The sequence below is a fragment of the Runella limosa DSM 17973 genome (genome assembly GCF_000482465.1).
Taxonomy (GTDB): Bacteria; Bacteroidota; Bacteroidia; order Cytophagales; family Spirosomataceae; genus Runella; species Runella limosa.
Window position 1 is genome coordinate 1,309,116 of the sequence record NZ_KI519420.1, and the last position, 57,671, is coordinate 1,366,786.

Sequence of the window (57,671 nt, forward strand, 5' to 3'; positions counted from 1 at the left end):
TCAACTCTTTTAATGTGTCGGGGCTTTCTGATATTGCTGTTGCGTAGTCCATAAAACAAAAATATAAATACGCAATCAAAATTTAAAATCAGTATAAATTTGAAGGTATATATATCCCCTACCTACAGAAATCTTTATTTCTCCCCTCTGTTCTTTTTCACTTGGGTAGGAAGCTTTCCCTCCTACCCTTTCTTTAAGCAGCTTGTAAAAATGGTTGTTTTGGTTCGATTCTTTGCCAACTACTAGGAGTAAAACCAACCTCTTGCCATGCTTCCAAGAGACATTCATATTTATTTCTGCCTCCTGCTATAAACTCCCGACTCGGCTCATAGATAAACAAATCGTATGGGTGTATCTTCTGAATACCGACAAAAACAAACCGCTTCCCTCCTACTCCATCCAGATAATACGCAGCTTGGCGATCGTAATCGTATGTATGACAACTTTTTACAAAAGCCGCGTATGTACGCTGGCTGGTTGTTTTTAAATCAACAACCAAGCTTTTTTTATACACCAAATCTAGCTTTGATTTGCAAGGTAAGCCTGTCGCTGGATTGGTAAATAGGCAAACACTTTCTTTTCTTGCAAACTGCCTTAGCCAACTGCAAAAATGATTTCCCAGTACTTTTTCTTTTAGAATATTTAGCAAATCCGCATCCATATCTTCGGGAATAACCGTCTGTTTCTTAGGTTCTAAAATCAGCTCATGTAATGTACTTCCAAAAGCAAAAGCTTTTTCAGGTTTGAAACTCTTCAAACCAAACAGGTGGTCACGAAATTCACTTAAATCCGAATTGGCTATGCGAGGAAGTTGGCGGTACTGGGTATCGCTTAGGAATGGAACAATGTTCATTTTTGATTAAATCTAGTGGTTTAAAAGATATAAATTGAGTGTCTTTTTTTGCTTATTCTCCAATGTCTGTTTCATTTTTAGGCTATTTCAAGGCAAAACCGAAAAGCGTCTTCATTCATGCGGGCTAAACTACCTACTGCATTGCCAAACACGGCTTCTTTTGGCTTTTTAATGTGCGTAGTATAGTGGGTTATACCATTTAATAATCCAAATAGATTATCTCCTAGGTCTGCACATTCTCGTTCTATTGAGTAGTTCATGGCATTTATTACATTGGTTTTGCGGGTTGAAAGTTCTGTTTCCCCCAACTTTTCCTCTTGCGTCATACGCGTTAGTCGTTCGGTTAAAGCAGACTTAATACTTTCATCAATTTGTACATTTCCCAAGCGTTCAAATTGGTCAAACAGTTTTGTACGCTCCTCCATAAACGTTTCAAAATAGCGTAGTAAATGATTTATTTTAGTGTCATGGTTCTTGGTGTGATGGACTTTTAACTGACGAAATACCTTTGAAAAACGATTTTTACAACGAATCATCATATTTGAATTTCCCATAAAAAACCCAGTACTGCTATCATGGCTGTTGCCAATCATTAAGTAGTCTTCAAAACTATGTCCTCCTACTTGAATTGGTTCTGTGCATTGTAAAAAGGCCAATACTTTTTTACCCCCGTCAAATTCATCAAAACACTTGATGGGAAACCCTGTGATGTCATTCATTTTTTGGACTACCTCCATAAATCGTTCGTTGGAAGTAGGGGTATATGAATCTTTACAAACGTTAAGTAAGTGGTTATTATCACTTCTAAAAATGGCCTTGTAGCCATTAACTACTTGATTGTTGGAATATATAGGCTTTTCTACGACATCCCAACTTGATTGAAATATTACGGGCATTTTCATGTTCTTATGGTAATTTAAAAAGATATAGAAGGTTTATAAATGAGAGGGTCGTACTTTACCCCCTCATTTATATTTGTCTATGCTGCTTGTTTGAAATCTTCGATAATCGGTTCTTCTTTTTCTTGCTCGGCTAAGGCATTATAAAAACAATCTGCGACAAAATGGTAAATAGCGCCATTGGTTAGCGTATCTAATCGGTAAATACGGTTACAGTCTGCATATTGCCCAAAGGCTTCAATGCGCTCAGGCATGGCATCTTCCATTTTAAACTTAGCAATAAAATAGGTGGCTTTGGGCTTGATTTTGGTATTTTCATGCGATTCGGGCGTCATGGTCAACACTACTTCTGATAGTTTTTTACGCTTATAGAAAAGCGGTTGTATCAGTTTTTGAAGCTCTTTCACCGAACTGTTATTGAACATAATGACCGACAGGCAGTTTTCACTATCAACGAAAAAAATTTCCGCCCAAGTTTCTTCCCTTTCTCTACCAAATAGGGTATCCGTAAAAATACGCCACGCCAATGGCTGAAAAGTAAACGATTTCAGTGGTTGGCCATTATGGTCTGTCAAAATTTCTTCTTCACCTAATTTAAACGTACCATTACGGGCATCAAAGCGATAATCACGGGGTTGTCCTTCAATGTAAAGAATTTCATCACCGAAATTAGGGTTTAAAATTTGGACATGAGGAGTCTGGGCAGCCAATTCGGCTACATTTTTTGATTTGGAAAACATAATAAGTGAGTTTTAAAAGAAAAGCTTTGCCCGAACCAAAATGACTGTCGGGTATCAGTCCCTCAAATTTGGTGTTTGTTCCTCCTTGTTTGATAATATAAAGGTACAACAAAAAGGGATACGAATCGAGACAAAACTCTCATTGTCAGACACTTAAAAAACTTTATATAACCCATTATGTTTACTTGTGGAGAGGTATAAGCTCAGGAAAACTATTTCACTCTGTTGAGTGGGATGAAGAAGCTGACTGGTTCCGATTAGCAACGCATCGGAATGGGTCAGTGTGCTTGGAATAACTTCTAAATATTGACAGTCCCGACTAACTCAAAAATAGTACCTTTGCAATAAACTTTGCAAAATCATGACTCGTACACTTGTCAGTTTTGACTGGGCTTTGAAAAGATTACTGAGACAAAAAGCCAATTTTTCCATTCTTGAAGGTTTTTTGAGTGTTTTACTCAAACGAGATATTATTATTGTCAATCTTTTGGAAAGTGAATCCAATGCTGATGATGGTGAACAAAAAATAAATCGGGTGGATTTATTGGTAGAAAATGAGCAAAAAGAGCGGCTAATCATTGAATTACAATACAGTAAAGAGTTTGATTACTTTCAACGGATGCTTTTTGCCACCTCCAAACACTTAACCGAAACACTCCAAAAAGGGAAGCCTTACCAAGATATTAAGAAAGTATTTTCTATCAACCTAATCTATTTTGATTTAGGTCATGGTACAGATTATGTCTATCATGGTAAAACAGAATTTAGAGGAATTCATCAAGACGATGTATTGGGGCTTTCGGTTCAACAAAAGGAACTGTTTCAAAAAGAAGCCTTGTATGAAATTTATCCAGAATATTATGTTATCAAAATTAACAACTTCGATGATATAGCACAAGATAGCCTTGATGAATGGATTTATTATTTTAAAAATAACGAGGTCAAAGATGAGTTTAATGCCCGTGGTTTGGCCGCTGTAAAGGCTCAATTACAATTTGATAGCCTTAGTAAAGAAGAGCAACAGGCATATGAAAACCACGAAAAAATGCTTCTTGCAGAGCGTGGAATTCTTGCCACGGCTCGTATTGAAGGTAAAGCAGAAGGTAGAGTAGAGGGAAGAGTAGAAGGTAGAGTAGAAGGCGAGCAACAAGCGCGTATTGAAATGGCAAGAAAAATGAAAGCAAATGGCTTTGCTCCTACCACCATCACTGAGCTAACAGGACTGTCACCACATGAAATAATCAATCTTTAAAAATCCTCGCCCATAACACTAAACATGTTTTTCTATTCCTACCAATTGACGACGTAGAAGTATGTTTCTTCTTGGATAGTAATAGCCTGGTTATAACCATCATATATTTTATGATTCAGTAAGCGAGTAAGAATAACATCTAAATGGGGAGAATAACCTTCGTCCTGCCCAAGAAAGACAAGACGAAGGTTATGAGAGACTTAACGAGGATCAAAAGGAATACTTCCCTCCTACCCCTCTGTTCTAAAGTATCTTTTTCAATTCTGTGGCGACTTCAATCAAACGCTCCAAATCCTTTACTGAAATTTTAGAAGCCTTCAATATTTTGGTCATTGTAGCTGTCAACTGCTTCTGAACAGCATTGCGAGATTTGTCAATTACTTTCGGCTCTTCATCTCCCGAAAGAACATTTTCTAACTCTTCTATATTATCAACTAAGTCTTTTACTTTCCGCTTAGCCAGTTTTTGAATATCCGTTTTTCCAATCTTAATTTCGCCATTCAAAACCGCTTGTTTCAGCGTTGGTTGCAGTTGGTCAAGACCTGCTGCAAATTCTGCATCTCGCATAATTGTCGCCCGACTTACCTTGTATTCTTGTGCTAATTTTTCAGAAGTAGAACCCTCAATATCAACACTTTGAATATAAGTATCATTTTGAGACTTATCATTTTCATCAGCCATTTTTCCATAAGTCTCAAAATGAGACTTATGATCTTTTCGATCATATTTCCCTTTTTCAGCCTTCTCAATATTATACCGTAACCCTCTAAAATAAGAAGCCTGTTGCGGGGTCAGGTTACGCCGCCCTAATTGCAAATCAATCATGTAATCCTTGACCTCTTTCAAGGATTCAAAACGCATAACCTGAACGTTAAAATTGACTCCCCGCTCTCTACAAATTTTGAAACGATTGTGTCCATCCACCAGAATATAAACGGGCGCATCAGGGGTTAGGGAACTCTTGTCAATTACCCGCTGCGTGGTTTCCCAAAGTAAAAGAGCATCTTTGCAGCCATTTTTTACAATGTTCGCTTCCAGCTGAGTCAGCTCTTCATTAGTTGGAGACGGAATAAAGCTTCGGAGTTCCTCTAAAACAACAATACTCTGCTTGATTTGCTCGGAGCTAATGTAACTATTGTTGAGCGATTGCTGCGTTTTCTGGCTTATCGCTGCTTTAATATCTATCTTGGCCATGTTTGTTATTTTACAACTTGTAGGTATTGAATAAATTCATCACAAAAATCTCGGTAGTTTTTGGCAGCCTCTGAGTTGTCCGAAAATTTGGCGATGGGGCTTTGTAAAATTTGTGATTTTTGAAAATCCACCAAGTGTTTGATTTCGGTATTAAATACTCGAAATGGCACACTACTCTTGACATTTTCTTTGATACCTTCGTGAACACTATTTTTCTTAACCATTGTAAAAACAATCCCATCAACCACAAGCTCTGCGTTTAGGTTTGTTTTTACTTCCATCACCCGCTGCAACAACGAATTCAACCCTTTTACCGCCGACATTTCAGGCAGGAGCGTAATGAGACAGCTATTTGAAGCATTCATAGCCGAAATTGTAAGCTTATTCAATGAAGGCGGGCAATCGATCAGCACATAATCAAAGGTACTCAAGATTGGCTGCAATTTGTTCTTTAACCTTAGGTCCCCTCCCACACTCAAAATCAACTGGATTTCGGCATCGGCCAACTCAATATCTGAAGGAGATAAATACAGGTTTTCTGAAATTTCAACAATGGGCAATGGAATAGCGTGGTTCAAGAGTGCTTGAGCCACTTGGCTCTCGGGAGCATCAATGCCCAAAATCTGGCTTAGGTTGCCTTGCGGGTCTAAATCAATCAACAGAACCTTAAATCCGCGCCTAGCCAGTGCCTCTCCCAAAGAAGAAGTGGTAGTTGTTTTCCCAACTCCGCCTTTATGGTTTATAATCGAAATAACCCTGGCTTTTTCATAAAGGCTGTCAGAATACCCATATTTTGATAAGATGGGGAATAAAGCAACAAGATGTTTTTCGCTGAGGTTGCGAGTCCCCGCCAAGGTCTGAGCTATTGTTCCTTTTGGAATAGAGGCTTCTTTTTCAAGCGTGGAAACGGTTAAGGCAGGGTTATGCCTCAAAAAATTAATCAGGTTTTCTTGAGTTAGCATAGAAGATTTTTGTAATATTTACTTCACAAATAAACTCAAAATAAATATTATTTGTATATATTTTATTACATTTTTTTAAACTTTTTTACTGGCTTTTTATGACTCATTGTTTTTGCATTTTGCTTTATTTGACGCAATTGCATTTGAGATTGCCAAAGAGATTTTTCTATTTTAGACAAGTCTGCCTTGGTTTCATTGGCAGATGCCCTAATAACCAAGTAACCTGGCTCAAAAGGTACTGCTTCATTTTTGGGCAGCACGTCCTTGCGTGTCTTTAATAAATCAATGCTGTTGTGGCTTAAAAGTTCATCAATCTGCTTTGCTTTAAAACCTACTTCGGTTCCTTTGATGGCCACTTCGTTGACCCGAAAACTACAGCCTACCAATTTATCATTGCGGTCGTACTTGAAACGGCTCTCAATCCCAAGACTGGTCAACTCCTCACTGAGCTTATCAATGCTATTGATTTTTTTAGCAATCAATAGAGAAGTTAGAGCCTCTTTCACTTTTTGACGCGCTTGTATTTTTGAGGGTAAATGGTCAGAAAGGCTTGTTCTTTCCGCTGGTAAAGGCTGAAAATTTAAGTTTCTTTCAATTTCTCGACACGCCTTTACATTACGCGCATAATTATGACTTGAATCTAATGCAGCTCCGCCGCCAATCGGAACACGATTCAAATAAATATGAATATGGGGATGTTTTTGGTCAAAGTGCTGGTAAACAACCACTTGATGTCGGTCTAAGTTTGCACCAATTCCCTCACAATACAACCGAGCCGCTTTGCGCATTTTTCCCTCATCAATGGCTTCATTCTCGGGCCAGCTCAACGAAGTATGCCATACGGGGTTTTTGCACTTGCTTCTATTGGCTAAACTTTGCATTTGTAGTGCAAAATGTTCGGCGGTTGTACCCATTACATTATGGCTATCAATGAGCTTGGCTTTTTTCTTTGGTTGCTTCTCTGCTGCTCCGTACATAATTGCGCCCGAAAAACTACTTCCAAGTACCGTCTTTGCTATCATGTTAAGCGCTCGAATAAGGTATCCAAGATTTTATTAATCTTACCTATGTTTAATTTACCAGCGTGGGCAAAGCGGGTTAGCTGATTAAGGTTATTGGCTACGCCAACAATAATTCGGTGCTGTTCTTCAGTGAAGGCTTGGGTGACTTCAATCCCTAATGCCACCTGTCTCATATATTCACTGACAGAAACTCCCGCCTTTCGTGCCTTATTTTCGATTAACGTCTTTTCCTCTCTTGTTAAGCGTAATTCTATCTTTTCGTCTTTTAGTGGTTTCATTTTTCCTCAATAGCTTGCGTCACTCTACGACTTTGGCGAAAAATTTGTAAATTTTTTGTCAGGACAAAGTCATGGCTTGCTAACGCTTCGCTTTCTTTTTAATCTCCCATAATCTCCTTTTATCCCCGCTAATCTCCTTTTGAATTCACAAACTGTCCTTCTTTCTTTGCCCCCGTATGCCACCTTCGGAAACACACTTTATCAGCAAAAAAGACCTCTATGACGCCGTATTATCAAAGGTCAGAAAACGCAATGTTATGTTGTATGCCTTCTATCGCCCATATATTATCTCTGCTTATTCGTCTCGATATGTGGCCGATAAAATCACTGCGGATCTTGGTATTACTATCAGTGCAAAAATCATCGAACGGATTCGTACACAAAAACATCGAATGGCTACTCTTGCTGCTACTTTTACAGTAGAACCCCACATCCAAGCCAAAATACAAGCTCCTCTACCATCGCCAAAGCCAGTTAATGAAAAGCAAGCAAAAACCGACTTTTCGTTTTCTGACCCAAATCATACTGACGAACATTCGACCAAAACAAATCTCAAATTCCTATAAGCACGATGAAACAGTTTCACTTTATCCTCCAAGCCAAAGGAGGCGTTGGGAAATCTTTTTTAGTCTATCTATTGGCACTCAAACACCAATCACATCCTGGGGCATATTTCGTGGACGTTGATGCCTCTACACAGACCTCCTCTCGTCAGCTTACTTTTCTGAGCGGTACTGGAAGGATTGCAGCTCTTTCTATGCTGGACGAACGTCAGAAAATAACCCGTGACAAACTTTTATTTTCATTAACAGACTTGAGCCAACTTCCTTTTGAAGATTGCTATTTAGACTTTGGCGCGCCAGAAAGCGAACAAATTCCTGCCTTATTCTCCGTTGATTTTAGTACGGAACAGCTTTACGAACTAGCCAAACACCTACATTGCCAATTTATCTTTGACGTTGTGATTGCGGGAAATACTTCCTATTTCGCCTGTACGCAGTACCTTCAGCAGATGCAGCAAATTATTGGCAATGCCTTTCCAATTTGCATTTGGGTCAATCAATATAGCTTTTATAAACACCCCCAACTCATTTCTGAAATTCAGTCGTATGCCACTCAGCATCAACTACAAGTTAATTTTTTTGGTGACATCGATACCAGCACCCAAGTAGGAAACCAAATTTTAAAAATGGTACAGCTAGGACATGGGTTAGAACGATATGATTTCATAACTGCAATGAAATTGAAAAACGAATTGGCAAAGTTATGAAACCAATTACCTCAGAGCAGATGACACGCTTGCAGGGTCATTACCAACAAAAATATGGGATCAGACTCGACGAAACGGTCACATCTATTCTTTGTGAAATAGAACAAATGGGGATAAAAAATAATAACACCATACAATCTGTTACTGAAAGTATCAAAGAACGCGCCAAGGTCATCCGCTTTGAAAATGACCGTCAAGCTTTTTGGTACGCGCTTGGGAAATTCGGGATACCTGGCATAAGTCTGCCCCTGCTCATTATTTTCGGCTGGATATATTTTACCAATTTGACCCAATATCAAACCATTCTTCACCTAATTGACCAATATCCTACTTACAAACAATACGCTCAACTAATGAAAACAGCACAAACTACCACAACTCCTCAAGGGACATTTATAGTGCTAAAGCCTACAGAAAAAACAAAAATGGTTGTTGGTGTTCACTGTTTTTACCACGCGAATAAAAGGCTTATCTATGTTCCGATAACGGTTAATGAAGCATTTCAGCTTGGCAAAAATAGTAAATAATTAAATATTAATAAATTTGTATTTTAAATTATATTAAATTTAATTTGCATCCTTATTGATTTGCCAACATTTATGTTCACCCTAATTCTAGTATATATCACATTAGGACAGTACACATTGTATTGCTTTATTTTCATGGTGGTATGGTCAGGGAGTGTATTCTTATTTCACTCCAAATCGCCCACGAAGGCAAAACCGAAAAGGGGAGATATAGAATTTATATCCCTCAAAAGCCCTTCGGTCAAATCCCCAGCTATAGTACCTAACCTAACACCTGAAATTATAGAGGCTGATTTTTTTGGTTCAATTCCTGAAATAGGCAAAAGTAACGTATCAACACCCGCTGTAGATTCGATTGATACATCAAACGAGGCGTTTCAAACCCTCCTAACCAATCAAATTGAGTCACCCGTTGAGTTACTAAGCGAAGAATTTGAGACAATTGCAGATTTAGATTTCAAAGATAGTCAATGGCCATTCACAGATTTGGACGAGGAGGAGAGAAGTGAAAACTTCATAAATGATACCTACAATGACAATGAAAGCCAAGACCTTTTAACAGACGAAATCAATCATAAAGCACTCTTAGAGAAACTTTTAAGCACGCATGAGCTAGTTTGCGAAATGCAAAAAGACCTTGGCTGTGACTATATGACGGCTATTTCAAATTTGCCAGAATCAACACAGACCATTTATGAACGAGTGGGTTTTCAACCCTACATATCCGATACTTAGTTTTTTTAACCATCAAATTATGCTTTCTAAATTTTCAATCAAAAAACACGCAATTTGGCTGACTCTGAGCTTATGTTCATCCTTCGCCTATTCTCAAAATCGGGGCATTCAAGCAGGAGCACAGGCTTTGTCTCAGGCAACCAATGACGTAAAAGGGTATTTTGAACCAGTTACCACACTCATTTACGTCGTCGCGGCAATCGTAGGACTCGTAGGCGGTTTTAGGGTTTATAACAAATGGCAAAATGGAGACCAAGAAGTTCAAAAACACGCCGTTGGCTGGTTTGGAGCTGTATTGTTTCTATTGGCCATTGCCGCTATTCTTCAAGCTGTCTTCTTCTAAAATGGAAATGATTTTTCTCGACATTGTGGGTAACGGAAGTGGACATACGACCAACACCCAGATTGACCACCTTATTACGGAGCCATTGGTTGGTATGATTGGAAGTGTATCAACCTTTAGTTACACCGTTTGTGGGTTATTGGCATTGGTAGGGGGATTTAGAATTTATAATCATTGGCAAATGAATGGCAGTGATGAGATATTATCAATGACAGCTCGATGGTTAGCCGCTATTATTACTGTTCTTATTTTAGGAGGAATTATCCAATCCATTGTCAACTCTCAAGGTGTTTTTGATCCAAGTCTCAATGATAAAATCATGTCTCGATGAATGCCCTCAATGGAATTTACGACGAAGTTAGATTGATATGTGTGGCACTTCTCTCCATTGCGGCGGTTATTGGTGGGGTTCGAATCTTTCAACGATGGAACCAAGGACAAGATGGTGTTGAAAGCAGCCTGATTCATTGGTTTGGCGCATTAGCTACTTCTTATGGCTTAGTAGAGCTCGTCGATTTCGGTATCAAAAGCCCCTTTGGTTACGTTGGCTCTGACAATGCCGCTGGGGTTATACGAGATGCCGCTCCTGAGGTGTATCAAGCAAGCGTTTATCTAGGCATTGTTTTTGCCATTATTGGTATCATACGCGTTTTTATAAAAATTCAAAATGGAGACGATGATGTATATGAATTTGCCTTAAAATGGCTGGGATCACTCATGTTTTTGTTTCTCATCGGTTACATTATCAACCTTACCTTTAGCAAATGGGCGTAGCCACATGAAAGAATTTATTATTTTCAAAGGAGTTGACCATGAAATAGAGTTCAAGGGCTTGCGGGGCAAATACTTTTACCTTGGTGCGATAGGAGGCGTTGGAAGTATTTTTAGCTGCCTCATTTTGGTCATTATAGGTATCCCCTCCATCGTCGTTTTCTTGTTATTGTTGCTTTTATTGAGCGCTACGATTAGCGCTGCTTTTCACCTGAGCAAAAAATATGGCCGATGGGGGATGGAAAAACAGCCCGTCCAAGAGCGAAAACCTCATTTTATCCACCAAAAAATGCCTTTTCATAAAATTGTTCCTGTAAAAGCCGTATTGAAACTTGCCACTAAAAAATGACCAAAAGCAAAATCAAAAATATTGAGCATATTTTCCCAGTTTTGGCCGTAGATGAATCCACAAACGTGGTAGTTTCCAAAAATGCGGACTTAACGATTGGTTTTAGGTTGAAGCTCCCCGAAGTTTTTACCCCTTCAGATGCAGACTATGATACACTACACACAACCTTTGTCAGGGCATTGGCTACTTTACCAAATGGGTATGTTGTACACAAACAAGACTGGTTTTTGGAACAACGTCATCAATTGAGCGATGATACAAGGGCCTACATTGCCAATAACAATTACCTAGCTTATGAAAATGAGTTACACTTTTTAGAAAGGACGTATATTGAGCAGCGTTCGTACATTTTCATCACTCGGCCTACCCAAGAAATTACCCGTAGAAAAAGTCTCAACTCATCTTTACTAAAGAATCATTATGTGCCAAAAGAGGCTTTAGATGCTAAGTTTTGGAAAGAGTTTTTGGATACCGTTATCCAATTTTCATCCATATTAGAATCCACTGCAAAAATCAAGTGCGACATAATGAGGCCCGTTGATTGGTTAGGTAGTGAGACTGAATCGGGAATTTTTCAACAATATTTCACTCTTTCATTGACAGACACAACTTTACAGGATCTTCAAATGAAAGATGAGCTCAGGGTAGGGGGCAAATATACCCAGACTTTTACCCTTGCCGATTTAGAAGACTTTCCAACTACACTCAGTAATGCGCAAATTCTGGAGAAATACTCCACAGATTCTACTAAATTTCCTACCTCTCTTGGGTCGCAATTGGGTCTCATGCTTGGATGTAATCATATCTACAACCAAGTATTTTATCTCGAAGATTCAGACCATTTAAGCAATAAACTAACCGCAGAAATGCGCAGACACAATAGTTTCTCAGCTTGGTCAAAAGAGAATATGGTCGCCTTCGAGGCCAAAGACGCCTTTATTGAAGAAATGAAAGCAGAAGGGCGTCGCCCCGTGAGAGTTCACTACAATGTACTGACTTGGCACGAAAATAAAGAAAAACTTGAGGAATATCGGTCTCAAACCGCATCGGCTATTTCTCGAATGGGTTTTCGTCCCCGCATTGCCAATTGGGATGCCGAAACACTTTTCTGGTCTTGCATTCCTGGCAATGCTGCCGAGATTGGGTTAGACAATCTAGTACTGTGTTTTTCCGAAGAAGCCGTTTGTTTATGGAATATGGAAGGCAATTATCAAGATACCGTATTTACCCCCAATGGAGTACGGCTCACTGACCGCTTCGGCAAACCGATAATGGTTGACCCTTTTTTCAAACCCATGGAAAAAGGGCTCATTAACAACCGTAATTTTATGGTGGTAGGGCCATCTGGTTCGGGTAAATCCTTTGGGATGAATGCCTTGTTTTATTACTTGCGTTCTCATGGCGTACACATCAGCATTGTGGATGTTGGCCACAGTTATCGTCGCCTTTGTGATACCCTAGGCGGACGTTATATTACTTATGAAGAAAGCAATCCACTCAGTTTTAATCCTTTCTATGTCAAAGGTTTGCATCCAGATGCCGAAACAGAAGAATCAATTGCTAATTTATTGGAAGCACTTTGGAAAAAGGACAACGAGCTGACTACCAAATCCGAGGAAATCACCATTTCTGACATCGTTTCCAATTATTTTGGATTTCTAAGAAAAGAGTGGGAGGGAGGACGTAAACATTTTCCCTGTTTCAACACCTTCTATGATTATACCCAGCAGGTTTACCCTAAAATTTTCACCCAAAATCAAGGACGGGCTAACATTGAATTTGATTTACAGAACTTCCTCTACGTATTACGTCCTTACGCCAAAGGCGGGAAATACGAGTATTTGCTCAATTCACGCCAGAACATTGACCTGATGGAACTCCCCTTTGTGGTGTATGAATTAGACAACATCAAAGACCACCCCGTTTTGTTTCCAGTTACTACTATTATGATTATGAACAACTACGTTCGTAAACTATTTACCGTCAGAGGAGTCTTAAAAATGTTGGTAATTGAAGAGGCATGGAAGGCTTTGGCCAAAGACAATTTTGCAACCTTCTTGAAATGGTGTTCAAAGACCGTAAGAAAACACTATGGATCGTTGGGAGTAGTTACCCAAGAAGTGGACGATTTGGTAGGAAACGCCTTTGTTAAAGATGCAATTATCAACAACTCTCCCATCAAATTTTTATTTGACCAATCAAACTACGAAAAGCGTTTTGATGATATTATGCAAACCCTTGGTCTATCCGAAAAACAAGCCAACATCATTTTGAGCATCAATCGAATGAACGATTCAAACCGCCCCAAATACAAAGAAATGGCATTATTGATTGGCGATTACACGAAAGTTTATGGGGTTGAAATGTCTAAAACAGCCTATGCCACTTTTACTACCGAAAAGCGAGAAGTAGAAGAAATCGCTGATTTAACCCTTCATCGCTATCACGGGAACACGGAAGCAGGAATCAAAGCCTGGGCGAGAGGGGAACGATTTAACTAAAAATCCTTAACGAAACATCTATGAAAAAAACGTTGTTAGGGCTTGCGGTAAGCCTTTTTATTTCTACGGGTACACAAGCGCAATTTGTGGTCTCTGACCCTATTCATACAGGCATCACCACCGCCATCAAGCTACTTCAAGACCCCAGTTTCAAAGAATTAGTAGGGAATGTCAAGAAGTTAATGGAAGTCGCCTCTGCCGTACAGCAATTCAATCGCGGGCGAGAACTCGTTGGGAACGTCCAAGGTGCGATGTCAGATATGAATAAAATGGCCGCAGTCATTTCGCAAGATAAACACATTCATCCCAGAGAATATGGGCGTGTTTTGGCGGGGTTTCAAAAAATAAACAACGAAGGAAGCTCAATTATGATTGCTGCCTCCAATGCACTCATCCAACGCCATGCTAAAATGACTGATGCAGAACGAATGCAATGGCTGGAAGACATGTACCAGAAAGTGAATAATTTTCGGGCAGTGATGAATGAATTTTATGGAAGTATTCGTAAATCCTCTATCAGCCGTGCTAGGACTAACCAGGACCGAATTGCAACCGCTAAACTTTATGGATTGGCACTCAACGGATCTACTTATCACAATGGGTTGACCTCGGGAAATTTTGGAATTCCAATCTCAGGCATCCACGCAAGCAACTATGACGTTATTGACTCAGGTTTGGGGGACACTAGCGTACAGGGCAATGAAGAAGCGAAGAAAGTGGCTGAACGCATGACAGCTTACCAGAGCGAACTACGCATTGCAGAATCCATTATCAATGCCGACATAGTAGATATGTTTGAGCCTCTCCTCAAAAACTGCGACAACAGTGAAGGATGTAAAGCCCGAGTGAATGCAGCAATGGAAATAGAACGTGAAAAAATACTAAAAGAAATAAGAGCCAACTTGCAACGAAAGTATGGCATTATATAACTCACTATGAACGAGTCTTTTGTAGAAATTATTCGTACCCAACTTTATCAAGAACTAATCAATTCAACTCAAAAAGGGACGATTCAGATTTTTGAAAATTACGCCAGAGTAATCGCGGGAGCGGGAGCGATGCTTTACATTGCTTCAAGGCTTGTTGGCCAAATCAGTCGCAACGAGCCCATTGATTTTTTCCCCCTTTTAAGACCATTTGCTATTGCGTTACTGATTGGTTCATTGGGGCGAATAACCAATGCCATTGATGCTGGAGCTGATAGTCTGGTATCCGCAGTTACCCAAAATGGTAACTCTACCACTGAGCGCATCGCCTACATCATCAAACAACGCGAAAAAGCCGTAGAGGATAAGTTAAAAGTTTTCCAAGAACAGCAGACTGAAAATGACTCAGGAGGTGATGAATCGTGGTCTGAGACTTTCAAGTCACTGGGTCTAAAGTTCTCTACAATTGCCGATTACACCGCCGCAAAAATCGACATTGCATTACAAGAAATGTTCCAAAACCTCTTGGTTGCAATTTGTAACATCGCCGAAGGAATATTGTATTTGATTTCTATCTTGTTCCGAATTGTGCTTAGAATTATAGGGCCAATTGCGATTGCACTAGCCGTATTTGATGGTTTTACGGGTAATATTGCCGAATGGTTTGGCAAATATATCAACTTCTCCTTGCTACCCGTTGTAGCCAATATATATGGTATCATCAGTTTCAAAATTCATGAATTATACCTTACCAATTACTCTCCTGCGGGTCAAACCAACGAATCACTCACAGGTGATGGTTTTCTAGGCTATGGCTATTTAGGGCTGTTGGTGCTTATTCTAATCGGTTATTTTCAAGTACCTGCCGCAACCAATCTTATTTTATCAGTCGGTGGCGTAGGGGGTATAACCCAAGGGATTTCCAACTACGCCCAAGCAGGTTATCGAAGCATGAAACCGCCTTTAGACAGGGCATCAAATAAAGCTCAAAACATAGCGAACAAGGTGCAAACCTCCACTCGTTTTAAAAACTGGAACCAAATTTTACAGCGTAAAAAATAACACTACAATTATGAAACCGCATACCGCAAATTATCAGAATAACTTAGTCCAAGTTTTACAGAAGCGCTTATTATACTCTACAATCCTTTGTTTTGTGGCTTTTGGAATTGCTTCTGTGTCATTGCTTTTTGCATTTAATGAGTATGAACAAAAAACCAGTAAGGCATACATTCATCACCAAGGTAGCACCCTTCAGGTAATGATAAAAACCCAATCTATCCGTTAAAAATGAAAGAGTTATTAGAATTGGAGAAACAATTTCAACGCGCGAAATACCTAACATTTACTGTAGTAGCAGGCTGTCTTACAATAGCACTTGCAGCAGTTGTACTTTCTCTAAATTACGCCCACAATTTTTCGAAACGCATTTTTATTTTGAATCGGGGTGTTGCGTTAGAAGCCTTTTCAGGAAATATAATGGACAACCGCGCCGCTGAAGCAAAACATCACGTTGCACGTTTCCATGAACTGTTTTTCACCGTTTCACCAGATCCAACATCTATAGAAACCAACGTAAAAAAAGCTTTTTTCCTGTGTGATGAAAGCGCCAAAAAACTATACGACAATTTGCGAGAACAGCGATTTTACGACCAAATTATAACTTCCAATATCACACAACGCGTTAGTATTGATTCTGTTAGCATTGATTTACGCTATTATCCCTACCCCGTGGTAGCCTATCTAAAATTAGTGCAAGAGCGAGCAACTGCACGTAGTACCAGAACCCTTATTACCCAAGTTGAAATGGTGGATGTTAATCGTTCCGATGCAAACCCCAATGGTTTTTTAATGAGAAACTTTAGGGTGTATAGTACCAGTCAGCCAATCGAAGAAAACATTGTAAGATAATGACCTCTAACCAACCATCAAGACTGGGGGAAGTAAGTGAACAATTGCAAACCAGCAAAAAAATAGCAGCACTTTCGCTCATCCCAGTGCCAGTTTTAATCATTATTGGGCTTCTAGGTTACCAAAAAGACTGGATAGTAAGCACTGAGCCAGCTGTACCAGAGACACCCCTAAGTTTACAACCGCCATCAGCCAATCTCAAGGAATTTGACCACCAAAATAAGTATGCCTCAAACCCCAACGGGATTACCGTATCTGGCAGTTTACTTGACGAAACAGCCAATCAAAACACCCATAAACTGACAGGCACTAACCCCAAAGATGACGGTTGGGGAGAAAACACTTCAACTCAAGTGTCAACTGTCGAAAAGCAAGTCCAGAAAAAGGAGCTATTGGGTATGTACCAGCAGGCTCAGAGTCAGACAATTGGAAGACAGAACTCAACTATCCAGTCATTGTACAAAAACGCAGCTGCTCAAAACGAGATAGAAGATCCTACTACGAAGGCGGCCAATGAAGAATTAGTAAAAACACTTCGTTTTAACAACAAGCTACTCGAACAGCAAGTATCGGGCAAAGCTCCGACGAATATAGACTTAGAAAATTGGAGAAATGGTTTAAAAGAACGAATACACCAGTACGAAACACCCAATATTGATACAATGTTTCAAACGCCACCGTTGAGTGATAAAATTGGTGAAACCAAGTTGAAGTTATCAACCGAAAGGATAAATATTCAAACTAATCATGCTCGCAACGGATTTTATGGTTTAGGTGGCAAAAAAATGGATACTGGTATTGTCAATCCTAATACCGACGCTCAAACAATTCCTGCTGTCGTTCATGGAGAAGGCGAAGGAATAACGGTTGAAAATGGGATGTCCATTTGGATTCGCCTTACCCAAGAAACGCAGCTTGTCTTTGGAAAAAATAAACTAAAACTTCCTGCCAATAGTCTTATTTCAGGAAATTGCTCCGTAAATGGTGATCGGCTGAAAATTATCGTAACTAATATTCGGGTCGAAAACAGTTTATACCAGATTCATCTCATTGCATTTGATTTAGACGGGAAAGAGGGGCTGTATGTTCCAGGTTTGCAAGAAAAAACAAAAATCGCGCAGAGTCTAAGCCAAACGGCCAGTGGTAGTGTCTCACCTTATATGTTTTTGCCACAAGGAAATGTAGGCCAGCAAGTAGGGGCTCAAGTTGCAATCCAAGCCACCAATGCAGGTTTTAACGTTGCCCGTGGGCTTATCCAACAAAAAATGTCCCAGCCGAAAGTTACTATTAAATCTAATCACCGCATTTTACTGCGTGTTCGTTCCTAATACTTTTTATGAAAACCTTCATTTTTTTACTTATTGCGGCAGGGTGGGGGAGGAGTTGCTTGGGTCAACTACCCGATACCTCCCGTATTTTTGTTACGGCAAACCCCTACTTGCTGCCCATTTCCAAATCAGCCATTAAAGGATCATATCCGATAGAAGTCGCTTATCAAAAAACAACCCACATCATTTTTCCTGCTCGAATTAAAGATTTTGACGCAGGCTCCGACGCTGTAATCGCACTCGTTCCTGAAAATGTCACCAATGTTTTACGAGTAAAAGCAAACATCAAAGGGTTTGCAGAAGAGACCAATATGACCATTATTACTGAAGATGGTGGTTTTTATTCATTTTTAGTGAATTACAACGAAAACCCCGAAGTATTTAACATCAACATTGCCAACAATCTTCAATCGGATGCGAAAGTTGCTTCTCACCTTGGGATTGGTTCGATCAACCCTTTTAATCAAACTCAAGAGCCAAAACGTATCATTCCGACAAATGAATTGCTATCGTTTTGTCAGAAAGTAAATATAAAAAGTGCTTTCCTCATTGGCATCGGGATGGTAAAAAACGAGTGTACTGCAATGATTATGGGTGTTTATCGCAAGCAGGATGTTACCTTTTTACAAATCAAACTGCAAAATGAAAGTGAGCTTGACTATGAATGGGATTTTATCAAATTTTTTGTCAAAGAACGTCATACAATTAAACGGATGGCAGTGCAGAATGAAGAATTGATTCCCCTATATGTACATCCAGAATCTATTCAGACCATTGGTGCAAAAACCGAGCGAAAAATGGTGTTCGCACTACCCATCAAATCTATTACTGACAACAAACTTATCAGTGTAGAAATTTATGAAAGAGGGGGTGGGCGGCACTTGACTTTTGAAATAGATGATAGCGTACTTAATCAAGCAAAAAGTATATGAGAATCTATGTGACTGCACTCATGTGGTTGGCATTTAACCTTACCTCTTTTTGCCAGCAGTTGAAAGGCCAACGGTCTCTAGAAATATCAATAGCCAAAATCGACGGCTTGCGGCCAGCAGATAATTCGGGTTTTAACATCGAATTGAACCGTGGAAAAATCATAGGTAATCGCTTAATTCGTCAATGGGGGATTACCTATTTAAGAAAAGACTACTCCGTTCTAAAACAAGATGTCCCAGTAGAGTCAACGACCATTCACTTCACAATGGGCCGAATATTATTTCAGCAGAAAGGAATAGCAGGATTGGTTGCTTTGGGGGGTGTAGGAGGGTATCAGCTTATAAATCGAGGAAAAAGTGCTCTTGATGACTCAGCTTATCAACTGACTAATCAAAGTAGGCTAATTGTTGGTGGAAAGGCCAAAGTGAGTTTAATAATTGCTTCTACTGTTTCTGTTTTTACTCAAACGCTTTGGTTTCCTACCTCAGATGTCCAAAAACTTCATTTCGCGATGGGGGCTTCAATTTTCTTTTTCTAATTTCATGAAAATCATCAAGTTACTACCATTTGTACTACTCATTTTGGGCTGTGATGGAAATCTTAATGTGACTCCGTTAGCCCCAGCGCTCAAATCATTGCCTGATTTTAATTTTCAAATACGAACGGTATCAGGGATGGAGACGATTCGTCAGTCAGAATATCAAAGATTTGAATTATATGTAAAACAGCAAGGTGCCGAAATTCTTGCTACGGATTACATTTTTGAATTTTCGGTCACTGAATTCGATGGAAATATTGAATTTAACAAGGCTATCTATCGTCCTAACGACCAGATTCGTATTCCATATACTGATCTTAAAAAGGTACAAAATCTGCTTTACTTCAATTATTACCCTATTAAACCAGCTGTAGGAGTACATACAGTGACATTTTCGCTCAAAGACGCCCAAAAACGTGTAAAGTCAGTCCAAAAGAAAGTGGTGGTCGTACTGTAAATAATCCACCAGTAATTATGAGTGCTAGCCACTACTTAATCTTTTTGCACCTCAACTACCACTTTAACACTAAGTTAATAATTGTACTTTTAAGAGAATCTTCTAGTTAAAACAGGTCTTTTTTACCTATTGTTTTGGGTTAATAAAGTGAACTGTTTCACGCATTTTGTGTAGATTTCACGGGCAAAAATGTAGGTTTCACGGAAAATTAGCAACTAAGTGGGACGTTTTGCACGGTTATTGCTAGAAGGGTTGACCCGATTTATTCGTATTTGCATCTTTCAAAGAGCCTATTGACAAGCATAGGTTTTTTAGCTCAACTTTGGCTCCGTATTCGACGAGTCTCTAGCCACAAAAACGATAAAATCTCGTCAATCCATAAAACAGCTATGCTAACAAACCTTATGATTATTTCCTTCCACTCGCAGCTAACAAGGCACTTAAATTATTTACCGTATCAACAGGCTGTTAGGTAAAAGTTAAACAAGGTTCACACATATTTTTTTGGTTTCCACTATTCTTTATGAAAAAGCTTTTAGGGGCATTATTTTTCTTTTTTGTTATCCATTTAACCTATGGAAATACAAATGTTTGTCTATCAGATACGACACTAGATGTCGAACTTTACACCAATGGAGCCGTCGAATTTTCTCCGCCTTCTTTATTGAATACGATAAAAGGTGTACTAGGTTCCATCATAAAAAAGCGAGAACAGAGTAACCAAAATGAGACAAAAATATTTTCCAAAAAAGCCGACAAGGGTAAGTCCCATGGAAAAGCTCTCATTGCAGTGCCTAAAAATACAAACCTAAAATTTCAAACAGCTATTGGCGACGTTTCCCTGACTGACCTAGAAGGAAACGTAAAAGGACACGCCGATGGAGGAGGTATTAGTCTTACCCGTGGAAAAGGGAAAGTAGAATTGGCCACAGATAGAGGTGACATTTTAGTGACAGATACCGAAGCTTCGGGTTTTGTCTTAACTCGCAGCGGTAATATCATTCTGCAAGATGTGAATGGAGATCTCAAAGGGCTGGCTCCCAATGGGAAGGTAGTAGTCAAAACAACATCAGGCTTCTTCACAAAACGTAATGCAAAAGCTTTTGCATTGGATTACGATAACGTAGATCTCGACGTTGAGGCAGCGCCAGCGGGTGGTGACTTTAAACTCCGTAAAGGTAATATCGTGATAGGTGAGACAAAGAAGAATGCTGTCGTCAGAACCGAAGAAGGAAACATTAATGTAAACTCGGTTGGCGAGGGAATTCGCGCCAGCACCAGAAAAGGGAAAATATTGATACAAATTCCCGCCAATAACAACGCTACTGAACCCATCATCATTGATAATCAAGACGGGGATGTTGAGCTTCTGGTTTCCAATAACTTTTCTGCCAACTTTAACATAAGCTTGATTCAAACCAAAAACCTTACGAGTCCCTATAAAATATCAAGCTTTATAGACTTAGGCACAACCGCCGCCCAAGAAAGCAAAGACGCTAAAACAAATGTGGTTTATGGTAGGGAAACCCAAGTTACTAAAATCATACGAAGTGGACGACGTCCTGTTTATATCCGAGTTGTTAACGGCAATGTTTATATCCGTAAAATCTAATTAGTGTTCACAGACAATCAAGAATATTTATGAAAAGTGGTTTTACTTTGCTTCTACTTCTTTGTTCACTGTGTGTGAATGCTCAAAAATACTGGATAGGTTCAGTAGATACGAATTGGAACAATGGCGCCAACTGGTGGCCTAATGGAGTCCCGAGTTCTAGTGATAATGTGGTTATAAATGGGTCAAATAATACGCCTGTTTTGCCTGGAAATATTGGTCTAGGGAACCTTCACATGGATTGGGGTTCGGCCATTAATTTGGATGGTAAAACAGTGACGGTGTGGATGTTTTCAACAACGGGAGCGACAGTGATAGCGAATGGAGGAACAATAGATGCTGTCAGAACAGGCGTTTACCAAGGCACTACGTTTCGTGGAGCTTTTACGCTCAAAATCAACCGAGATGGGACCAACGATTATTTGGGAGCACAGTATGGAGCCAACACCTATGAAAACGACTTTACATTGGAGTGTCACACTGGAAATTGGACTACGTATGGGATTTCGAACCAAGTTGGGGACCTTTTTTTGGGGAAAACTACCATTAAGAATATTGGCTCAGGTTGGCTAATGGTAGCCACCAATCCATCCAGTAACGCCACGTTTAAGAACGATGTGACTTTTCACAACGCCAACTCTTACGAAGGACGAATCCAAGTGGGTGTATATGGGGGTAAAATCCAATGTGAGAAACCTGTCTTCATCAAAGATGAAACAGTAAGTTGGGGCTCATACATTACAATCACCGAAGGAACGTTTCATGATGAAGTAAGTATAGATGCCAAAGTGGGTGTCATCGGAATTGGCTCTCAAAATACGACTACGTTTAAAAAGAACATTAACATTACCAATCGGTATGGTTGTGTGGTTGAATTTGGCAGTCATAGTGGGCAAGTGATATTTGAAAAGGGATCATCATTTGCAATTTCGTCAAGTGTACCTATGACCCGAGGGCAGTTAAAGTTTCAAAGGTGTACGTTTGAAGGGGATGCTTCTACAGCCAATACCCCCCTTCTTTTGCAAGTTGACAATGTTCCATTCTCTAACTCGCCAACAACGTATATTATATTGGGTGATCAAATTACATTCCAGCGACCCGTCAAAATTCGCGCAGACTATATTTATTACAAGGGTTGTTATTTTGGGTATGATGTCGAAATGGAACGAACAGGGTCGTCGAACCAACTATCGGGAGGTTATGCTGGGGGATTCTGTCATGGAGGAAGTACATTTATGGGCAAAGCGGCCTTTATCAATAGTTATGGGGATAATTGGATTCTTCAAGGGCAGGAGCCAGATATATTCAAAGATGATGTAACCTTTTTTCAACAAAGCCATCCTTGGGGAGTACTACGGTTATCGTATGCTGGTAATACCATTTATGAGGGGAATGTCACTGTAACCGCCCCCACAGGTACAAATAATGGCGTCTCATGGGGAGAAAGTGGAGGAACTACCCAACTAGCCGCGGGTAAAAAGCTGACAGTCAACAGTACAGGTTATGGCTGGATAAGCCTCTCCAATTTTAATCAACTTGGCACTGGCACCAATCATACTTTAAGTTCCTTTGGTAGTTTCTATGTCAATAATTGTACGTTTGCCTCGCCACTTATTGCCGAATCAAGCCGTCTATTCATTACCAATTCCACATTTTATCAACCCTCGTTTACCAAAACGGGAAATGGGGTTGATGTAAGTAACGGAGGGAATACTTTCAAAGGAAAAGTATTTATCAAAAATGCGTCCTCCACTGGGCAAATCCAATTTGAAGATCAAAATAGTACTATCGTTAATCCATAGGCCATTTCACCCGTTTTTACCATCTTGATTACGAATGTATTCGGTAGTAAAAACTTGATATTTATTACGTATGACGTTTTCTATCAAATCTTTCGTTCGGACCTGTTGTCTGTTTACTTTACTGCTGTTGGCTACTTTGATAGCCCAAGGAAAAGAGAAGATTGAAAGTCCTAATAAGCCAATTGAGGGTAAAAACTCCGTGCCAGCTTTGCATGTGCCGTGGGTATATCGTAACCATCCGATGTTGTCTAAGCCTGTTTTACCCCTTAGCTTAGACCCCATTCGTTTTACACTACATGCCTCTCAACCAACGATTTCGGTGGGAGAAGAAGTAGAAATTACAATTACGGCGCAACTTCTTGATATTCCAGCAAGTTCATTTTTTGTATTTGAAGAGCAAAAAAGCTTCTCGCTCAAACTTTTGCTCCCCAAAGGGTTTGTCCAAACGGGCGGAGACTATCAAGAGTACATAGGTGCCCAGCTTTCAACCCAAAATAATACCTTTACCAAACGCATTCGAGGTGTTTTTACTTCTCTTTCTGAGAACCCTTGCTTTGTGCTTTTACGTGGTGCGTATCATGCCAACTCGTCTAGTGTATTTGAACAAAAGCAAGTACTCTGCCTTACCTCAAAAAAGACGCCTCAGGCTACTCGGGTTGCCGACTGTGTTTCGCCCGTTCTTGCTCCCATTGCTCCTCAGACAATTTGTTATGGAGGAGCTTTTTATATGGTCAGCACAAGTGTATCCAACGGCGTAGAGGTGTATTATCAATGGTACAATGATAATGGTCCCGCTAACAATAATACGAACCCAATCGCGGGAGAAAACCGAGCTAACTTACGGAGCTTTCCAACATCGCCTGGTGAATATAAATACAAAGTTGTCGCTACTTCCTCGGCAAACGCTTCTTGTACGGCTTCGCAGACTGTCATCCTGACCATCAATGCTGCCCCTACCATTACTGCGACCACAAGTACAAACCCCAACTGCGCACCCAGCTATGGGGGATCCATTTCGGTTACTGGTGCGGGAGGCACGACCTTCCTCTACTCCAAAGATAATGGGGGGAATTGGGTGGATTTGACAGGTAGCAACAGCCAAAATGAAATCACGCGTAATACCATGCTATCCACTCCTCAAAAAGATGTAGCAAAGGTAAAAATTACGCTCGAAGAGGGCTTTGGTCTCTTACCTGGAGGAGAATACACGGGCGAAATCCGTAACGAGTCTTCAGCGCCTACCTTTGATGGCCTTGCGGCGGGGACATATAGTATTCGGGTAAAAAATGAAAATGGCTGTATTTCTGCCCCTACGGCTGTTACCCTCAGCAACCCCAACGCTCCTGCCATCTTTAACATAACAGGGGGTGGAGCCTGTTTTACCAACGGCGCCCCCATCAACCTAAGTGGTTCAGCAACGGGTATCAACTATTATTTAGTTAGAAATGGCGTGGCGGTTACGGGGGCAATCGCTGGAACGGGTGGCGTACTGAGCTTGGGAAACCACTCGACCGAAGGAACCTATACCGTCGTGGCTACCAATCCTACTACTGGGTGTAGCGCTCAGATGAGTGGTACTGCCGTAGTTAGCGCTGGCACGCCTTCTGCTCCTACCATCGACTCAGAGGCCACCACCGTTTGTGCTGGTCAGTCCATCACACTCACCACCAGTTCAAGCTGTGCAGGTACGTTGGTATGGAGCCCTTCTGGAGGAACTTTGAGCAACAACAACACAACCTATACCGTTAGTCCTTCGGTTACTACCTCCTACAGTGCTAATTGCCACGTCAATGATTGTATTTCGGAAGCTAGTAATAGCCTTATGGTGACAGTGACAACGCTGGCCGCTCCGACCATTGGTGGCGAAAATTCGCGCACGCTTTGTCCTGATACCCCAGTCACGCTCGTTGCTACGGGATGCTCCTCTACAGTATCTTGGAGTTATACCCTGAGTAGCGGAGCAGCGGGGACACTTGCTTTTACTGGAAATTCACTTGAGTTGACTTTTGCAGGCTCAACCATCTCCGCTTGGAACGAGGGCGATGTGCTTTCGCTACGGGCAACCTGTACTTCTTCTTCTTGCGTCTCGCCGCCTTCTAATGCGGTAGAGGTAGTCAAACAAGCAAGTTGTAGCACCTCTACGGCCTTGGCCGACTGTGCCTTTTACATCAAAGCCGCCGATGCACAAGGAACCGAAACCACGAAACTAACGCGTACAGGAGCAGGGGGCAGTACTTTTCAGCCGCTTACACTCTCGGCCCAAACGTTAGAAAGTACTTCTCCCACGGGTGTCACCTACAGTTGGACAGGCCCAGGCATCACAACCCCACTCACCACCGCCCAGATTTCAGCTACCCAAGTAGGCGAGTACAAACTTGTACTAACTCCCACATCGGGCACTGGGGCTCCCTGTGAGTTATACATTACCCTCAGTGGTGTACCTTGTACCATCCCAACCGCAGCAGCCTGTGGTATTCCCACAAACATCACACCTTCTGACCAAGGTGGCCCTTATCTCGCCTCTCTCGCCCCAGGCGATCAGTTTACGGCCAATGATTATGTCATTACAGTAACAAGTGTCACTATCACCCCTCCCTCAACAGGGGAGGGGACGGGGGTGGGGTTCTCAGGCGAAGGCTACGCCCGAATGAAACTCACCAATGGCTTTAGCATAGACGTACCCGTTGTGTTTGGGCAAGCCAATGGAAGTGGTTCAACAGCCGCTACCACACCCATCAAACTCAATACCTGCTACCAACTCGTAGAGGGTACGGTATTTACACAATTTGACCCTTCTTGGGCGAATATTGCGGATGTGGATAATGCAATTGCAGCGTTAGATGATGCCAAAGAGCTTATTGGTGACTGGTTAGAGTCCTTTCAAGGCACGCCTGACCAGATGGAAACCTTCAATGAAAACATCAAGCCATTACTAACACCCTATGCGGATGACCCTCGCGTGCAGGATGCCATTACCAAGTTAGAGCAGCTTACGACGGCTTGCCCTAATTACCAACCCAATGCAACACAAACTACAACCTGCCAAGCCGCCATTGATGCTGCTAAAGCTGCTTACGTTGTACTTCAAGAGTTTATAGATGATTTACCCCCTTTCCCAGGCTATTTACTTCCCGGAGTATTATCTATACCTGGTGGTCGTGTTTTGTCTGATGCACCTGACGAAACAGTAATAACAGTAGCCGCATTGAACGCCTGCGCAATTGCTAACTGTAACAATCAAACAGATCCTGTACGCCGCTTTTGGGGCCAAGTACATGGACCCAGTTATGACTTTTGGTCGGTCTTTAGCAATGGCAAGAAGTACTATGTTATGCGAACCTATGAAAATCTCTACCAAGAGGTGTACTATTATGTACCTTACGGAGGTAGCGAATACAAAGTGTTTTATCCAAACAACGGACAAACTTCTGCTGCCGCTTTTGCTGATGCAGGTGCTAAATTGGTGTTTGACGTAGGAGTAATGATAGCTACAGGAGGGGGAGCGTCTGTTACTGAAGCTGTAGTTACCAACGTAGCTGATGCCTTTATTTCAGCCCTCGAAGAAAGCAATGGTGATTTGTCACAATTTAATTCTTCATTAGCTACCAATTTGGCTTTCAGTAGCCTTGATTTTGCTGAAGCAGCAGGCCCTGTGTTCAAAAACTTGGTCAATAAATTCAAGCCCAATTGGGGAGCTTTTACGCAAGCGGCTCGTAATCGACTCAATACGCTTCGTTCTCAAACAGGTTGGGTAGCTCAAGTCACGAGCTACAAAAACAGTATTTCACCTAAACTTCTTCCCAATTATGGAAAGGTAGTAAAAGGAACATTAAGTACAGTGGTGAATGGATTATCGAGCATTGGTGCCAAAATAGACCACAAAAACAAACAAATCTTGGATGCAGCAGGAAATACAATTGCTACCTTCCAAGGTAAGGTATTGAAATTCACAGATAAAGTCATCCCGCAGGGATGGATTAATAGGAACACATTAGTAGATGTTGAGGTAGAAGAAATTGTCAATGGTGTTGCAGTAAAACAAAAACGTGATGTAGATGTTTGGACTTGCCCTACTTTTATTCCCCCACAAGGAGCACGGATAGCTGCTAATGAATGTATTATTTTAGCCAAGAGAGCTATTCGATTATCCAAACTAAAAATAACTGATTTAGATGGATTAGCTGCCAAAACTATGTCCGCAAGTGGAAGAGTTCCTCTGAGTAACTCCCTAAGAATCAAGCCTGATGATAGCGACCCACTTATCAGTAAAATAAACGATATTATCGCAGCAGGCGAAGATTCAAGGCTTGCGGGAGAGCTCTCGGAGCAACTTGCAGAACAAATGCTGGAAACCGACGGATTTAAAGCTGTGGCAAAAGATTTAATTAAATACCGAGGTGGTTCAGGCAATGGATTTGACAATGTACTTACAATTCCCGAAATTGATTTCACAAAACCGCTTGAACAGATTAACTTACAAACTATCATCATCAATGAATCCAAAACATTGAACGGTGGCAAAATCAAGCTCAAAACCAATGTGAATAACCCCGACCTTGACGAACTCGAAGCAGGCGATGGTATCGCACAAATGAGTGATGTTTGGATTAGAAAAGTAGCAAACTCAATTAAATTGGAGGGAGAAACACAGAATAATATCAATAAAATTAAGTTTGCTGAGATTCTTTTAAACCATATAGAGGGAGGAAAAAAAATTATCAAATCGGTCTCTGCGGTGGATACCCGGAACGGAAAAAAAGAAGTAATTTTTCAAAAAATAAATTAAAGATGTCTTTAACACCCTTGGAATTCATTACTTATTACTTTGAAGACTCAAATAAAAAAGAGTCTCGTTCGATTTACAATGTATATAACAGTGGGGGCTTAATAAATAATATTCACCCAACTGCATCTCTTTGGGAATGTAACCACCACAAGGGCTGGTATAATGCGTTGGTGGATAACAATGGAGCGAAGGCGCGGCAACATTTTTATGTTTGTGGGCGGTTGGATGAGTTTGTAAATCATACTTTCAAAAAAACGGAATCTGAAAAATGCTTTTATCACGATTTTCATTTGATGAACGCCCTTTTGAGCGACTGTCAACCATTGGTTCAACGCTACATCAAGCTAAAATATCCTCGTATGATTGATGGACTGAAAAAACGAAACGAAGGGCTTTTTCCACAAACACTCATGTCGGTCTTACGTCAAGATTGGGAGGTGGTAGATTTTGTCATCAATCGCATTACCAATCATAAGCTCAAAGATGATGAGCGTTATATCGCATGGCGCAATTATTTTACAGGGCTGCGGCATCAGCAACAGCCGCAAGTGGAAGAGGCATTGGCGGCTTTATTGCAACCGCCTGTTATTACCCGACTCAACCAAAATTTTCTTGGCTGGGAAAAAGACCTTATCGTACCGCAAGTAGTAGTATTTGCCAAAGTAGCCAAACTTCGAGGTATGGACATTGCCCTAAATCACCCAATGATTCCTAACGAACTGATTGACATCAAACCCAATGATGAATACGACGATTTGTATGATTTCTTGAAAACTTTTAAATTAACTTTATGACCACTCGTCTTACCCTTATTTTAGGGGCTGCCGCCGTCTATATAGGCTATCGTCTATTCCAAAACTACCGTACCAAAGCAGGTACGCAAAGCTTAATCAAGCAGTTAAAAAAAGACTCAAGCGTAGGAGAGGCATTTGCCGAGGAGTTTTCTATCACAGTGGCCAAGCAAGCTATTTCCAATCCCAATTGGCCGCAAACTCTTCAACCTTACATGGAGGGGCAACAAACACGGCTCGGAGATTTTGTGATACAACACGCCCAAACCCTCGCCGATGGGAGTTACCTTTTGGTCACCACGGCCGATTATCGCGAAAACTCCCAAGCCAGCCGAGGCATGGCAACCAACGACGTACATAATCTCAACTTTGTCCTAAAAACCACCGATACCCAACACATCCTCTACTCCGATCTCCACACCGATTTAGTGGATAAAACCTTACGCAGTGATTTTGCCAAAATACTTTTTCAACACATTCAATAATTTGTTTTCATTTAACCATTCACCCATGTTCAAAAGTCTTGCTTCCTTTTTCGTTATTGTTGTTTTGTTAGTTGGCTGTAAGTCCAAATCCGAGGAGTGCATCGCCCCCGCCATTGATAAAAATCTGGTAGGTACGTGGAAAGCTGTTGTCATCGAGGATAGTGAGGAGTCGGGTACAGGTACGCTCACTTTCAATGCCGATGGCACAATCAACGACCCTGGGAATATATTTTTGGGCAGCCCCGTTTCAAAATCCACTTGGAAAGTAGTAAGCGGAGATGTAGAAACGACATTCTCTACCAATAGTGCTCCAATTTCGACAGTGTCGTTTACGTTCAAAGTCAAGGAAAACACCTGTACCAAAATAGTCCTCGACGTCTTTGGTTTGTACACCGTCGAGCTTACGAAATAAATAGACATTTCTTTGTCACCCCAACGATTGCGAGCATCTAAATCGTCGGGGTGACAAAATAGGTGGGAAAAGAAAAACACAATCAATCCATTTGTCCGATTGAATTAATACATTTATTCAATATAGCATTTGTATGCGTACATTTTTACAAACGGTATTAGTCATTAGCGCGATTCTGTTGGGTATTGCCTCAATCACTCACGCCCAACGGGTAGTCGCCAGTGATTCAATTCCCTTGTTTTACAGCACCGCCGATGAGATGGGAAACTCTAGCGTAGCCCCCGTACTCAAGACCAAAGGACGCGTTACCCAACTAGCACTCACCCCCGAGGGCACTATCACCATTTCGGCTTTTAGGCAACACGTTGGCTTTTTTGATGCCAGCCCCACCAAAGGCCTGCCTGTGGGCGCCAATTCCCTGCCTGGCTTGGTGCAGTATCGCTATGACCCTGCTACGGGCTTACAGCCCATCAGTACGGGTATTTTCAACCTCAACGGAGGCTTGCGTCAGCCCATACCGTACAAATTCTTCGACTTGATTAGCAACCGAGGTACCATCAACAAAGACAAGCCCTTGGCTACTTCGGAGTCGGGCTTGGATTACCTTGCTACCCTGTCGAGCCAGCCCAAAGCACTTGCCTACGAAGGAGAACGCAAAACCGTGCGGCGGATTTTTCTCAACGGCGGAGCCTTGCGTTATCAAACCATCCGTTATTACTACGCACCCTATGCCGCCATGTACTTAGTGGCAGGAACCAACGAACGAGAATTAGCCGCGATTCGCCCCAAAAACGCGTATGTTGTAGATAATGACCGCGTTCAGGTGTTGGTACGCGATGGCAACGGGGTTCGTATGATTGATTCTACGGGCAAATCACAAGCCATCGACCTACCCATCGATAAAGACATGAGTATTCGGGCCGAAAACTCCTACTTTGCCTCGTCGGGCAGTGGTTTTTTTGATATTGCCAAAACCAATACTGAGTTAGGGCTGGATTTGGTTTTCGGGCCTGCTTTGATGGCCAAAAACCAAGATAGTTCATTTGTATTTGTACGCCTAGACAAACAGGGGAAAGTGGTATGCCACTATCGTTTCAAAATCCCCATTGAAGCAGGCTATACGGGCGCACCTCTGAACGGGTCGTGGATGGCGGGTAACGAGAAAGAGAGCCTACTGCACATTGAGTTCAGCAAAGGGCTATTTAAGACAATGGCCTTCAACGTTAAAATCAACACTGCTACGGGGGTAGTATATGTCAAAGAAGAATCCAAAGATGACCAGCGCAAAGTAAAAATGCCCGCAGCAGGCATTGCCAAACAATTTTATCACTTGGTGTCACTACCCAATGGCGACAACCTGGCCGTGAGTGTCAACAGCACCTCCACCGCTGGCGACGACCACTACAGTACGGTACACCTTTCGGCCGACGGCGTACTAAAAAACTACTACGCTCACAACCGACTGGCGTTTCGGTCTCAACTTTTTGTCAACCGTGTACCCGTTTGTATTGCTCTCAAGGATGGGCGCATTTTGCTCCTTACCGATGAACCATGGGGGAGCTCAGTACCTTACCAACCCTACGGAAATATAGACCTTGAATTAGCGTCGGGTTTTGCGGCTCAAATCCAATCGTTGGCCGAGGTTGACAAGCCCAACTTGCTTTTCAACGCTACGACGCTACAACAGCGCTGGAGCCAAGCCAATAACTCAACGGGAAATCGACTTTTGGGGGCGCTTGATCGACTTTCGGGAAGCGACCCGCGTGCTACTGGTAAAGAATACACCGAAAAACGACAACTCCAAATGGAATCGCAAGAATACATTACCTACCCCGTCATGTATCTAATCGATCCACAAAAAGGAACGTCAGAGACGGTGAAGGGGCCTTATGGTTTTGTGATTCCCCAGCAGACCTACGCTTTTTATGACTACCCTAAAAATGAACTACACTTTTTGTTGAGGTCAACTCCTGGTAACAGGCTTCAACCTTACAAAGGAACGCCCATGACAGGTGTATTTCTGAAGTTATTTAAACTGGATTTAACCAAGTAATTTCGAGTTATCAATGAACCATTTTTTTCACTTTATCGCGGCTCTGTTACTCATCGGGAACGTTGTAGCTGCCCCTCATAAAGGAGGAGACCCGATAGGCAAAGAAAAGACCCCATCGGCTACTACGCCCACCAAGGGAACTACCGCCCCAACGGCGCCTTCCGCTATCATGGCCCAACAGATGATGGAGATGGATGCTGCCTTAGCGACGCTGAACGAACGTCTTGCTGGCCAGCAGACGGTCTTTGCGGCTGATCCAATGGCGGGTATCGCCACTGAGGTATCAGACGATATTGCTGATAACCGCGCTAAAGCCCGAAAAATGTTTAATTATCTTGACCAAAACCCAAGTAAAGTCCTGGAGACGATTACACCAGAAGCATTACTTACGCTGCCAGTGGGGCTTACCAAAAAATTGGGGGACAACTCACGGATTACTTTAGGGGTATTAGAAGCAAAGTTTGAAAAATCTGTGACAAAGCTGACCATTTTTATTAAATTAAACTTTATGGTAAAAGGGAGCAGCGAACCCAACCGCGAACTGTTTTTTGGCGTACAAGACGTCACTTTTACCCGCGAGGGAGGTATCAGCGATTTTACGGCCGCTTTGCTAGGAGATTTTATTTTGCCTATGAAACAATGGAGCATTGTTTTGAAGGGAGCCAACACACCTTATTGCAATGGTCAAACCTGTACTGGGACGATAGCAAATTTTAACTGCGGCGAATTTACTGCTGGTAATCTCTGTGCCGAAGTGATCTTTCCAAGAAATGTACTCAAACCTTATAACACAACCCTGCGCAAAGCGGAAGAAACAGGACGAGTGAGCTTTGGATTTTCTGTTCCATTCAATAGGGAATCTGGAGTACGCGATATGTATTCACAAGTTTGTTTCAATAAACCGTTTTGCGTGGCAGGTAACGCCAATATCGAACGATTTGGGTTTGAAGTTAGCAACGTTACTTATGACGAAAGCGATACCCAAAGCCCTGATTTAGACATTTTTCCTAGCCAATACGAAGGAGATAAAGGACCCACTTGGACGGGTATTGCGATTGGAAAATTTGTGATACACTTGCCTAAGTCGTTCAAAAAATACACTAACGAAGCCGAGACAGGCTCTCTACCTGAAAGTGGCTTTGGTACAAGTGTGGGTGGTAGAGGGCTTATCATTGATCGAACAGGTTTTACAGGAGTTGTCTTTTATGAACACAAGCCTACTGATCCAGCCCCTCAAGCCTATTCAGCCAGTCGTTGGAAAATGACACTAGAAAAAATAGAACTCGCATTTCTACAGAACAAATTCATGGGGGGAAGTTTTGGGGGAGGTATCTCAGTACCATTGGTGGACCATACCTGCGGCGGAAGTTTACTAGCTTATAATGCTACTATTGACCTTGCAGGACAATATTCGTTACGGGTAGGAGCCATTACCGACGTGACAATCCCCATCAAAGCACTTCGAAGTACGGGTAAATTTTATGCAGGCTCCACACTTGAATTGTTGTACGAAAACGATACTTTTTATCCTTCAGCTAACCTAAGTGGAGAACTCAATATCAATACAAAAGTAAAAGACCTTACTGCTTCCAACCATTGTGACAATCCGAGTACTGAATCTCAAACAGCTGACTTTAAGGGTGTTCGTTTTCAGAATTTGATTTTTCGCACCAAAGTAGCTGAGGGGCAGCCCAAGTTTCAGGTAGGTTATTTTGAATACGTTAATAATAGCGAATCAACCATTGCCAATTTTCCCGTTTCTATTACGCGTCTGGCGCGTTTTGAAGGGATGCTCAACGGCCAAGCTCCAACCTCCAACGATTTATGGATAGATTTTGCTTTTAAGATTAGTTTAGCCAAAGAGCAAATCGCAGGTGCGTCTAATCTTATTATCAAGACAAAATACAACGAGGGTTCAGGACTACTTGAATTCCAAGGGGTAAACCTGCGCCGAATTGATGTCAAGGCGAGTTCTTCGGCCTTCCACTTACAGGGATATGTGGACATCTACGAAAACGAAAACCAAAAAGGATTTGAAGGAAAAATTAAGGCCGTTATGCTTAAACCCATGGTTTTTGGCGTAGAAGCCAGCGCTGAATTTGGTTATTGGAAAGGCAATAATACATCTAACGAAGGTGTTCATGGAAATGTAGTTTGTAACCCAGCTAATACAGCCTTCCGTTACGGTTATATTGATTTTTATGCCGGGACGATGTTTAAAGTAACTGGCAACAATGCGGATGGAGACCCAACGTTGACCGCCGTGGCGTCTGACGCAGGCACGGGAACACTCCCAGCAGCCAATGCCATTCCAACGGGAATTGGTGACTTAGCCATCAATGGAGCAGGAATGGGTATTTATTTCAACATGAGACCGTTTTTTAACAATGGAACAGGGACACCTACTACGCCCAAACAAGCTCCTGCCAACCAAGTTATGGTGTATGAACCTTGTTATCAAGTGCCTTTCGGATTCAAGGTAATGCTTGGCTTCCAGCGTGGGATATTACCAAATCCTCCCATGTATGGCCGTATAAATCTTGATATTGCCCTTGACAGAAACTACGGGATTAATAGTGTTTCTATGTACGGGAATGCCGTATTTACCAGTATGTTTTCGCAAAAAATGGGAGATTATGCCCGTCAAGGTTTAGGGGCAATTGTAGATGGAGCAGATGAGCTGTCATTGACAAACCTCGCTACTACTGGCGAAAATAGCCAAATCGAACTCAATAAAAAGGCCGATGCGCTCAATGCCAAAAAGAAAGCCCTGAACTCAAGTGCTGACTTCACCAAAGAAGGGGATGTGGTAGTAGCGGCAGGGATTATGTTGGATATTCCTAATAAGATTTTTCACGCCGAAGCCAGTGCTTTTGTAAACCAATTGGATGCTAATGGAAATGGATTAGTGGGGGTTGGTACCAATGGACAAGTAGGAAAAGTTGTGATTCATATTGATTCCGAAAAATTCTACTTACACGCAGGTAATCCAGCTCCTTTGAGTAATCGAATTGGGTTAAAATACATTTATAACAGTGGGAGTGTAAAAGCCTATGCGGCCTTGTCTGCGTACTTGATGATAGGTAGTGGTGTTCCTACGTTTCCGCCACCACCAACCCGAGTTATTGAATATTTAGGTCTAACCCCTGCTAACTACCAGAAATCACCTGCTGAGTATGCAAGTATCCGTGATGGATTTGCCTATGCACTTGGTGCTGCCGCTACTTTAGATGTAAATATTGATGTGACGCAGAGATATGCCATCATTGGCGAGGCAGATGCGGGAGTTGACTTGTTACTTAGCAATGTTAACAATTGTTCATCAGGAAGTTGGCTTGGGAAAGGTCAGGTTTATGCCTATGCTGCGGCTCGATTGTACAATAAAAAACGTCAAAGAAACGCCGCCTCTTTTGACTTCGGTATGTGGCTGCGTGGCAACGGACTCAAACCTTTTGGTGTAGCGGGAGATGCCTGCATGACTCCACCCATCATCGGTTTTATTACGGGTAAAATTTGCGTAGGCTTTAATGTCGGAACGATTTGTGATAACTAAAAGAGAAAGAAAGACTTCTATCCATCATGAAATATTTTTTTAAACTTACGCTACTACTCGTTTTTGGAAGCTTTGGGGCTTGGTCGCAACAAAATCCCGTTGATAGTATCAAAACCACTTATAAAGACTCCATCAAGGTTATTGCAAGACCTTATTCCGACAAAATCTTGCTTCGATGGATGCCTCTTTCTCCGAAATTGTGGAGAAACTCCATTGCAAGGGGATATACCATCACAAGGCAAACGCTATCTGGAACCAACGTAGTAGCAACTACTTCGTTCACTGTGAAGTTTAATAGTGATAGTACTAAATGGCACCTGGCAGACAGTACCTATTACCAAATGGTATATGATAATCATGATGAAGTTATTGAAATGGGGAGTGATACGTCCGCATCGGTTAATTTACAATATAACTTAGTAGCTGTGGGTGCCGACATGAGTTATGCCGCAGCTAGACTGGGAGGACTGGCTTTTGTTGATTCAACCGTTACCAATGGTGTTACCTATCGATATAGAATAGAACCTACCCCATTAAACCCTGCCCGTAAATCAGCTAAAACAGCAACATCGCCTATCGTGATTGGTATGGATGCGATAGAAGTTACAGCGAGCTCTATTTCATACCCTACACTGGCAGCTCCACAGTTGTCTCGTAAAAAAGGGGTAGTAGAACTTAAATGGGATTTTGATTCCCAAAAAATTTACTACGGAAGCTATGTAATCTACCGATCTACAAATGGTGGGGCTTTTGAAAGGCTTAATAGCCAGCTCTGGACAAAGATGGATAATTCTACTCAATTTGTTTACTATTTAGACTCCATTCCCAATACCACCACGACTTATACCTATCGTTTAGCGGGTAAAACATATTTTGATGAATATATTCCCTCAGTGACCTCAACAATCACAGTCACTAAGGAATTGACACAAATACCTGCCATTAAAAACGTTAGAGTGACAAGCCAAGGTGTTGAAGTAAAATGGCGTTTTCCTGCAGATACAGTGATTTCAAATCTTGCATCGGTGGTTAGTGGTTATCTAATCCATGTTTCTAGCAAAAGTGATAGCGCTTTTCAGTTGATTCGGAGCGTCACAAATCCATCGGATACGGTTGCTTTAATTGATTCAGTGACAATTTCTAACAAAGTTGCTTTTCGTTTGAGCCACTATTATCGAATCGGCGCGATTGGTGTTGGTAATGATACTACTTGGTCTTTGCCTTACATTTTAATACCATCCTCGATAGATGTTCCTCCCGCAAGACCAACTAACTTTCGTTCTGCTAGATATAACCCCTCTAGTACATCGAAGCTACACATGGTACGATTGGACTGGAATGAAAATACAGATGCAGATTTATTAGGCTATCGCGTATATCGAACTATTGGCAATGAGACTGAAAAAATAGATGTCTTTAATGGAATTCGCCGTCGTATATTTACCATAGATACGTTAGGAGAGGACACTGACTACCCCTTAATAAAGTATTACGTATCAGCGGTGGATAGCAACTACCACGAATCTGAGTTAGCCATTATAACCTACCAAAAACCCGACACTCAACCTCCGATTTCACCTGTCATTACAAAATATCAGGTAAAAGGAACGGATGTAGATATATATTGGGCTAAATCTTCTAGCCATGATGTTCAAAGAACTGAAATATGGCGAAAACTAAACGAAGTGTCGGGTACGTGGTCTATCATTAAAACACTGAACGCAACAGATACGACAAGAATGATGACAGATACGAGTTTAATGGTTGGCAAAACCTACGTATATACAGTTGCGGCATTTGATTCTAGTGGGAACAAATCATGTTATGATGTTCCAAAGTTCCAATCATCGCAGAATGTGGGCGATTGTTATCAACTAGTAATTGTCGAAATTGTTACAGACCAGAAGCCTACGTTTACAAATTTAACAGCTACTATTGATAGTGTAAGTACAACGCCAGCGATTACGCTTCATTGGAGTTATACAGCGTCTGATATTGAACATTTTGAGTTATATCGTTCAGAGACCCCCAAAGTGACTAATGGAACCAATACCACGACCAATTTTACACTTTGGCGTACACTAAATGCGGTAGAAAACAGTACTCAAGAAGATGAGCCAAAGTATTCTTACACTTTCAAATATGGCATTAGAGCAGTATTTAAAGATGGAAGAACCAGCAATATGAAACAAATGACAGTTGTTATGCCTGATAAATTGTAACGGGGGGTAATAGGCTGGACAATTGATATCAAAGAAAATATCGACTCAAAAAAAGTCGATATTTTCTTTGAAAGAAGTAATTTTCAGTTTGAAAAGTGGCGAAATTATAAAAATATCCATTATTTTTTATATGTATGTAATTACCGTTTACTAAATCATTAAAAAATAACATTGACTTTCTAACTAAAGTGCCTATCTTTCTACATACATTCACCCTTATCTACACTAATGCCTATGAAACATCCCTGATTTTTGTAATAAAACTTCACTTTTAAAAAAATGTATGAAGATGAAACTCTTATTTAAGCCATGGCTGTATGCAGCTGGTATTATAAATGGGATAGACTTTATTATTTATACTGGAGCAGAACAATATTTTTCAGTCTCAGGTAAATTTCATAATACTGTGGAGAGGAACTCACAATTGCTCAGAAGAAAGTTGGATAATTACAGGAAAATGGGCTCTATAAATTTTTAACACATGGTGGAGGTATTTAATTATGTTTCAGAGAAGTTATTAACTGACTCTATTTTATTTCTTCCACCCAATGGAAAGGTGAGTAATTAAATTTAAAATACAAATGCTATGAAACGAAGACAATTTATCAGAACCGCAACCACACTACCTCTATTGGCACTTGCAGCTTGCGAGAAAAACCTCCCCTCTACTCCCACTGTCGTGACAGGGAAAGTAACAGATGAAAACAATTTGCCCGTGGAAGGTGTGGAATTTTTGTTTTATGGAACCAATAAGAAAGGGTTATCAGGGATACCAACTTTTGACCTATCGGCAACATCAGACAAAGAAGGCATTTATCGCTTTTCGCAAGTAATACCGAATGGGACAGATAATGCCTCCATCTTGCCTCAAGAGACTAACAAATTTCGGTTTGGCATTGACTATTCTATTTTCTTTTACAAAGATGGAATAGCTAATGCAGCAACAGCCCCTATTGAAATTGAACGAAAAAACTACGGGAAAGAAAACGTAATTAATTTCCAAATCCGAAAAAAATAATATCATCTATGAAAAAGCACCTACCTATAATTTTCGTGTTTACAATCATTTGTCTGACCTCTGTTTTATCACAGGCTCAATTTGAGAAAGAGAATAAAGAAGCACTGGCCGCCATGGATACCACTGCCTTGAAAGGTAAGGCATTCCTCAACAAAGCGTCATTTATCAGGCAATTTATCGAACCGTTACGTTCCAAAGAAAAAAACAAAGAAGGGAATCCCATTCTTACCTTATCCTCTCTGCATTTTGAAGCCTTAACTCAGATGGTTGAAAAAGCGGATTTGAATGATAAACCCAAACCCAAAGAAATTACGGATATTCAGACGCGGAGTCGTGACCAAATCACCAGCAGCAACGTAATTCCGATTGGTATCCTCAATGCCGATGCGACGTTTTTGACCCAAGCTCAAGTCAACGACAATATCAAGGCCAAAAACCAGGGCAAGAAAGCCGATGAGAAAGCCTACGAAAACATTGAGATGATTGCGGCGGGGTTGCTGCAAGGCGAGGTTTTTCAGGCGGATGTACAGTTTCAGATAAGCCCTAAATTGGTTCAAACCAATATCAAAAACCCCATAGAGGGCCTCGAAATAGATTTTCAAGACGGCAAAGGTTGGCAACGCTACGAATATACAGAGCGGTTGATTCCGCATCGGTTTACTACCACAGGTACAGTTGCGATTGCACTCAAACTCATTACCAAACGAGGCATCTATATCACTTATTGCCCGCTTCAAATCAAAGCATTGGAACGACCCACGTTTTTTGCTACGGGCAAAATAGCCGCCCCCAAAGTAAAAAATGGTCGTTTAGCAGAAAATGTAGCGGGGGCAGAATATGCTATTCTGACGGGATGCGATGGTGTACTCGACCGCCCTATTATCATTGCAGAGGGCTTTGATGTAGGGCAAGATATCAATATGTCTGATATTTATACAAAGTATTATCCGTTTTTGTACACATTCCGTAACAATGGCTATGATTTAGTCTTTGTCAACTACGACGACGGGCGCGATTACATCCAAAACAACGCGCAGGTACTTAAAAGAGTCATTAATGAAATAAACAGCCGAAAAGTAGGGAGCTATCCATTGGTGGTGGTAGGTGAAAGTATGTCTGGTTTGGTGGCAAGGTGGGCACTGCGCGAAATGGAGAATGCGGGGCAAACCCACAACGTAAGCCACTTTATTTCGTTTGATACTCCTCACCAAGGAGCAAATGTGCCGCCAGGATTAGTGGCTATGCGGCGAAATTTGGAAGCACTCGCAGGTTTTCGGGTTTCAGCTTTGGTTAAACTATTTGTTCCTGAGGTTCAGGCCATTGATACGCCTGCAGCACGGCAACTACTCCTGTATCACAATGGTACTGCCCGACATCCAGACTTTGATAGTTTTCGTCAGGGTTTAGTCAATCTGGGCAATGGGGGCTATCCAGCTCAATGCCGAAACGTTGCTTTGCTTAACGGGAGTTTGTCAGGAGTCAGGCAAAATAATGCAACGGGTGGTGGCCTAAACCCCGGAGATAGAATATTAGATGTAGATTTTTGGGGAATATTATGCAACGCCTTTCTTTCAGCTTGGACCAATAACCTTAACCAGAATACAATGGTCTATGAAGGGGCAGGAATTGGCATCTGCAATGGTGCCAGTTATGGAAATTTACATGTCAATTTACCGTTCAATTTTGATCGCCTTCCCGGAGGATTTATTAATCCTAATTTCGACAATTTTTCGTGGCCTTTGATGGGTTATGTTGAACCCAGATTTTCATTTGTACCTACCTTTAGCTCAATTGATTATCGGGGAACACTCAACTCCGACAATGATTATACCTTTGCTATCAGCAACAACATCATCAATGCCAACAACCAAGTCATTCGCCCCGATTTGACTCCTTTTGCAGCTATTTATGGAAATAACGATAATAATACAGACCATTCATTTTCACAGCCAATTACTTCAGCTTGGAACACTTTAGCGCAACGGGAGTTTGGGTTAAGTCAATTTACCATACAATCAGGCTGTACGTTGCCTATTCCTCCTGCGGTGGTGGAAACCCGCCAAGAAGGTCGTTGGGGACAGTGGGTAAACCGTCCCTTGACTACGGTTTGTAAACACACGCCCACGTGGAAATTACCACCTGCCCCTAATGTGGTTACACTTCTTATTCCGAATGGAGACCAAATAAACAACTACCGACAGTTCATCCGGGTAGAAGGAAATGGTCATTCCCTAGTGCTGGGTGTGGATGCCACTAATCGGGTTCGATTCAATTATAACAATCTTCCCATTGGTACTTACACTATTTCAGCCGTCAGACAATATTTTGGCACAAGCACAGGAGAAGTAAGTACTTCTGGTACATTTCAAATCATAGGCAATTGCCGAATCGGTGTAGGATGTCCCGCCGATGAAGATGAAGGCGAGATTATCGGGACATTGGTTAATGAAGATAAAGTTTGCTATGCCCACAAGGTTAACGGTACATGGATAGCCGCGCTGGAGGATGGTTCTTTTGTATCGCGCAGTCGTTTGATAGCGAACGGTATAAGTGTTGACGGAGCTAATTGTTTTGCAGAAACCGACCCGCAGGGTAGCAATCCTGCCTCTTCATGCCCCAATTTAGGGAGTATCAGTTATCAACGTTGGGAAAATATCGGAGGAGGTACAAGTATTACTGATTTTCGTAACGCAACCGCCAATCTTACCACTTCACCAAGTTTTTCACAGAATCTTGCCCTCTTTGAAGCACCAATCAATATAGCTGATAGCTATGGTGCGCGTTTTCGAGGATACATTTGTCCGCCTACTACCGGCAATTATACCTTTTGGGTTGCGGGAGATGACAACGTGGAACTATGGCTTAGTACAAATGAAGACCCGGTCAATGCGCAAAGAATAGCTTATCATAACAATTGGACAAATCCCCAAGATTGGTTTCTTTTCAATTCTCAACAGTCTGTGTATGTCAATTTGCAAGCAGGACAGAAATATTATATTGAAGCAGTAATGAAAGAAGGCTTTGGCGGTGATAACTTGGCTGTAGGCTGGCAATTACCCAACGGAGCAATGGAGCGGCCCATCCCTGGCAATAGGTTGATACCTTTCGATGGAGGAAGCGGTAGCAGTTGTAATTTCAGTCTTTCGCCAAGTAGCAGCAACGCAACGCCGAGCTGTGGCGCCAGTGTCACTCTAAATGCCAATTGCAGCGGTAGCGATTGTGGTGGTGTGAGCTACACTTGGAGTGGAAACGGCCTAAGCAGTAGTAGCAGTTCGGTTAGTACCAACGTCCCCTCTTCCAATGGCACTTATACCTACACTGTAACCGCCTCTAAATCAGGTTGCGGAAATCAGGCGGGTAGTGTTAATGTAACTGTCAGTGGATGTAGTAGCGGAGGTGGAAGTCTCAATCAATGTATTGAATCTGAAAGCTCGTCGGGCTCGGGAGCCATTACAAGCGATCCTAACGCCTCAAATGGCTCTACCCGTGGGGAAGAAAACAACTATAACCATTATGTAGATTATGTTGTCACTAGTGTCCCTTCGGCGGGCACGTACTACGTCAAATTGCGTTATTATTCGTCGGCTGCTCCTACCATTGGGGTACAAATCAACGGAGGGGGAAGCAGTAATATCTCACTCCCAAGTAGTGGCTCTTGGAACATCGTGTGGGCTGAACATACCTTTACAGTCAGCCTATCGGCAGGTACAAATACGATTCGTATCCAAGGAGTAAGCGGAGGTAGCTGCCGTCAAGACCGTATTTGTGTGAGCAGCAATCCGCCACGGATAGGGCTAGAAAAGGAAGGTTTGGCAACCGATACTGAGGTATCTATCTTAGAACTGTATCCTAATCCTACGGGAGGAAAAGTAACCGTCCAGTATTATTTGGAGAAAGGTCAAAAAGCCAGTTTGCAATTTATCAATGCGAGTGGGCAGGTTTTGTTGCAAAAATCACTCACGGGAGAAGGAAATTGGCAAAAAAGTCAAGCAGATTTATCTGAGCATCCCGAAGGCAGTTACGCGGTTCGGATGGAGACTCAAGAAAAGATAGTCTCGCGGAAGTTTTTGATTATCAAATAATATTTTTAGTTCCCATAAAAAAGGCGATTCTCAAAGTGAGTCGCCTTTTTTATGGGAATGATAATTAAGCTGTTTAAAAATGGGTTTGATAACTTTAGGTGTCAGTAAATCTGTAGAGAAAAAGTATTGGAAGGGTTCGTCTAGGAGTAATGTACCCTAGGCGTTTGAGCAGGTTAGGATGGTTTTAGATCGGATAATGATGCAAATACTCATTTCAGGGACAGGCTTAGTATAGGATTGGGTTGGATAAACATCACTAACATTGGTATTAGTCCTTGAATTTTTGCTATAACCAGTGCCGTTTCGAAATCAATTCATTTTATGACGTATTAATTAACTTCATAGTTTCCAGTGTGCCTCTTTTGTCGGTAGGTGATTTTGATTGTTTTTTGTTTTGAAATTTTTTGGAAAGAAGAGAGTTGCTGAGATAACTTTTTCCCTAAAAGAAAGACTGTATTTAATTGTTTAAAAACTGGTTATATTTTTATTTAAGATTGATGATTAAAATATTGATGATTTACGGGGCTTGTAATTCATTGATTACAAGGCGGTTATGCGGGTTAATTCTGTCAAAATGTAGTCTAACTCTGTCAAAATGTAGTCTAATTCTGTCAAAATGTAGTCTAACTCTGTCAAAATGTAGTCTAACTCTGTCAAAATGTAGTCTTTAATTCTGTCAAAATGTAGTCTAATTCTGTCAAAATGTAGTCTAATTCTGTCAATTAATATGACTGACATTATTTTTTGACAGAATAAATTTTGAATAAGAATAAATTAAATATTATTGAATTTATTTCTTTTGTATTATTTAATAATTGTACCTTTGTAAACCTAGATTGCCTGCTTTAAAGGTTACGTATTGCCAAAAGACTTGTTTAAATTCTGTCAAAATGTAGTCGTTTTCTTCTTTTTTTGTTTATAATTATTTGATTTTCAGTGATTTATGTGTATTTGATATATTGTTGTTAGCTATCGAGGTGTTGAGAAGCCGTAAAAATGGCATTTTTTACGGTATTTTAATGAAAAAACTTTATCAATAAACAAATTTCAATTTTATAATACATTGATATACAGTTGATTGTGTTTAATTCTGTCAAAATGTAGTCCAACTCTGTCAAAAAGTTAAAATTTCTGACACTTTTTTTATTTGACAGATTATTTTTTTTAACTTGCTTTCAAATCAAAGAAAAATGAAGTTAAAGCATTACAATAGACAGCCAAATGCTTCAATTATGACTCGCCAGAGCTTTTCACTTCTGGAGAAGAGAGTTTTTTATATCGTGTTGAATCAGTTAAGTGAAGCAGATATAAATCTAAAGCAAAATAAGCAATTTAGAATACCGGCCAAGCTCATTACCCAAAACTATCGACAAATGCTTGGCATGGCCCAGTCGTTGATGCGTAACTGTCAGATATGGTTAAGGAACGATGAACAAAAGGAGTTTCAAGCTTATAATGTATTTTCGTCAGCTAGATATAGTGCCAAAGAGGGCATCTTTGAAATAGGGTTATCGTATGAGGTGATACCCCACATTGCTCAAATTAAAAGTGGCTATACAGAATATGAATTAGCAATTGCGCTATCGCTCAATAAAACCTATTCGCAAAGGTTGTATGAAATGCTATCGCGTTGGAAGAACTTTAATGGTGGTACTTGGTCTCAAGTCTCAGTTGAAGACCTGAGAGACTTACTGGGAGCCAATGAGGAAACCTATGATGATTTTGGGCAACTAAAGAGACGCGTGTTGGACCCAAGTTGTGAAGAAATTTCGGAAAAAACTGACATTAGCTGTAGCTATCAAATACAGAAAACAGGCAGAAAAGTAACTCACCTGAGTTTTTACATTCAAACTCAAAATTCAAAAGCAATACAAGAATTGCAAGAAATTCGTGAGGCACTGAATGCTCTAAATATGGATGACCGTTGGAAATACATGCACGAACGGTTGGAAATGTATGATTTTACTAAAATTCAAAGGAACAAGATACTGCAAGATGAAGATTTAGCCAATCGTTTTGTAAACGCCGATATGGAAATACAAGCAGGCAAAAGAAAACCCAATGATGCAACAGCATATATGGCTGTCATTCTTGGTTTTAATGAAAGTAGGGTAAGAAAAGCAAAAAAATAAATGCGGAAGAGTATTCAGATGGCTAGTTTGTTTTGTGCTTTAACGGGGGTTTGACTCAAATTCAGATTAGCTTTGTGGAGTGGCGGGGGTAATTTTAAAAGGCTACTGTCGGGAAGTTTTTCGCCATTGCGTTGTTGTAAGATTTCATTAAAGTCCTTTTGCGTACGGCTGGGGCGGCTAATTAGAAATAGGGGATGACTTTGCTTTTGATTAATGCTATCTGAAAGTTTGTTGAGTGCCCGAATGAGCATATTTGTGTCATTGGGAAAAGAAATGACAACATGGGTGCATAATTTATCTTCACCAGGCGTTTGTAAGTGGCTCAATTGACTGGCTTTCGCCTTGAACTCATTTCCTTCTTTTGTTACAAACTTATTCAAACTAGCGGTTAAGTCGTTAATGTATTTTTCGTGTTGTTGTTCAAGTGCTTGCAAAGTAGAGCCTTTCAACTTGTTCGAAAGTTCGAGCCGAAGGTGGTTTTGCCCCTTTATGAAATTATCATCTTTTGTTGGAAGATGTCCGCCGTCTTCAATTTTTTGGTTAGAGCTCCCAATCAGTTGCTGTACACTTTGGATACCAATAGGTGGGGCGCTATAGGTGATATAAGGCGTTAGGTTAAAATCGTGCTGTTCGTTGGGGTGTTTAAGCCCAAGATAATTAATTGCAAACCGAATTCCAGCATTATCACCATCCTGCGCAATTACCACTTCAGCCAACGGATTTCGGTTAAGTATATGTTGAATATGCTCCATTTGATGTTTAGCTGGAGTGCCACAAGTGGCAATATAAAGCCGACGTTCTTCAGGTGTTTCTGGGTTTAATTGAGCGAAGGACAATGCATCAATTGGACTCTCACAAAGTATAAGGCGATTGGCTGATAAGGGCTCAAAGAGTTCTGTCACTTTGTTAGAGGGAATAGAAAGTTGAGCTGAATTACTTCGGTCAAGGTAGAAAAAGTAAATTTCGTTATTACTCAGGTTTCGGTAAAGCGTTCCCAAAGTATTTATAGGAATGTTTTGATAGTGAGTTTTTAATCTAAAATGGGCATTTGACAGCCAAAGTGCTTCACGTCTTTCTATGCTAGGAAATTGTTTGAATTTATCGTTCCTTATGTCTAAAGACGCTAAGTTCCCATCAATCGCAAATAGCGGGAAAGCCGTATTTTGGAAAACTAAGTCTTTGGATTTTAGGCGGTTTAAATAGTTGTCAATGAAAACTTCATTCAGAGAGAACCGATTGATTTGCCCATCAAGTTTTGTGAAGAAAAATCTATCACCCTGGTCATTAGATTGGAGTAGCTCTTTGGTAAAAAGCAATGCACCTTGAGAGAGTACCACGTTTTTCCCTTTGGTATTATTGAGAAAGAGTGGTTCAATTAATTCGTAGGCCAATTGTTTTAGGCCAACATTCAAAATTTTTGACACAAACGCAGGGTGGCTCAGGGTCGGAATATTGATTGCCCGATTGAGCAGATAACGGCTGTCTTTCAGAAGGGTAGGAGTGTAGGTTTCTTTTAAATCGGTTTCTCGGAGTGTTGTATCTTTCAAAAAATAGCTTTCAGAAACCGCTCGAAGTGGGGCTAATTTGGCCACTTTGTGTTGGTATTGGGTGTCTCCTAAAATTTGGTCAACAACAGCAAAGGTGCTCTTCCAATTCTCATTTTCCATGCGATGAATAAATTGAATAGAGTCTCCTTTGAAGCCTTCGCTTCGTTTCCAATTTCCTTGGGCATCTTTGTATGGTTTTCCCAAATCGTTCAGGTCACAGAACCCTTTATATCGGTACTTCCCTGCGATGTTACAAACTGCTAATCGTTGCTTATCCCCTTTAATCCCTGTTTTATAAATTCTCCAAACACCATTTTTACTTGTCTTTTCGGCGTCCAGATAATAACCGTAGTGTTGTAATACAATCTCAATATCTAATTCTTTTCTAAGCGAATCAAAATCACGTTTACTGGGGGGCTCGGCGTGTGCAGTCTTGGTAATTTTTGGAGGTAAGCCATTTTGAATTTGATAAATGTTTCTTATGTCAAGTTTGTTTCTTTCAGCAACTTTTTCCAGAGCGGTAGAGTCCCATAGTTTTCGGGATGAGGTGGACTGTAAGATGCTGGCATAAAGTTGATTGATGTTTAACTGTGGGAGCGAAATAATCTGAGATGGTGACTGCTCTCCCCATGCGATTGCTCTTCCATTGATACGATGCTGATAAGTGTTTAAAAAGTCATCGGCCTTAAAGCCAGCAATACATGGATATAACTCTACTTTGAAATTGGGGGCGCCAACAGACAGTATCCTTTTAGATACATTTCTAAGTGGTATTGATGTCGGTAGTTTTGTATATAAGCGATTGGGATTTGCTTCTTTTATTGCCTGATTTAGTCGTTCAATATTTTTTGGCGTTGAATCTATCCAGAGTTTTATATGTGTAATGGGACGCCCCTTCTCAAAAGTATTGATTGCAAAGTCACCAAAAATCAAATATTTGACTTGATGTTCATTAAAAAAATGTAAAAGGTTAAGTTGTTCAGGGTGAGCGTAATTTGTGTGTATATCCAAGGTTTTACGAAAATTACTCGTTTAAAAAAATACTGTTGTTTGCGAAAACCGCCATAAAGTTTTTAAGAATGATATCACGCTGCTCCTCGTCTAAATTGAACCAGTCGGTTGGGTGCTCGACCCTCAAACGGGGAAGAGTAAGTTTCAAATCATGTTCATCTATCCCCATTTCAACAGGTTCAAGAATGTGAGCGCCAAATTTCTGTTGAAGTTGTAAAATGAATTCTTCTTGGGCTTTTTGGGAGTATTTCATTAAAATGTTGGCTAGTTGTTGTTAAATGCGAAATCCTCTTCTAGTGTTAAGGTTGCCTTGAACATCTTGCGAAGGGGTTTGGCTGTATGAAGCGTTGATACTAGGTGTTGCTTTTTGCTGAAGTGCTTTATCATGTTTTTCGAATTGAAATCGGAACGTAATTTCTCCGTTAGGAAATGTCGAGGACTGGAGTAGAATAGGGCCAATATAGCCCACTTTTTTTCCGAAAGCATCAAATAATGGGGGGGATTCGACAACAGATTGTTCTTTTAAAATAGAGAGCTTGGATTTTGTGAAATCGTTAAACCAAGCCAGGGATAATCGTTGAAATGGTGAGAGTGAACTAAGATTCGGAGTTGGACTCGATAACTGAAGGTCATTTTTTATTAAAACTTCTAGTTCGGATTTAAGCCATTTTAGCAGCGCAATCCTGGTCGGTTCTCGTTCTTTGTCAATGAGTTGTTCCACTATTTGTGTTTCTGACAAAGATTTGGCAGCTTCCCTCAGAATTTTTGGACGAATCTGGTCATAAATTTTTTGGGCTTCTTTTTGTTTAAGCATCTAATAAATTTTATTTTGATTTAATTTTACAAATTAACTAAATTAAAATAATTTAACGAAATTAAATTTCGTAATTAAATTTCAATATCTTTTCTATACCGAAGAATGCCCCGATCACAGTATAGAGAAAGCCAGTTGAAGTCATACTTAATGAATGGATTATCAGTTAAGATAACATGTCGCAGCATTAACTCATGAAGTTTTGCCACAAGAATCAGAGCTTGGTAATTATGAAGGGGTAGGAGTGGTTCCTTTTTCTAACATGCAATAATACTGATAGGCGGTGTTTACAATAGAAGGATGATACATGAACTCTTCTATCGAAAGCCCATGCTTTTTAGTAAAAGTCATAAATTTTAACAAAGTAGAGGAGGTGTTTTTTCCAAAAGAAAGATCTCTTAACTGAAAGTACTCTAAACCAGCCATTTGAGCAATGTCTTTTACGGAAAGCACTCGCTCAAATTTCCCTTTTATTTTACTCAAATCGCCCTTAAAATGTTTGGTTTGGTCGTCTAATAATTTGGCTTTTATGAATTGTACGCATCCGCTAAATACTTTACCGTAGTAAAATTTTTCACTTTCGGGATGTGAAACTATCTGACTGATTTTTTCAAAAATAACTGTTTTTTCCTCCTCGCTAAGTGAATCAAAGGAAGTTGAGCTAAGTTCTTGAATTACAACAAATTGTTCAGTTTCTGTTAACGATTTTTGAAGCTTTCGCATGATTTAATTGCAGGGTAAATGGTATTATGTTTGTAAGATAATGCAATTTAAGCATCTTATAAGATTAAATCAAACTTAATTATATAAAATAGTTTTATTTAATGAATCTACTTTTTTGGTAAATTTGATATACCATTTGTTTTATTAATAGATATACCAAAAGAAACGGTCTCGCTTTCGACTAGTTCTCTGACATCCTGTTTTACTTTTTGGTAGCATGAAGTGGTTAGATGTTCTCTAATGAGCCGCTTGGTAGATTCACTTTGGGTGATATAGCCCTGAGAATAACCCATTTTTATAGCAAATTGCTCAAAATCCTTGATGGGAGGTAGTTGTTTGTGTTTTTTTGTGAGCGTTTTGTCAATAAGAATTTGTCCTTTGAATGTCTTCAAATCCACCTCTTCCCCAAAGTTATCAACTGTTTGACCCACAAATTCCCCCTGTTTAAGAGTCGCGATTTTTGACGGAGGAATCACATCTTGTTGCTGAGTTTGTAAGTTAAGGGATGTATCGGTTCTTGAAAATGTAATGCTTTCCTTCAATTGGTTCGTTTTACCAAAACGTTTTGACAATGTTTCAGCTGAATTAAATACTACTACCCCCGAAAAGAAATTGCCAACGGTATTCATAATTACTTTGGCTTCCTTGTCACCATAGTCACGAGTAAGTTGCTCAAAATCTTGAAAACCAAGCCAAGGAGCTACTTTATTGGAACGAGCGGTAGCAATTAAGGTATCAATCCCTTTAATGAACATAGTGGGTAACTCATCCCAAAACAAGGCCGATTTTAGTCTTCCCTTTTTGTTGACCATTTTGAGCATCCGAGAAGTATAAAGCGAAAATACTGTACCGTAAATTCCGATGCGTTCGGGATTGTTTCCTGTACAAAGAATTTTTGGGGCGTCAGGGTTATTAATATCCAAGGACAAGTCGTTGCCAGTCATTATCCAATAAATAGTTGGCGAAGATATTCGAGTAATGGGAATGCGTACGGAGGCAATTTGACCAGCGAGTTGCTCAATGGCGCCGTCTTGCCAAGCATCTTTGAAAGGTTTTACATACACTTCTAAATCTTGGTATTTACTCATTATCTCAAACATAGAACCGTAGTCTTCGTTTACAAATTCAATAACGTGTGGGAATGTGCATACCTGTGATAACTGCTTATAACGATTGATAATATCTATATCTTGTTCATTTTCAGATTTTTGGATCTCGATAAGGTGTAAGTTTCTGTATTTCACACTGGCAGAACGCAAGTACCAAATAACGGCGGTTAGAAAGTTGATGGCTGATTCAACAAAAAAGTCACCTTGCTTTTGTACCCAAGTTCGATTTAAATTCAACATAATGGTTTGAGCTGCTTCGTAGGCGTCCATGATGTCGGTCATAGAATCTGGAAAAAGGGGGTTACAACGGTGTGAGCGCTCAATATCATCGAAATTAATGACGAAAAATTGGGGGATTAGTGGTTGTCCATCAGCCTGTCTTCCCCAAGCATAAGGATTTTCGGCCAACGTATGTCGGTAGGCATTGTAAGCTTCGAGGGTTAAGTCAGGATACTTAAAATCATAAACATAGGCAGTGTAACCCTTCCAAATGGACTGCCAAATTGCTGGTATCAATACTGCAAACGATTTTCCCGAGCCAGGCGTTCCTAACACCATTACTGACCGCATTGGGTTAATAATGTTTATCCACCCTTGATGCCATTTTTTCTTAAAGTAATATTGAGTTCTGAAATGGATAGAGTACTCATTTTCAACGTATTTCTCATTCTGAGGGAATGTTTCGTTTTCTTCGTTAAAGATGTCATCATTTAGGCTTCCCAAGAACAAACGGCTAGCATATTGTAGCCCTTTTATAAGAAAAAATACGCCAGTTACAGTCGTGAAAATATACAGTAAGTGCTTGCCAACGTTAGAAATGTTGAGGGGATAGTATAGTAAAAAAGTACTCCCGAAAAAAATAAAAAAACCAATGAAAATTGTTCTTTTGACCTTTTCAACGGTTATGCTTGACTTGAATGTCCCCTTTGACCCGAGTCCGTGAAACACCAACAAGGCGAAAATAATAAGTTTAGACGTAAATGGGTTATTGAATAAGTGATATTCATTATTCAGTTTGCCTAAAAATTTTATTAGAAATTCAGATAGCCATACGTAGTTAGAAAAAAGAGATATATCAAACCAAAAGTGGTGGCATGACAGAAGTAAAATGCTGATAATGAGTAACAAGTCAACGCCTTTGTGGTATGATTCACCATTGTTAGATGCGAGTCCCATATATTTAATTGATTTTTTAAATTTAATTATATTTAATTTTATTATGCAATAATATTATATTTGTGCCGATTTATAACAACCAAATTATTGTACGGGCAAAGTAATGAGTTACACAATTGACCAATTTGTGGCCTATCTTCACCGAGAAGGTTTTGAGGCTGCTTCTTCCGAACGAACACAGTGGCATCAGTTTTATGACAAAAAATTAGATGAGTATGTCACCATTAGAGTGTATCTACCTTTATTGAAGAACGATTTCTTTTCGGCATCTTCAGGGGTTAGGATATATTTGTTTCATGAGGTTTTACAACGATATGTTGGTGAAACAGCCTACTATGAATGGACAGACGAAGCAGATTTAGAAGATGCACTCAAATTGAGAATAGAATTGTTTAAAGGCGCTTACCTTTCGGGTCAGTACCGTAGTCCGCTGAATATCAATGGTTACGTTTTTAAAAATGGATTACAGCCTTATTGGGTTTGTCGAGAAACAGGTAGCACCTTTACTGATGAGGAATGGAAAGCAATGCAATGATGAAGGGTCTTTATTTATTGGTCTTGATTTTGTTGGTTCGCACTTTGAATGCCCAAACACCCAGAATTAGAATTAACTCTTTTCTTCAGGGGAGTGGTACTGTATCGGTGAGGGTATGGAGTCCAACAACGGGTTATGATTACACAATGCAATATGATTTAGGAACACCTTATCAAAATCAAGACCCTGAAATTCCACCACCACCAGCGGGGAATAATTATAGTATTTTGGTGACAAACCATTCGAATCAAAGTTTGTCATTTGCACTCACTCAAACAGGGGTTAATTGTGATGCTTCTCGGACTCGATATACGAACTTTGCAGGGCCAGATTATGGATTTGTTGATCTTTTGGCCAATGAAGTAATGTCAGGGCAGTCTTTCTACATCGCTAAAGACACCCTAAAAATTCGTACGAACGCTAGCTATGGGCAGGTTTGTACGCAAACAACCGCCCAGAATAGTTACCAAACGGGAGAATTGTTTGTCAATTTGTTTTCGGGGAATGGTTACATTCGACTTCAGCCAATTCGTTACATAGACAGAGTGCTGTATTTTTCGTCTGTCAATGAAAATTGCGTGTTAAATGGCCAATTTAAAGTGTATGTCAATGGAAACGCGGTTTCTTATACGCCTGATTTCTTGGGTTATGGATTGGCATTTTTGCGGCTGAGTTCACCAACAGAACTGTCTGTAGGGGATGAAGTCTGGGGTTTTAACCAATGTACTGGCCAAATTTCAAATGTCGAGTACCCCCGCGATGTTTTTGCCTATTTAGAGGTAAAGGATGGTTTCTCGCATACTGGAAACCGAATAACACCCACCTATTCATTACCTCCTTATGGATTATACACAACACCCGTTGAGGTTAATCAATGCACGCCTGTAAAATTATCTTCCCATGTACTGTATGAATTGGGTTTGAGTAATTCAGGCAATAATGATAATACGTACCGTGAAGAGGGGCCTTACAAAATCAACGGCCAACTGGTACAAGAATCTGAGATGTGGCATGGATTTGTTCCCCCTAATGCGGGTACGTATATACAGCAGGGTAAGGTGTTTACTAATAATGGACTCATCAGCTGGCTTACTCGTCAGCCAAGAGCGGCTCCTGTCAAATGGGAAGTCAACTATCGAGGTATTGTTGGAAATGACGAAGGAGACAATACCTTTTATATGAACGGTTCTGGCTTTGCCCAAATGAAAGATGACAACTATGATTTATTTCAGACTACCTATTCCGAACACGACTTACCAAAGAACAAAAACAAAACGCCAACCTCTAACCCTGCTAACTATACGTTAGAAGCGACAAAGGAGGGTGTAATTCGTTTTTGGCATAATGGCGTAAAAATAGACTCATTAGTGGAACGGGTTAAATTTGAAGTTTTGGGCGGAAAAGGTCTGCTGAGTGAGACGGGGTCAGTCCCGTACGGGAAAGAAGTAGTTTTTACCCCACAAGACACGGGGTATTATTTTGTAAAAGCTACATTTAATGGACAAATCGCTGTCAAACAATTGTTTCATGTAAAATCAAACCCTCCAAAATTATCAGTGGGAGATACGCTTAAAGTAGTTACAAATCAACAAGTAATGATTTCGATAACCAACTGTGCAGGAACTGTCAAATGGGACGATGGTAGTACGGGTAGTTTTATTCAATTTAGCGCTAAAGAAAGTCGCATGGTAACGGCGAGTTGCCAACCCGAGACAGGTTGTTTTACAAAAACGGTGCAAACGTATGTACAAGTAAAACCCCCGAAGCCAACTGTTCAAAGTTCATTGACGGATGTTTGTGAAAATACCATGGTTACTTTTAGTGTGGGAGGCTGTACGGGACAGTATTTGTGGTCGAACGGAGCGAGCGGGAACCAAATTACTTTAGTAGCAACCCAGCCGCAATTATTGTGGGTCAAGTGCCAAGATACTGCGGGTACATCTGACCCAAAATTTATTCAATTTCGGAATTAATCAATTAACACAGGTCTTCCCCAAAGACATTTATCCAAAAACATACCTCCTTTTGGGGGAAGGGGGCTTATTTTATGAAAATATCAATTTGTGCTTTTTTAGTACTCCTATTATGGAGTTCAGTGATTGCTTTTGGGCAAGACACCACCTTTGTTACCATTCGTAAGTTACCATCAAAGGTTACTCTTACGATGAATACAGACTCAATTTATCTCGGACAAAAAGCCACGTTAACCGCATCAGGTTGTGCTGGAACTGTAACATGGTCAACGGGACAAACGGCAGCCTCCATTCAGGTGTCGCCAACTACTCAAACATTCTATAGCGCTTTTTGTACTTCAGCTTTTGGTTGTGTAGGAGTGAAAGATTCACTGAAAGTGCTAGTGAGAAAAGCCCTTGTACCCAAAGCCAGTCCTACGACAATTTGTGCAGGCGATTCCTCAGTTTTAGCTGTAGCAGGTTGTACAGGTGGAACGTTGACATGGAATAATGGAGGTGTTGGAACGAGAATAGTCGTAAAACCCAACGTGACTACGCAATATTCTGTTACATGTACGCAAGGAACACTGGGGACGTCACAGCCTGTGTTAGTGACAGTAACTGTAAATGCCACGCCAACAGTTCCAGTTTTAACGGCTAATCCTCAAAACGTAAAAACGGGTGAAAGTGTAACACTAGCTGCCACAGGTTGTAGCGGGACGATTACATGGGCGCATGGAAAAACGGGAGCTAACATTACAGAAACTCTGACAAAAACTACCGTATTTTCGGCATTTTGTACATCTACGCAAGGTTGTAAAAGCCCTACCGCCAGTGTCACTGCGGGGGTAGATTCTCCGATTCCGATTGTCAATGCAACGCCCAACGAACTTTGTGAAGGGCAAAGTCTGACTTTGAAAGTATCGGGTTGTTCGGCTACAGGTACGTACGAATGGCGAAATGCCAGCGACCAGCTTGTTAATAGTACTTCAACTTATACCCTAACTGTAACGGGCAACCAAACGCTAAAAGTTGTTTGTAAAGATAGTGCAGGTACATCTCAACCCCGAATTGTAAGCCTTAAAGTAGCGAACTAAACGCCCAAAAAGTGGGGAGTAATTGTTGCCGTAAATAAGCAAGTATTCCCCACAAAAACTTTACTAGATGATTTCAAGAATTGTTTATTTAACGCTGTTGAGTCTGGGACTACTGTTGGTAATGTTGCAAAATTCCCAGGCGCAAGATTCTCTGTATGTAATTGTGGGTCAAACGCCCTCTGCGCCGTTGCTTTCAGCCAATAAAAACCCAGCTAATGTCAATGAAAAAGTGGTACTGGTGGCCAATGGTTGTACTGGACAAGTGGTTTGGTCTGACGCAACCATTGGCGCAAGTCGTATCGTAGCTTTGGAACGAACCACAGAGTTTAGGGCGAGGTGTGTCACAGCCCAACGGTGTACCAGTTCAGAAAGTAAATTAGAGGTGCAGGTAAAACTTACACCCCCACAAATCGAAGGATTAAAAGAAGTCTGTGAGGGACAAAATGTCACATTGACTGCGCATGGGTGCCTGCAAGAAACGCGTTGGCAGGACGAGGGTGTTGGAGAAGTTCGGACATTTCGACCCTCTGTAACGACCACTTACTATGCAAAATGTATTCAGAATGGTTTGGTGTCAAATAATGCCAACATTTTGGTGACAGTTAATTCTAAGCCAGCTCCACCTACAATAACAAAGAATGAACAGACGGCAGACAATGTAAATGAGATTTCATTACATGCCAATTGCAACGGTTCAACTGTTAGGTGGGATAACGGCTCAACGCAACCCATTATCAATGTTATACCTGTTCTTCCAACCAACACGTATTCTGCAGTATGTATCTCACCCCAAGGATGCCAGAGTGAAAGCACCCGTTTTACCTTACCGTTACAAGTCAGTAAACCAGAATTAACGGTTTCTAATCAAAAGGTGTGTGCGGGTCAATCAGTTTCTTTAATCGCCAGCAATTGCAATGGCACATATGTCTGGTCTTCGGGAGAAAGTACTGCAGTCATCAACCCAATAGTGAGTAATACCAGCCAGTTTTGGGTTAAATGTAAGACGAGCGCGGGGCTATCTGAACCCACATCTGTAACGATAGAAATTATCACAACGCCAACTTCTCCAGTGCTTACGGCACAGCCTAGTTCATTGTTATTTGGACAATCAACTCAAATAACGGCATTTGGGTGTAATGGAATGGTAAAGTGGTCAAATCAAGCTACAGGTAGTACCTTACATGTAACACCTAATGGAACCAGTACGTATGAAGCCTATTGTGAAACACAAACGGGGTGTCGAAGCGCTACATCCAGTGTTGTTGTGACGGTTTATCCATCTACTACGAGACTGATAGCAGCGCCAACGGCCATTTGTGCAGGTGAAAAAACCAGTTTAAAAGCCATTGGCTGCAAAGGAACGGTAACTTGGTCGTTTGGCTATAAGGGAGATAGCGTGCAAGTTGTTCCAACGCGGACAACCACCTACTTTGCCGTATGCCAAACGGGCGAGGTGAAAGATACGAATGCCGTAGAAGTCTTGGTTTACCCTTTGCCAAATGAACCAACGCTAACGGCAAACAAGACGCAACTTCAAAGCGGAGAGTTAGTGGTGTTAAATTCACAAGGTTGTAGTTACCGAACAATATGGGACACAGGCATTGTAGGTGAGAAAATACAACTATTTCCTCAAATTTCGACGGAATATGCGGCTTATTGCCAGAGCGAAAAGGGTTGTATGGGAAAAATGGCGCGTATCAAAATCCAAGTGAATGCCGCTATTTTGACTTTAACAGCCAATCGCCCCAAAATATGCCAGGGTGAAACATCTACTCTTGTCGCAGATGGCTGCCAAAATGGAACACTAACATGGGAGCAATTTCCTAACCAAAGGAGCAATTCTTTGGTGGTTCAACCAATCGTAACCACTATTTACAAAGCAAAATGTGAAACACTTTCAGGAGTATCGGAAGCAACAATTACATTGACAGTAAATCCAAAAACAAAACTCTTGGTTTCAAATATTGAGTTATGTGAAAATGCTACAATTGATTTGCGAAAGCAAGTTTTGAATGCGAACTCTTTTGGTAATTTACTATTTAGAAAGAGCACTCCAAGTTCAGTTAATGTTTCTTATATTCAGACGCTTACTCAAAGTGGTACGTATTATGTAATTGGCACCAATCCTAATTCATGCCTTGACACTGCCCAAATTGCACTTATTGTTAACCCTAAACCAGCCATCCCTTCAGTAAATGCCCCTTTAGACTCTGTGATGGCAGGAAGTAGTTATTTTTTACAGGGGAAGGGTTGTGAAAATGGAACGATACATTGGTGGGTAAATGATAAAAAGGAGACAGGGGGAAAAATCAGTCTCGTGGCCGAACAAAATACCCGCATAAAGGTCATTTGTGTAAGTTCGAAGGGTGGATGTGCCAGTGATACGAATTTCTTGTCAATACCTGTCAAACACGGGGTTCCTGCACTTGCCATTTTATCTTCAAAAGCTTGTGAAGGAGGAACGGTATCACTTGAGGTAAAAGGATGTGCTCAAGGTTTGTTGGTAGGTACACCCAATGATTTTCGTATTTTGCCCATCACTTTTTCGCTATCAGTACCATTAAATAGGGATTCAATCTTCTACAATGGTACCTGGATAGGTACCAAGCTCAAACGAGGAGATTCCCTTTTTGTCGTCTTACCTGCCTACTGTTACACAGGTAATATCAATTCTACATTCAAAAGTAATCCTCGTCGCCTTGAAATCCCCATCCAATTTGTATCACTAACTGATTTGTATTTTTATCCTAATCCTGCGTCGGGTAAAATTCGTATCAAGGGGCGAGATTGTGTCAATGGACTACGTCTCAAGGTATGGGATTTGGTAGGGCGTCTATTAATGGATGATTATGGCACCAACGTTGACAATGAGATTGAACTGGATGTTTCTACGTTGCCTTCAGGGGAATACCTTTTGGAAATACAAACAGCATCGGGAGAAAGTAATGTCAGTAGGTTATTGAAACACAG

General features: G+C 40.8%; 45 protein-coding genes and 1 pseudogene (1 of these 46 only partly in view). 33 read left to right on the forward strand and 13 right to left on the reverse strand.

Annotated elements, in window-relative coordinates; translation table 11 throughout:
* Positions 1-193: 193 nt before the first annotated feature.
* The 3 genes from K339_RS33775 to K339_RS33780 form a co-directional block, all read right to left on the reverse strand.
* Positions 194-853, reverse strand: coding sequence for a PD-(D/E)XK nuclease-like domain-containing protein (locus K339_RS33775; RefSeq protein WP_051398026.1), 660 nt, complete (start codon positions 851-853; stop codon positions 194-196).
* Positions 854-930: 77 nt separating this feature from the next.
* On the reverse strand, positions 931-1,749 hold the full coding sequence (locus tag K339_RS0115485; RefSeq protein WP_084332230.1) for a DUF932 domain-containing protein: 819 nt from the start codon (positions 1,747-1,749) through the stop codon (positions 931-933).
* Between the two features lie 83 nt (positions 1,750-1,832).
* Positions 1,833-2,492 carry a hypothetical protein gene (locus K339_RS33780; protein ID WP_051398027.1) on the reverse strand — a complete coding sequence of 220 codons (660 nt, stop codon included), beginning with the start codon at positions 2,490-2,492 and terminating at the stop codon, positions 1,833-1,835.
* Positions 2,493-2,853: 361 nt separating this feature from the next.
* Here K339_RS33780 and K339_RS0115495 point away from each other — a divergent pair, with 361 nt between their 5' ends.
* A complete protein-coding gene (locus tag K339_RS0115495) occupies positions 2,854-3,744 on the forward strand; it encodes a PD-(D/E)XK nuclease family transposase (RefSeq protein WP_028524408.1) in 891 nt (296 codons plus the stop codon).
* Positions 3,745-3,987: 243 nt separating this feature from the next.
* On the opposite strand, the gene K339_RS33785 is transcribed toward K339_RS0115495, so the two are convergent.
* From K339_RS33785 to K339_RS0115515, 4 genes are all read right to left on the reverse strand, one after another.
* Positions 3,988-4,938: a ParB/RepB/Spo0J family partition protein gene (locus tag K339_RS33785; protein ID WP_028524409.1), complete on the reverse strand. Its 951-nt coding sequence runs from the start codon at positions 4,936-4,938 to the stop codon at positions 3,988-3,990.
* 5 nt (positions 4,939-4,943) lie between these two features.
* The gene (locus K339_RS0115505) at positions 4,944-5,900 is read right to left on the reverse strand and encodes a ParA family protein (protein WP_028524410.1); all 957 of its coding nucleotides are present in this window, start codon (positions 5,898-5,900) and stop codon (positions 4,944-4,946) included.
* Between the two features lie 65 nt (positions 5,901-5,965).
* On the reverse strand, positions 5,966-6,922 hold the full coding sequence (locus tag K339_RS33790) for a relaxase/mobilization nuclease domain-containing protein (RefSeq protein WP_051398028.1): 957 nt from the start codon (positions 6,920-6,922) through the stop codon (positions 5,966-5,968).
* Positions 6,919-7,200 (reverse strand): plasmid mobilization protein, encoded by a 282-nt coding sequence (locus tag K339_RS0115515; protein ID WP_028524411.1) that lies wholly within the window; start codon positions 7,198-7,200, stop codon positions 6,919-6,921. Before K339_RS0115515 ends, K339_RS33790 begins: the two co-directional genes overlap by 4 nt.
* A gap of 176 nt (positions 7,201-7,376) precedes the next feature.
* Between K339_RS0115515 and K339_RS0115520 the strand changes: the two genes are divergently transcribed.
* The 28 genes from K339_RS0115520 (at position 7,377) to K339_RS0115660 (ending at position 44,737) form a co-directional block, all read left to right on the forward strand.
* A complete protein-coding gene (locus K339_RS0115520) occupies positions 7,377-7,766 on the forward strand; it encodes a hypothetical protein (RefSeq protein WP_028524412.1) in 390 nt (129 codons plus the stop codon).
* A 5-nt stretch (positions 7,767-7,771) separates the two neighbouring features.
* Complete coding sequence (locus K339_RS0115525) at positions 7,772-8,470, forward strand: P-loop NTPase family protein (protein ID WP_028524413.1); 699 nt, start codon at positions 7,772-7,774, stop codon at positions 8,468-8,470.
* Positions 8,467-8,997, forward strand: a complete 531-nt coding sequence (locus tag K339_RS0115530) for a hypothetical protein (protein WP_028524414.1) — start codon at positions 8,467-8,469, stop codon at positions 8,995-8,997. Before K339_RS0115525 ends, K339_RS0115530 begins: the two co-directional genes overlap by 4 nt.
* A 72-nt stretch (positions 8,998-9,069) precedes the next feature.
* Positions 9,070-9,732, forward strand: a complete 663-nt coding sequence (locus tag K339_RS0115535; RefSeq protein ID WP_028524415.1) for a hypothetical protein — start codon at positions 9,070-9,072, stop codon at positions 9,730-9,732.
* 19 nt (positions 9,733-9,751) lie between these two features.
* Complete coding sequence (locus tag K339_RS0115540; RefSeq protein ID WP_028524416.1) at positions 9,752-10,075, forward strand: DUF4134 domain-containing protein; 324 nt, start codon at positions 9,752-9,754, stop codon at positions 10,073-10,075.
* Position 10,076: 1 nt separating this feature from the next.
* On the forward strand, positions 10,077-10,406 hold the full coding sequence (locus tag K339_RS0115545; RefSeq protein WP_028524417.1) for a DUF4134 family protein: 330 nt from the start codon (positions 10,077-10,079) through the stop codon (positions 10,404-10,406).
* Complete coding sequence (locus tag K339_RS0115550; RefSeq protein ID WP_028524418.1) at positions 10,403-10,849, forward strand: DUF4134 family protein; 447 nt, start codon at positions 10,403-10,405, stop codon at positions 10,847-10,849. The genes K339_RS0115545 and K339_RS0115550 overlap by 4 nt, the downstream gene beginning before the upstream one ends.
* A 4-nt stretch (positions 10,850-10,853) precedes the next feature.
* Positions 10,854-11,195, forward strand: coding sequence for a DUF4133 domain-containing protein (locus tag K339_RS0115555; RefSeq protein ID WP_028524419.1), 342 nt, complete (start codon positions 10,854-10,856; stop codon positions 11,193-11,195).
* On the forward strand, positions 11,192-13,696 hold the full coding sequence (locus K339_RS0115560; RefSeq protein WP_037300433.1) for a TraG family conjugative transposon ATPase: 2,505 nt from the start codon (positions 11,192-11,194) through the stop codon (positions 13,694-13,696). The genes K339_RS0115555 and K339_RS0115560 overlap by 4 nt, the downstream gene beginning before the upstream one ends.
* A gap of 20 nt (positions 13,697-13,716) precedes the next feature.
* Positions 13,717-14,625 carry a hypothetical protein gene (locus K339_RS0115565; protein ID WP_028524421.1) on the forward strand — a complete coding sequence of 303 codons (909 nt, stop codon included), beginning with the start codon at positions 13,717-13,719 and terminating at the stop codon, positions 14,623-14,625.
* Between the two features lie 6 nt (positions 14,626-14,631).
* Positions 14,632-15,684 carry a TraJ family protein gene (locus K339_RS33795; protein ID WP_051398030.1) on the forward strand — a complete coding sequence of 351 codons (1,053 nt, stop codon included), beginning with the start codon at positions 14,632-14,634 and terminating at the stop codon, positions 15,682-15,684.
* Positions 15,685-15,912: 228 nt separating this feature from the next.
* Entirely contained in the window at positions 15,913-16,533 is a 621-nt protein-coding gene (gene traK, locus K339_RS0115575) for a conjugative transposon protein TraK (RefSeq protein WP_028524422.1), read from the forward strand.
* Positions 16,533-17,861 (forward strand): conjugative transposon protein TraM, encoded by a 1,329-nt coding sequence (traM, locus tag K339_RS36000; RefSeq protein ID WP_028524423.1) that lies wholly within the window; start codon positions 16,533-16,535, stop codon positions 17,859-17,861. Before traK ends, traM begins: the two co-directional genes overlap by 1 nt.
* 8 nt (positions 17,862-17,869) lie before the next feature.
* On the forward strand, positions 17,870-18,793 hold the full coding sequence (gene traN / locus K339_RS33810; protein ID WP_051398031.1) for a conjugative transposon protein TraN: 924 nt from the start codon (positions 17,870-17,872) through the stop codon (positions 18,791-18,793).
* Complete coding sequence (locus tag K339_RS0115590; protein ID WP_028524424.1) at positions 18,790-19,332, forward strand: conjugal transfer protein TraO; 543 nt, start codon at positions 18,790-18,792, stop codon at positions 19,330-19,332. The genes traN and K339_RS0115590 overlap by 4 nt, the downstream gene beginning before the upstream one ends.
* 4 nt (positions 19,333-19,336) lie before the next feature.
* Positions 19,337-19,789: a hypothetical protein gene (locus K339_RS0115595; RefSeq protein ID WP_028524425.1), complete on the forward strand. Its 453-nt coding sequence runs from the start codon at positions 19,337-19,339 to the stop codon at positions 19,787-19,789.
* A 523-nt stretch (positions 19,790-20,312) separates the two neighbouring features.
* A complete protein-coding gene (locus tag K339_RS0115600) occupies positions 20,313-21,401 on the forward strand; it encodes a DUF4097 family beta strand repeat-containing protein (RefSeq protein ID WP_028524426.1) in 1,089 nt (362 codons plus the stop codon).
* 29 nt (positions 21,402-21,430) lie between these two features.
* A complete protein-coding gene (locus K339_RS0115605; RefSeq protein ID WP_157607603.1) occupies positions 21,431-23,203 on the forward strand; it encodes a hypothetical protein in 1,773 nt (590 codons plus the stop codon).
* 127 nt (positions 23,204-23,330) lie between these two features.
* Positions 23,331-27,989, forward strand: coding sequence for a hypothetical protein (locus K339_RS0115610; RefSeq protein ID WP_211243803.1), 4,659 nt, complete (start codon positions 23,331-23,333; stop codon positions 27,987-27,989).
* A 2-nt stretch (positions 27,990-27,991) separates the two neighbouring features.
* Positions 27,992-28,783, forward strand: coding sequence for a hypothetical protein (locus K339_RS0115615; protein ID WP_028524429.1), 792 nt, complete (start codon positions 27,992-27,994; stop codon positions 28,781-28,783).
* A complete protein-coding gene (locus K339_RS0115620) occupies positions 28,780-29,265 on the forward strand; it encodes a hypothetical protein (protein ID WP_028524430.1) in 486 nt (161 codons plus the stop codon). Before K339_RS0115615 ends, K339_RS0115620 begins: the two co-directional genes overlap by 4 nt.
* A 25-nt stretch (positions 29,266-29,290) precedes the next feature.
* Positions 29,291-29,677, forward strand: coding sequence for a hypothetical protein (locus K339_RS0115625; RefSeq protein WP_028524431.1), 387 nt, complete (start codon positions 29,291-29,293; stop codon positions 29,675-29,677).
* A gap of 133 nt (positions 29,678-29,810) precedes the next feature.
* Positions 29,811-31,730 carry a hypothetical protein gene (locus K339_RS0115630; protein ID WP_028524432.1) on the forward strand — a complete coding sequence of 640 codons (1,920 nt, stop codon included), beginning with the start codon at positions 29,811-29,813 and terminating at the stop codon, positions 31,728-31,730.
* Between the two features lie 13 nt (positions 31,731-31,743).
* On the forward strand, positions 31,744-35,283 hold the full coding sequence (locus K339_RS0115635; protein WP_028524433.1) for a hypothetical protein: 3,540 nt from the start codon (positions 31,744-31,746) through the stop codon (positions 35,281-35,283).
* 26 nt (positions 35,284-35,309) lie between these two features.
* Positions 35,310-37,505: a fibronectin type III domain-containing protein gene (locus tag K339_RS0115640; RefSeq protein WP_028524434.1), complete on the forward strand. Its 2,196-nt coding sequence runs from the start codon at positions 35,310-35,312 to the stop codon at positions 37,503-37,505.
* A gap of 586 nt (positions 37,506-38,091) precedes the next feature.
* Entirely contained in the window at positions 38,092-38,523 is a 432-nt protein-coding gene (locus K339_RS0115650) for a peptidase associated/transthyretin-like domain-containing protein (RefSeq protein WP_157607605.1), read from the forward strand.
* Between the two features lie 8 nt (positions 38,524-38,531).
* On the forward strand, positions 38,532-42,605 hold the full coding sequence (locus tag K339_RS36005) for a T9SS type A sorting domain-containing protein (protein ID WP_028524437.1): 4,074 nt from the start codon (positions 38,532-38,534) through the stop codon (positions 42,603-42,605).
* A gap of 1,190 nt (positions 42,606-43,795) precedes the next feature.
* Complete coding sequence (locus K339_RS0115660) at positions 43,796-44,737, forward strand: replication initiation protein (RefSeq protein ID WP_028524438.1); 942 nt, start codon at positions 43,796-43,798, stop codon at positions 44,735-44,737.
* A gap of 14 nt (positions 44,738-44,751) precedes the next feature.
* Here the strand turns inward: K339_RS0115660 and K339_RS0115665 are convergent, their stop codons facing one another.
* The 6 genes and pseudogenes from K339_RS0115665 to K339_RS38170 all read right to left on the reverse strand — a co-directional run.
* Complete coding sequence (locus K339_RS0115665) at positions 44,752-47,295, reverse strand: toprim domain-containing protein (protein ID WP_028524439.1); 2,544 nt, start codon at positions 47,293-47,295, stop codon at positions 44,752-44,754.
* 13 nt (positions 47,296-47,308) lie between these two features.
* Positions 47,309-47,548, reverse strand: a complete 240-nt coding sequence (locus K339_RS0115670; protein WP_028524440.1) for a hypothetical protein — start codon at positions 47,546-47,548, stop codon at positions 47,309-47,311.
* A gap of 21 nt (positions 47,549-47,569) precedes the next feature.
* Positions 47,570-48,109, reverse strand: coding sequence for a hypothetical protein (locus K339_RS0115675; RefSeq protein ID WP_028524441.1), 540 nt, complete (start codon positions 48,107-48,109; stop codon positions 47,570-47,572).
* 228 nt (positions 48,110-48,337) lie between these two features.
* Entirely contained in the window at positions 48,338-48,832 is a 495-nt protein-coding gene (locus K339_RS0115680; RefSeq protein ID WP_028524442.1) for a hypothetical protein, read from the reverse strand.
* A gap of 107 nt (positions 48,833-48,939) precedes the next feature.
* A complete protein-coding gene (locus K339_RS33820; protein WP_229598748.1) occupies positions 48,940-50,664 on the reverse strand; it encodes a TraM recognition domain-containing protein in 1,725 nt (574 codons plus the stop codon).
* Positions 50,665-50,676: 12 nt separating this feature from the next.
* Positions 50,677-51,117 (reverse strand): annotated as a pseudogene (locus K339_RS38170) (YWFCY domain-containing protein); the annotation flags it as partial.
* Positions 51,118-51,220: 103 nt separating this feature from the next.
* Between K339_RS38170 and K339_RS0115690 the strand changes: the two are divergent.
* From K339_RS0115690 to K339_RS0115705, 4 genes are all read left to right on the forward strand, one after another.
* Entirely contained in the window at positions 51,221-51,652 is a 432-nt protein-coding gene (locus K339_RS0115690; RefSeq protein WP_028524443.1) for a hypothetical protein, read from the forward strand.
* On the forward strand, positions 51,634-53,625 hold the full coding sequence (locus K339_RS0115695; protein ID WP_028524444.1) for a hypothetical protein: 1,992 nt from the start codon (positions 51,634-51,636) through the stop codon (positions 53,623-53,625). Before K339_RS0115690 ends, K339_RS0115695 begins: the two co-directional genes overlap by 19 nt.
* A 191-nt stretch (positions 53,626-53,816) precedes the next feature.
* On the forward strand, positions 53,817-54,701 hold the full coding sequence (locus K339_RS0115700; RefSeq protein WP_157607606.1) for a hypothetical protein: 885 nt from the start codon (positions 53,817-53,819) through the stop codon (positions 54,699-54,701).
* Positions 54,702-54,768: 67 nt separating this feature from the next.
* Positions 54,769-57,671, forward strand: partial view of a T9SS type A sorting domain-containing protein gene (locus tag K339_RS0115705; RefSeq protein ID WP_028524446.1) — the 5' portion only. It continues 7 nt past the right edge of the window; only the first 2,903 of its 2,910 coding nucleotides appear in the window; it begins with the start codon at positions 54,769-54,771; its stop codon lies off the right edge, out of view.

Coding starts and splice junctions, on each gene's coding strand:
- K339_RS33775 (WP_051398026.1), bottom strand. CDS start 853: ATGAACATTGTTCCATTCCTAAGCGATACCCAGTACCGCCAACTTCCT.
- K339_RS36005 (WP_028524437.1), top strand. CDS start 38,532: ATGAAAAAGCACCTACCTATAATTTTCGTGTTTACAATCATTTGTCTG.
- K339_RS0115675 (WP_028524441.1), bottom strand. CDS start 48,109: ATGCTTAAACAAAAAGAAGCCCAAAAAATTTATGACCAGATTCGTCCA.
- K339_RS0115505 (WP_028524410.1), bottom strand. CDS start 5,900: ATGCTAACTCAAGAAAACCTGATTAATTTTTTGAGGCATAACCCTGCC.
- K339_RS0115700 (WP_157607606.1), top strand. CDS start 53,817: ATGAATACAGACTCAATTTATCTCGGACAAAAAGCCACGTTAACCGCA.
- K339_RS0115525 (WP_028524413.1), top strand. CDS start 7,772: ATGAAACAGTTTCACTTTATCCTCCAAGCCAAAGGAGGCGTTGGGAAA.
- K339_RS0115660 (WP_028524438.1), top strand. CDS start 43,796: ATGAAGTTAAAGCATTACAATAGACAGCCAAATGCTTCAATTATGACT.
- traN (WP_051398031.1), top strand. CDS start 17,870: ATGAAAACCTTCATTTTTTTACTTATTGCGGCAGGGTGGGGGAGGAGT.
- K339_RS0115485 (WP_084332230.1), bottom strand. CDS start 1,749: ATGCCCGTAATATTTCAATCAAGTTGGGATGTCGTAGAAAAGCCTATA.
- K339_RS0115615 (WP_028524429.1), top strand. CDS start 27,992: ATGTCTTTAACACCCTTGGAATTCATTACTTATTACTTTGAAGACTCA.
- K339_RS0115695 (WP_028524444.1), top strand. CDS start 51,634: ATGGAAAGCAATGCAATGATGAAGGGTCTTTATTTATTGGTCTTGATT.
- K339_RS0115560 (WP_037300433.1), top strand. CDS start 11,192: ATGACCAAAAGCAAAATCAAAAATATTGAGCATATTTTCCCAGTTTTG.
- K339_RS0115605 (WP_157607603.1), top strand. CDS start 21,431: ATGAAAAGTGGTTTTACTTTGCTTCTACTTCTTTGTTCACTGTGTGTG.
- K339_RS33790 (WP_051398028.1), bottom strand. CDS start 6,922: ATGATAGCAAAGACGGTACTTGGAAGTAGTTTTTCGGGCGCAATTATG.
- K339_RS0115550 (WP_028524418.1), top strand. CDS start 10,403: ATGAATGCCCTCAATGGAATTTACGACGAAGTTAGATTGATATGTGTG.
- K339_RS0115650 (WP_157607605.1), top strand. CDS start 38,092: ATGAAACGAAGACAATTTATCAGAACCGCAACCACACTACCTCTATTG.
- K339_RS0115600 (WP_028524426.1), top strand. CDS start 20,313: ATGAAAAAGCTTTTAGGGGCATTATTTTTCTTTTTTGTTATCCATTTA.
- K339_RS0115595 (WP_028524425.1), top strand. CDS start 19,337: ATGAAAATCATCAAGTTACTACCATTTGTACTACTCATTTTGGGCTGT.
- K339_RS0115620 (WP_028524430.1), top strand. CDS start 28,780: ATGACCACTCGTCTTACCCTTATTTTAGGGGCTGCCGCCGTCTATATA.
- K339_RS0115515 (WP_028524411.1), bottom strand. CDS start 7,200: ATGAAACCACTAAAAGACGAAAAGATAGAATTACGCTTAACAAGAGAG.
- K339_RS0115670 (WP_028524440.1), bottom strand. CDS start 47,548: ATGAAATACTCCCAAAAAGCCCAAGAAGAATTCATTTTACAACTTCAA.
- K339_RS0115635 (WP_028524433.1), top strand. CDS start 31,744: ATGAACCATTTTTTTCACTTTATCGCGGCTCTGTTACTCATCGGGAAC.
- K339_RS0115555 (WP_028524419.1), top strand. CDS start 10,854: ATGAAAGAATTTATTATTTTCAAAGGAGTTGACCATGAAATAGAGTTC.
- K339_RS0115630 (WP_028524432.1), top strand. CDS start 29,811: ATGCGTACATTTTTACAAACGGTATTAGTCATTAGCGCGATTCTGTTG.
- K339_RS33795 (WP_051398030.1), top strand. CDS start 14,632: ATGAACGAGTCTTTTGTAGAAATTATTCGTACCCAACTTTATCAAGAA.
- K339_RS0115690 (WP_028524443.1), top strand. CDS start 51,221: ATGAGTTACACAATTGACCAATTTGTGGCCTATCTTCACCGAGAAGGT.
- K339_RS0115535 (WP_028524415.1), top strand. CDS start 9,070: ATGTTCACCCTAATTCTAGTATATATCACATTAGGACAGTACACATTG.
- K339_RS0115680 (WP_028524442.1), bottom strand. CDS start 48,832: ATGCGAAAGCTTCAAAAATCGTTAACAGAAACTGAACAATTTGTTGTA.
- K339_RS0115625 (WP_028524431.1), top strand. CDS start 29,291: ATGTTCAAAAGTCTTGCTTCCTTTTTCGTTATTGTTGTTTTGTTAGTT.
- K339_RS0115640 (WP_028524434.1), top strand. CDS start 35,310: ATGAAATATTTTTTTAAACTTACGCTACTACTCGTTTTTGGAAGCTTT.
- K339_RS0115495 (WP_028524408.1), top strand. CDS start 2,854: ATGACTCGTACACTTGTCAGTTTTGACTGGGCTTTGAAAAGATTACTG.
- K339_RS0115520 (WP_028524412.1), top strand. CDS start 7,377: ATGCCACCTTCGGAAACACACTTTATCAGCAAAAAAGACCTCTATGAC.
- K339_RS0115545 (WP_028524417.1), top strand. CDS start 10,077: ATGGAAATGATTTTTCTCGACATTGTGGGTAACGGAAGTGGACATACG.
- K339_RS0115590 (WP_028524424.1), top strand. CDS start 18,790: ATGAGAATCTATGTGACTGCACTCATGTGGTTGGCATTTAACCTTACC.
- K339_RS33780 (WP_051398027.1), bottom strand. CDS start 2,492: ATGTTTTCCAAATCAAAAAATGTAGCCGAATTGGCTGCCCAGACTCCT.
- K339_RS0115530 (WP_028524414.1), top strand. CDS start 8,467: ATGAAACCAATTACCTCAGAGCAGATGACACGCTTGCAGGGTCATTAC.
- K339_RS0115540 (WP_028524416.1), top strand. CDS start 9,752: ATGCTTTCTAAATTTTCAATCAAAAAACACGCAATTTGGCTGACTCTG.
- K339_RS33785 (WP_028524409.1), bottom strand. CDS start 4,938: ATGGCCAAGATAGATATTAAAGCAGCGATAAGCCAGAAAACGCAGCAA.
- K339_RS0115565 (WP_028524421.1), top strand. CDS start 13,717: ATGAAAAAAACGTTGTTAGGGCTTGCGGTAAGCCTTTTTATTTCTACG.
- traK (WP_028524422.1), top strand. CDS start 15,913: ATGAAAGAGTTATTAGAATTGGAGAAACAATTTCAACGCGCGAAATAC.
- traM (WP_028524423.1), top strand. CDS start 16,533: ATGACCTCTAACCAACCATCAAGACTGGGGGAAGTAAGTGAACAATTG.